At 53.4% G+C, this 55,968-nt stretch carries 43 protein-coding genes, 1 pseudogene and 1 riboswitch; of the genes and pseudogenes, 33 read left to right on the plus strand and 11 right to left on the minus strand.

The genetic code is table 11. From position 1 onward, the window contains the following. Window positions 1–243: 243 nt before the first annotated feature. The 3 genes from FYJ62_RS06770 to FYJ62_RS06780 all read right to left on the minus strand — a co-directional run bounded on the left by FYJ62_RS06770 (window position 244) and on the right by FYJ62_RS06780 (window position 2,952). Window positions 244–1,491 (minus strand): glutamate-5-semialdehyde dehydrogenase, encoded by a 1,248-nt coding sequence (locus FYJ62_RS06770; protein ID WP_154548953.1) that lies wholly within the window; start codon window positions 1,489–1,491, stop codon window positions 244–246. A gap of 25 nt (window positions 1,492–1,516) precedes the next feature. Next, entirely contained in the window at window positions 1,517–2,596 is a 1,080-nt protein-coding gene (gene proB / locus FYJ62_RS06775; RefSeq protein WP_154548954.1) for a glutamate 5-kinase, read from the minus strand. Window positions 2,597–2,751: 155 nt separating this feature from the next. After that, window positions 2,752–2,952, minus strand: a complete 201-nt coding sequence (locus FYJ62_RS06780) for a YjzD family protein (protein WP_302187415.1) — start codon at window positions 2,950–2,952, stop codon at window positions 2,752–2,754. Between the two features lie 118 nt (window positions 2,953–3,070). Between FYJ62_RS06780 and dnaE the strand changes: the two genes are divergently transcribed. The 18 genes from dnaE to FYJ62_RS06870 all read left to right on the plus strand — a co-directional run bounded on the left by dnaE (window position 3,071) and on the right by FYJ62_RS06870 (window position 25,323). Further along, window positions 3,071–6,655, plus strand: coding sequence for a DNA polymerase III subunit alpha (dnaE, locus tag FYJ62_RS06785; protein WP_154548955.1), 3,585 nt, complete (start codon window positions 3,071–3,073; stop codon window positions 6,653–6,655). Between the two features lie 260 nt (window positions 6,656–6,915). Further along, on the plus strand, window positions 6,916–7,875 hold the full coding sequence (pfkA, locus tag FYJ62_RS06790) for a 6-phosphofructokinase (protein WP_154548956.1): 960 nt from the start codon (window positions 6,916–6,918) through the stop codon (window positions 7,873–7,875). Window positions 7,876–7,939: 64 nt separating this feature from the next. Next, the gene (gene pyk / locus FYJ62_RS06795; RefSeq protein ID WP_154548957.1) at window positions 7,940–9,709 is read left to right on the plus strand and encodes a pyruvate kinase; all 1,770 of its coding nucleotides are present in this window, start codon (window positions 7,940–7,942) and stop codon (window positions 9,707–9,709) included. A gap of 153 nt (window positions 9,710–9,862) precedes the next feature. Continuing rightward, complete coding sequence (locus FYJ62_RS06800; protein ID WP_154548958.1) at window positions 9,863–10,741, plus strand: CvfB family protein; 879 nt, start codon at window positions 9,863–9,865, stop codon at window positions 10,739–10,741. Continuing rightward, on the plus strand, window positions 10,734–11,630 hold the full coding sequence (xerD, locus tag FYJ62_RS06805; protein WP_154548959.1) for a site-specific tyrosine recombinase XerD: 897 nt from the start codon (window positions 10,734–10,736) through the stop codon (window positions 11,628–11,630). Before FYJ62_RS06800 ends, xerD begins: the two co-directional genes overlap by 8 nt. Window positions 11,631–11,651: 21 nt before the next feature. Then, entirely contained in the window at window positions 11,652–12,005 is a 354-nt protein-coding gene (locus FYJ62_RS06810; protein ID WP_154548960.1) for a reductase, read from the plus strand. Continuing rightward, window positions 11,998–12,738 (plus strand): segregation and condensation protein A, encoded by a 741-nt coding sequence (locus FYJ62_RS06815; RefSeq protein ID WP_154548961.1) that lies wholly within the window; start codon window positions 11,998–12,000, stop codon window positions 12,736–12,738. Before FYJ62_RS06810 ends, FYJ62_RS06815 begins: the two co-directional genes overlap by 8 nt. After that, complete coding sequence (gene scpB / locus FYJ62_RS06820; protein ID WP_154548962.1) at window positions 12,728–13,333, plus strand: SMC-Scp complex subunit ScpB; 606 nt, start codon at window positions 12,728–12,730, stop codon at window positions 13,331–13,333. Before FYJ62_RS06815 ends, scpB begins: the two co-directional genes overlap by 11 nt. Next, window positions 13,330–14,055, plus strand: a complete 726-nt coding sequence (locus FYJ62_RS06825) for a pseudouridine synthase (protein ID WP_154548963.1) — start codon at window positions 13,330–13,332, stop codon at window positions 14,053–14,055. The genes scpB and FYJ62_RS06825 overlap by 4 nt, the downstream gene beginning before the upstream one ends. Window positions 14,056–14,082: 27 nt before the next feature. After that, window positions 14,083–14,198, plus strand: a riboswitch (FMN riboswitch). 94 nt (window positions 14,199–14,292) lie between these two features. After that, window positions 14,293–15,000 carry an ECF transporter S component gene (locus FYJ62_RS06830; protein ID WP_154548964.1) on the plus strand — a complete coding sequence of 236 codons (708 nt, stop codon included), beginning with the start codon at window positions 14,293–14,295 and terminating at the stop codon, window positions 14,998–15,000. Between the two features lie 158 nt (window positions 15,001–15,158). Continuing rightward, on the plus strand, window positions 15,159–15,554 hold the full coding sequence (locus FYJ62_RS06835; RefSeq protein WP_154548965.1) for a LysM peptidoglycan-binding domain-containing protein: 396 nt from the start codon (window positions 15,159–15,161) through the stop codon (window positions 15,552–15,554). Window positions 15,555–15,606: 52 nt separating this feature from the next. After that, entirely contained in the window at window positions 15,607–16,275 is a 669-nt protein-coding gene (gene cmk / locus FYJ62_RS06840; protein ID WP_154548966.1) for a (d)CMP kinase, read from the plus strand. Between the two features lie 103 nt (window positions 16,276–16,378). After that, on the plus strand, window positions 16,379–17,584 hold the full coding sequence (rpsA, locus tag FYJ62_RS06845) for a 30S ribosomal protein S1 (RefSeq protein ID WP_154548967.1): 1,206 nt from the start codon (window positions 16,379–16,381) through the stop codon (window positions 17,582–17,584). 105 nt (window positions 17,585–17,689) lie between these two features. Further along, entirely contained in the window at window positions 17,690–18,997 is a 1,308-nt protein-coding gene (gene der / locus FYJ62_RS06850) for a ribosome biogenesis GTPase Der (RefSeq protein WP_154548968.1), read from the plus strand. 192 nt (window positions 18,998–19,189) lie between these two features. Next, a complete protein-coding gene (locus FYJ62_RS06855; RefSeq protein WP_154548969.1) occupies window positions 19,190–19,465 on the plus strand; it encodes an HU family DNA-binding protein in 276 nt (91 codons plus the stop codon). 370 nt (window positions 19,466–19,835) lie between these two features. Further along, window positions 19,836–21,569: a GGDEF and EAL domain-containing protein gene (locus tag FYJ62_RS06860; RefSeq protein ID WP_154548970.1), complete on the plus strand. Its 1,734-nt coding sequence runs from the start codon at window positions 19,836–19,838 to the stop codon at window positions 21,567–21,569. Window positions 21,570–22,260: 691 nt separating this feature from the next. Further along, window positions 22,261–23,964 carry a bifunctional diguanylate cyclase/phosphodiesterase gene (locus FYJ62_RS06865; protein WP_154548971.1) on the plus strand — a complete coding sequence of 568 codons (1,704 nt, stop codon included), beginning with the start codon at window positions 22,261–22,263 and terminating at the stop codon, window positions 23,962–23,964. Between the two features lie 93 nt (window positions 23,965–24,057). Further along, window positions 24,058–25,323, plus strand: a complete 1,266-nt coding sequence (locus tag FYJ62_RS06870; protein ID WP_154548972.1) for a tetratricopeptide repeat protein — start codon at window positions 24,058–24,060, stop codon at window positions 25,321–25,323. Between the two features lie 136 nt (window positions 25,324–25,459). Here the strand turns inward: FYJ62_RS06870 and FYJ62_RS06875 are convergent, their stop codons facing one another. Continuing rightward, complete coding sequence (locus FYJ62_RS06875; RefSeq protein ID WP_154548973.1) at window positions 25,460–25,870, minus strand: HAAS signaling domain-containing protein; 411 nt, start codon at window positions 25,868–25,870, stop codon at window positions 25,460–25,462. A 120-nt stretch (window positions 25,871–25,990) separates the two neighbouring features. Here FYJ62_RS06875 and FYJ62_RS10645 point away from each other — a divergent pair, with 120 nt between their 5' ends. After that, window positions 25,991–26,170, plus strand: coding sequence for a hypothetical protein (locus FYJ62_RS10645; protein WP_195837411.1), 180 nt, complete (start codon window positions 25,991–25,993; stop codon window positions 26,168–26,170). Then, window positions 26,151–26,717, plus strand: coding sequence for a cadmium resistance transporter (locus FYJ62_RS06880; RefSeq protein WP_195837412.1), 567 nt, complete (start codon window positions 26,151–26,153; stop codon window positions 26,715–26,717). Before FYJ62_RS10645 ends, FYJ62_RS06880 begins: the two co-directional genes overlap by 20 nt. 36 nt (window positions 26,718–26,753) lie before the next feature. Here the strand turns inward: FYJ62_RS06880 and FYJ62_RS06885 are convergent, their stop codons facing one another. Continuing rightward, window positions 26,754–27,074 (minus strand): helix-turn-helix domain-containing protein, encoded by a 321-nt coding sequence (locus FYJ62_RS06885; protein ID WP_154548975.1) that lies wholly within the window; start codon window positions 27,072–27,074, stop codon window positions 26,754–26,756. A gap of 190 nt (window positions 27,075–27,264) precedes the next feature. Between FYJ62_RS06885 and FYJ62_RS06890 the strand changes: the two genes are divergently transcribed. Beyond that, window positions 27,265–30,120, plus strand: a complete 2,856-nt coding sequence (locus FYJ62_RS06890) for a YfhO family protein (protein ID WP_154548976.1) — start codon at window positions 27,265–27,267, stop codon at window positions 30,118–30,120. 71 nt (window positions 30,121–30,191) lie between these two features. On the opposite strand, the gene FYJ62_RS06895 is transcribed toward FYJ62_RS06890, so the two are convergent. Then, on the minus strand, window positions 30,192–31,124 hold the full coding sequence (locus FYJ62_RS06895) for a LysR family transcriptional regulator (RefSeq protein WP_154548977.1): 933 nt from the start codon (window positions 31,122–31,124) through the stop codon (window positions 30,192–30,194). A 366-nt stretch (window positions 31,125–31,490) separates the two neighbouring features. On the opposite strand from FYJ62_RS06895, the gene FYJ62_RS06900 reads away from it, so the two are divergent. Then, window positions 31,491–32,390, plus strand: a complete 900-nt coding sequence (locus FYJ62_RS06900) for a LysR family transcriptional regulator (RefSeq protein ID WP_326832010.1) — start codon at window positions 31,491–31,493, stop codon at window positions 32,388–32,390. A 237-nt stretch (window positions 32,391–32,627) separates the two neighbouring features. Here FYJ62_RS06900 and FYJ62_RS06905 read toward each other — a convergent pair whose 3' ends face one another. Further along, on the minus strand, window positions 32,628–33,317 hold the full coding sequence (locus FYJ62_RS06905) for a hypothetical protein (RefSeq protein ID WP_154548979.1): 690 nt from the start codon (window positions 33,315–33,317) through the stop codon (window positions 32,628–32,630). A gap of 205 nt (window positions 33,318–33,522) precedes the next feature. On the opposite strand from FYJ62_RS06905, the gene FYJ62_RS06910 reads away from it, so the two are divergent. From FYJ62_RS06910 to FYJ62_RS06925, 4 genes are all read left to right on the plus strand, one after another. Continuing rightward, the gene (locus tag FYJ62_RS06910; RefSeq protein WP_154548980.1) at window positions 33,523–35,979 is read left to right on the plus strand and encodes a hypothetical protein; all 2,457 of its coding nucleotides are present in this window, start codon (window positions 33,523–33,525) and stop codon (window positions 35,977–35,979) included. Window positions 35,980–35,998: 19 nt separating this feature from the next. After that, a complete protein-coding gene (locus FYJ62_RS06915) occupies window positions 35,999–36,403 on the plus strand; it encodes a hypothetical protein (RefSeq protein ID WP_154548981.1) in 405 nt (134 codons plus the stop codon). A gap of 15 nt (window positions 36,404–36,418) precedes the next feature. Beyond that, window positions 36,419–37,099, plus strand: coding sequence for a hypothetical protein (locus FYJ62_RS06920; RefSeq protein WP_229771859.1), 681 nt, complete (start codon window positions 36,419–36,421; stop codon window positions 37,097–37,099). 164 nt (window positions 37,100–37,263) lie between these two features. Then, window positions 37,264–38,394 carry a Rib/alpha-like domain-containing protein gene (locus FYJ62_RS06925; protein WP_154548982.1) on the plus strand — a complete coding sequence of 377 codons (1,131 nt, stop codon included), beginning with the start codon at window positions 37,264–37,266 and terminating at the stop codon, window positions 38,392–38,394. 119 nt (window positions 38,395–38,513) lie between these two features. Here FYJ62_RS06925 and FYJ62_RS06930 read toward each other — a convergent pair whose 3' ends face one another. Both FYJ62_RS06930 and FYJ62_RS06935 read right to left on the minus strand, forming a co-directional pair. Beyond that, a complete protein-coding gene (locus FYJ62_RS06930; protein ID WP_154548983.1) occupies window positions 38,514–39,416 on the minus strand; it encodes a LysR family transcriptional regulator in 903 nt (300 codons plus the stop codon). A 9-nt stretch (window positions 39,417–39,425) separates the two neighbouring features. Then, window positions 39,426–40,343 carry a LysR family transcriptional regulator gene (locus FYJ62_RS06935; RefSeq protein WP_154548984.1) on the minus strand — a complete coding sequence of 306 codons (918 nt, stop codon included), beginning with the start codon at window positions 40,341–40,343 and terminating at the stop codon, window positions 39,426–39,428. Between the two features lie 508 nt (window positions 40,344–40,851). On the opposite strand from FYJ62_RS06935, the gene FYJ62_RS06940 reads away from it, so the two are divergent. The 3 genes from FYJ62_RS06940 to FYJ62_RS06950 all read left to right on the plus strand — a co-directional run bounded on the left by FYJ62_RS06940 (window position 40,852) and on the right by FYJ62_RS06950 (window position 44,584). Continuing rightward, the gene (locus FYJ62_RS06940; protein ID WP_154548985.1) at window positions 40,852–42,084 is read left to right on the plus strand and encodes an argininosuccinate synthase; all 1,233 of its coding nucleotides are present in this window, start codon (window positions 40,852–40,854) and stop codon (window positions 42,082–42,084) included. Between the two features lie 61 nt (window positions 42,085–42,145). After that, window positions 42,146–43,528, plus strand: coding sequence for an argininosuccinate lyase (argH, locus tag FYJ62_RS06945; RefSeq protein ID WP_154548986.1), 1,383 nt, complete (start codon window positions 42,146–42,148; stop codon window positions 43,526–43,528). Between the two features lie 216 nt (window positions 43,529–43,744). After that, window positions 43,745–44,584, plus strand: coding sequence for a hypothetical protein (locus FYJ62_RS06950; RefSeq protein ID WP_154548987.1), 840 nt, complete (start codon window positions 43,745–43,747; stop codon window positions 44,582–44,584). A gap of 99 nt (window positions 44,585–44,683) precedes the next feature. Here FYJ62_RS06950 and FYJ62_RS06955 read toward each other — a convergent pair whose 3' ends face one another. Then, window positions 44,684–45,586 (minus strand): LysR family transcriptional regulator, encoded by a 903-nt coding sequence (locus FYJ62_RS06955; RefSeq protein ID WP_326832011.1) that lies wholly within the window; start codon window positions 45,584–45,586, stop codon window positions 44,684–44,686. A gap of 558 nt (window positions 45,587–46,144) precedes the next feature. On the opposite strand from FYJ62_RS06955, the gene FYJ62_RS06960 reads away from it, so the two are divergent. The 4 genes and pseudogenes from FYJ62_RS06960 to FYJ62_RS10815 all read left to right on the plus strand — a co-directional run. Then, window positions 46,145–47,890, plus strand: coding sequence for an ABC transporter ATP-binding protein (locus tag FYJ62_RS06960; protein ID WP_154548988.1), 1,746 nt, complete (start codon window positions 46,145–46,147; stop codon window positions 47,888–47,890). A 69-nt stretch (window positions 47,891–47,959) separates the two neighbouring features. Continuing rightward, the gene (locus FYJ62_RS06965) at window positions 47,960–49,723 is read left to right on the plus strand and encodes an ABC transporter ATP-binding protein (RefSeq protein ID WP_229771862.1); all 1,764 of its coding nucleotides are present in this window, start codon (window positions 47,960–47,962) and stop codon (window positions 49,721–49,723) included. A 306-nt stretch (window positions 49,724–50,029) separates the two neighbouring features. After that, window positions 50,030–54,229 carry an EAL domain-containing protein gene (locus FYJ62_RS06970; protein ID WP_195837413.1) on the plus strand — a complete coding sequence of 1,400 codons (4,200 nt, stop codon included), beginning with the start codon at window positions 50,030–50,032 and terminating at the stop codon, window positions 54,227–54,229. A 341-nt stretch (window positions 54,230–54,570) separates the two neighbouring features. Continuing rightward, window positions 54,571–54,684, plus strand: a pseudogene (locus FYJ62_RS10815) (dehydrogenase); the annotation flags it as partial. A 103-nt stretch (window positions 54,685–54,787) separates the two neighbouring features. On the opposite strand, the gene FYJ62_RS06980 reads toward FYJ62_RS10815, so the two are convergent. Continuing rightward, window positions 54,788–55,687 (minus strand): YitT family protein, encoded by a 900-nt coding sequence (locus FYJ62_RS06980; protein WP_154548990.1) that lies wholly within the window; start codon window positions 55,685–55,687, stop codon window positions 54,788–54,790. Window positions 55,688–55,968 lie beyond the last annotated feature (281 nt).

Genomic DNA, 55,968 nt, shown 5'->3' on the forward strand with positions numbered 1-55,968 from the left:
ATCAAAGAAACAAACAAATTAGAGCAGTGCGTACACGTGCTGTTCTGCCGTAGTTAATCAATCTGCGGAAGCATCTGAGGTCCGCCAAGGATGCTTGAGAAGCGACAGCGTAAGCCTTCGGGCTTGGCTATGGGAGAACTCTCTCCGGGGAGTTTGTTTGGACCACGCTAGTTAGTCGCAAACCTCCGACCTCGGTCGGGGGTAGTTGATGAAAAAAGACTCCTTTTCTTTCGTTCTGCTTGACTAGTCTCTGGTCTGCCCGTTGCCCTTGATGACGTACTTGTAAGTCGTCAGCTCTTTGAGCCCCATTGGCCCGCGGGCATGCATCTTTTGGGTGGAAATGCCGAATTCGCAGCCCATCCCAAACTGCCCGCCGTCAGTAAAGCGGGTTGAGGCGTTCACGTAGACCGCGGCTGAGTCGATCATCGTCGTGAAGAGGTCAGCGGCGGCCGGGTCTTCAGTGATGATGGCTTCTGAGTGGTGGGTTGAGTGCCGGTTGATGTGGGCAATGGCTTCCTTGACGTCCTTGACCACCCCGATGGCCATGACGTAGTCCAGGAATTCCGTGTCAAAGTCGTCCGGGCCAGCAGCCTTGGCGTCTGGCAGGTACTTTTTGGCGGCTTGGTCAGCCCGCATTTCGACCCGCCCCTTGAAGAGCCGGTCCAATTTTGGCAAAAATTCGCCGGCAATGGCCGCGTCGACCAGGCAGACTTCAGCCGCGTTGCAGACTGATGGCCGCTGGGTCTTGGCGTTATCGATGATCTTCAAGGCCTTTTCCTGGTCGGCGTCCTTGTTGACGTAGATGTGGCAGATCCCGGTCCCGGTCTCAATTACCGGCACGGTCGCGTTTTGCACGATGGCTTGGATCAAGCCTCTGCCCCCGCGGGGAAGGAGGAGGTCCAGCTTGCCGCGGGCGGTCATCATTTCCTGGCTTGACTGGTGGCTGGTGTCCTGGGCCAGCTGGATGCAGTCAGGAGAAATCCGGCTTTGGGCTAAGCCGGCCTTTAAGGCTTCGACGATGGCTTCAGCGGAGTTGAAGGCGTCCTTGCCGCTTCTGAGCATGACGGCGTTGCCTGACTTCAAGGCCAGGGCGGCAGCGTCAGAAGTAACGTTTGGCCGGCTTTCATAGATGATGCCGATGACGCCAAAAGGAACGGACTTCTTGACGATGTCCAGGCCATTTGGCGTTTCGTGCTCGTCAAGCACCAGGCCGACTGGGTCTGGCAGGCTGATCAAGGCCCGGATGCCGTCAGCCATGCCCTTGATCCGGTCTTTTGACAGGCGCAGGCGGTCCAGCATGACGTCGGAAATCTTGCCCTGGGCTTTGGCCAAGTCTTGCTCATTGGCGGCCAAAATGCGGTCGCTGGCGTCTTCAAGGGCGTCAGCCATCTTGGCCAGGGCATCGTTTTTGTCTGCGGTCAGCGCGGTGTTGATCGCCAGCTTGTGGTCAACCAGGAGATCCAGCTGCTTTTGCGTGATTGATTCTTCCATATTGCGTTTCCTCGTATTTATGTCTTTATAAAGTAGTCACCCAGTCATCGCGGTGGATGAAGATTCCTTCAGGGTGGTTCTGGTCAAGAATTTCCAGCAGGACGGGCTTGGAGAAGCGGGCCTTGCCCTTGCCGATCAGCTTCTTGGACTGCTGACTGTAGACTTCGACGATGTCGTCCTTCTTGAAGCTGCCTTGAATCTGCTTGATCCCGGAGATCAACAGGGAAGAGCCTTCCTTGGCCATGGCATGCACGGCGCCCTGGTCGATGAAAATGCGGGCGGCAGTTGGGGCGTAGAAGGCCAGCCACTGCTTCTTTTGGTTGAAGGCCTTGTCGTTGGCCGTAAAAAGGGTCCCCTGGTTGTCCTGGCTGACCGCTTCAATCAGGGCCTGCGAGTCGGCAGACGAGCAGATGAAGACCGGCACGCCGGACTTGGTGGCCATGTCAGCGGCCTTGATCTTGGTGGCCATGCCGCCAGTCCCGTTGGCTGAGCCCGCTCCGCCAGCAATCTGGAAGGTCTTGGGGGTGATGTTCTCGATCACGGGGATCGGCTTGGCGTCCGGGTCCTTGCGCGGGTTGGCGGTGTAAAGGCCGGGCACGTCGGTCAAAAGGACCAGGAGGTCGGCCTTTAAAAGGGCGGCCACTTGGGCGGAAAGGGTGTCGTTGTCGCCAACCTTCAATTCGTCAACGGCAATGGTGTCGTTTTCGTTGATGATCGGGATTACCTGGTGGTTCAAGAGCACGTTCAGGGCATTGGAGGCATTTTGGTAGCGGCGGCTGTCCGCGAAGTCGGACTGGGTCAGCAGGACTTGGGCGGAGACGATGCCCTTGGCCAAAAGATTGCGGGTGTACTCTTCAATCAACAGCCCCTGGCCAACTGCCGCGGCGGCCTGCTTGTCAGCCGTCTTCTTGGGTCGCTTGTCAAAGCCCAGACGTCTGAAGCCGGCCGCGATTGAGCCGGAAGTAACAAGGACCAGCTTGTAGCCCGCTTGGTGAAGCTGGGCCAGCTGCAAGGTGATCTTCTTCAGCTTGCCGGCGTCGAGGTCGCCTTCAGGCGTGGTCAATGAAGAAGTCCCTACTTTAAATACGATGAGATTGTCTTTCATGTTGTTCCATTAACTTCCTTAAAATAACAAATTACTTAAGATATCATACCATTTTTTGCCTGTAAAAATGGCTAAAAAGGCTGATTTACCAATAAATCTTCCGGAAGCAAAAAAGACCAGCCACTTTCGTGACTGGCCTTGCAAAAATATTGCGGTTATTTGCTGTATTCAGAGTCGTCCTTGACTGACTTGGCCGTGATCGTTGGAATAATCAAAGCAAAAAGCAGGCCAAAGATGGCACCGACGAGCAGCAAATGAGCCGGCTGGTATGTGTGTTGAACCAGGGGACCACCGATGAAACCGATGATGAAGGTAAAGACCATCCCCCAGACCATGCAGACAATGCTGCGTCCAATGTAACGTCCCATATGCTTTTCCTTCTTTCGCTAAGAATTTTAGCAGAACTCCGGCCCCTTTTCAACGGTTGCCCGGGGGAGACTTTGCTATAATTGGAGCAAGAAGGAGGGTGAAAAAATGAAAATTGCCGCACTTGAGACCATGTCGGCCAATACGATTTTGTCCAGTCCCGTCAAGCCCCGGGATCTGGTCCAGGCCGCCAAGAAGCGGGGCTATGAAGCCGTGGCCTTGACCGACGTCGATTTCAGCTTTGGCCTGCCTGAATTCTACCAGGCGGCCAAGGAAGCCGGCATCAAGCCAATCCTGGGCTTGAGTGCCCGGCTAAGCGGGCTGGTGGATGACCAGCGCCGCTATGACCTGGTCTTTTTGGCCAAGAACCAGGCCGGCTATGAAGCCTTGATGCGCCTGTCCAGCGCGGCCTGCATCCAGACCGATGACTTGCAGAGCGACCGGGTGCTGACCCCAGGGCAGGTCAAGAAATATTTTCATGACTTGGTGGTCATCGTGCCTGCCAGCCCCGCCAGCGAGCTGCGGATGATGTTTGACCAGGGAATGAGCGTCGAGGAAGGCTGCCGCTACGTTGAAGCGCTGGCCGGTCTGCTTGACGAAAGCTGCGACCTCTACCTTGGCGTCTATGCCAGCTTGATCTTGCAGGACTATGACGACTATGTCCAGCAGCTGGCCGCGGCCTTGGCGGACAAGAACGGGGACAAGAGTCCCAACTTCCAGCCAGGCCTGGTCGCCGTTGAAGACGTCCGCTACCTTGATCCAGAAGACCAGTTTTTGGTCAAGGTCATGGACGCGATCAAGCACAAGCGGGTCATGTCCAGCCAGGAAATCACGGAAAAAATTGCCGAAAAAGGCTCGCACGCCCTTGCGCCGGCCCAGGACTTGGCCGACCGCTGCCAGAAATACGGCTTGGAAGCAGCACTGGAGAACAGCTGGGTCATTGCCAGCAAGTGTCAGGCGGAAATTCCCTTCCAAAAGCCCCAATTGCCGGTATTTGCCCAAAACGTCTGCCCCACTTCCGGAGAATATCTGGCCCAGCTGGCCAATGCCGGCTTAAAGCGGATAGCTGCCAGTTTGCCGCCGGCACGGCAGGCGGAATACCAAAAGCGCCTGGACTATGAATTGCAAGTGATCCACCAGATGGGCTTTGACGACTACTTCCTGATCGTGGCCGATATCGTGGCCAATTGCCGGAAGCAGGGGGTCTTGCTGGGACCAGGCAGAGGGTCGGCCGCTGGGTCCCTAGTGGCTTACGCCTTGGACATCACCAGGGTTGATCCCCTCAAGTATGGCCTGCTCTTTGAGCGCTTCTTAAATCCAGCCCGGTCAACGATGCCCGACATCGACTTGGACTTTACCAGCGAGGGGCAGAAAGTCGCGATCGACTACGTCTACCGCAAGTATGGGCAAGTCGCGCGGCCGGGCCAGGGGTCGGACCGGGTGGCCCGGATTCTGGCTTTGACGGCCCTGAAGGCCAAAAGCGCCCTGGACCGGGTGGGCGAGGTCTTTGGCCTGAAGCCCCTGGCGATCGCCAAGCTCAAGCAGGCCATGGGCCAGCAGACCCGATTAAAGCAGGCCTATGACCAGGAATTGGCTTTCAGGAGCCTGTTGAGCGCCAGCCCCTTGAACCGCCTGGTCTACCAGACGGCCTTAAGGCTGGAGGACTTGCCGGCCGACACCGGGACCCACGCGCCCGGCGTCGTCATCAGCCAGGACTCCCTGGCGGCCAGAACGGGCTTGATGAAGGGCAAGGAAACCCCCTTATGGACCGTGCAGCAGACCAAGGAGTACGTGGAAAAATACGGCCTGCTCAAGATCGACTTCCTGGTCTTGACCAACCTGGAGTTCTTCGGCAAGGTGGTTAAAAGAATTCAGGCAGAAGGGATCAAGCTGGTCCCGGAACAGATTCCTCTGGATGATCCGGCCACCTACCGGCTTTTTCAAAGGGGCCAGACCAGCCTGATCTTCCAGTTCGGATCAGGAGAGATGCAGAAGTTCCTGCGCCAGCTGCACCCAGAAACCTTCGCTGACCTTTGTGCCATGACCGCCCTCTACCGGCCAGGACCCAAGGACAGCATCCCCGACTACATTGCCAGAAAGCACGGCAAGCAGGCCGTGGTATATCCCGACCCAAGTCTCGCGCCCATCCTGCAGGAGACCTATGGCTACTTCGTCTACCAGGAGCAGATCATCCAGGCCGCCCAGGCATACGCGGGCTTCAGCCTGGCCCAGGCTGACATCTTCCGCCGGGCCATCTCCAAGAAAAACGCGCGGCTGCTGCAGGATGAGCGCCAGCGGTTCATCAAAGGAGCCAAGCAAATGGGCAAGAGCGCGGAGCAGGCCGGGCATGTCTTTGACCAGATCGCCCCGTTTGCCGACTACGGCTTCAACAAGTCTCACGCCGTGGCCTACTCGCTCTTTTCTTACTGGGAAGCTTATCTGGAAGTCCACTTTCCGCGTGAGTTCTTCGTTGAGATGCTGGACCAGTCTCGGGGCAAGGACCGGGAACAGGCCATCAATGACGCCCGCCAGCTGGGCGTGGCGGTTTTCGGGCCAGACATCAACCAAAGCAAAAGCACTTTTTCCCTGGTCAATGGCCGGATCTGCGTGGGCTTCAAGTCGATCCTGGGCCTCAGCCGGGAATTGATCGCGGCAATCACGGGGATGCCCAAGCCGATCACCAGCTTTGACGACTTTTTGGGCAAGCTGGAGCCGGATCTGCGAAAAGAGCAGGCCCTGCGCTCCTTGATTGAGGCCGGGGCCTTTGACAGCCTGGGCGAAGACCGCAACGAGCTGCTGGCCACTTTGAGCGACCGGCTTGACAATGCCAAGCTGTCCCTGGACAGCCCCATGCTTCAGCAGATCCTGTCCATCAAGCCTTATACCGGCGAAAAAGCCCGCCCGGACCAAAAAATCGCCATGGAGCTCAAAGCCATGGGCTTTACCGTGACGGTGCCGCTGCTGCTGCAGGCCAAGCTTAATCTGGGCCCGCGCTTTAAGGCTGGCAATTTTTCCCAATTGCCGGTGGGCGGCCGGGGGAGCGTCATCGCCGAATACAAGGAAAGCCGCGACTGGGTAGCCAAGCGGGGCCGCAATGCCGGAGCTCCCGGGACCAACGCCGCCTTTTTTGACGGACAGAGCCAGGAATGGGTGACCTTGTTCCCGGAAGCCTACCAGCGCTACCGGCAGCTCTTAAAGCCTGGCGGCATCTACCTGCTGGACCTGGTCAAGAAAGAGGACAACTACAAGCAGCGCGAGTACAGCCTGGAGCTGCGCGCCTTGAAAGCCTTAAGCGGCAAGGAGATTGCCGCGGCCAAAAAGACCCGCGAGGAAGGGGAAGCCGTGACCGACATCCAGCAGCGGCGCGTTGAGAAGTACTTTGACCAGCACTACCAGGACATGAAGCGCCTGGCCGACTTCAGCTTAAAGGAAGAAGCCAACGCGATCGCCCAGCTGCGCTCCTTCAGGATCAAGCCCGACAAGCACGGGGAAGAGATGGCAACGACCATCTTTGCTGATTCGACCGGCTCCTACAAGGTCATGATCTTTGCCGAGCAGCTGGCCCGCCTGCACCCGGATTTGGTTCAAGGCGGCTACTACGTCCTGCGCCTGGAGGCGATCAAGGGCTACCCCGATCCCAGTCAGCTAGAATTCAAGCTCTACCAGCTCAAGCAGTTCCACCTGCGCTCGTGATCCTTTTGGCAAATTGCCTGGATGAAAGTCGTTTCATGGCTTTTTCAGCCGCCAGACCTGCGATTTTTTCGAAAATTTCAAGGGAATTTTGACTAATCAAAAAGGCCCAGGCGGTGGCTTGGGCTTTGTAAGCCCTAACAGGCAAAAAATAGAAAAAATTCTGCTTTCAAGCTAGATTTTACAAGACTTTAGCGGATAAAAATGTTATTATCTAGGTGATGTGAGATATTACACAATTTAGATCATGATGAGGTGAATTCATGAAACGGATTGGTATTTTAACTAGCGGCGGCGACGCCCCTGGTATGAATGCAGCCGTCAGAGCCGTAGCTAGAACCGCCATGGACAACGGTTTGGAAGTCTTCGGCATCAGATACGGCTTTGCAGGGTTGGTCGCAGGCGACATCTTCCCATTGGACAGTGAAGATGTAGCGCACAAGATCAACACGCCAGGTACCTTCCTCTACACTGCACGTTACCCAGAATTTGCAAATGAAGAAGGTCAGCTGGCTGGTATTGCACAATTGAAGAAGCACGGGATTGACGCGGTTGTCGTCATCGGCGGTGACGGTTCTTACCACGGTGCCTTGGCACTGACCCGCCGCGGCTTCAACTCAATCGGCCTGCCAGGCACGATTGACAACGACATCCCTTACACTGAAGCAACCATCGGCTATGACACGGCCTGCATGACTGCAATGGACGCGATCGACAAGATCCGCGACACTGCATCAAGTCACCACCGGGTCTTCATCGTCAACGTAATGGGCCGCAACTGCGGCGACATTGCGATGCGGGTCGGCGTTGCCTGTGGTGCTGACGCGATTGTCATTCCTGAAAAGCCATACGACGTCAAGGAAATCGCGGACCGTTTGAAGGCCGCGCAAGAAAGAGGCAAGGACCACGGTTTGGTTGTTGTCGCTGAAGGCGTCATGACTGCTGAAGAATTTATGGCCGAACTGAAGAAGTATGGTGACTTCGATGCTCGTGCCAATGTTTTGGGCCACATGCAGCGTGGTGGCACGCCAACGGTTTCCGACCGCGTGCTTGCTACCAAGCTGGGCAACGCAGCCGTTCACTTGCTTCTTGAAGGCAAGGGTGGTCTCGCTGTGGGCATGGAACACGGTGAAGTAACTGCGCATGACATCCTTGATCTGTTTGAGAATACTCACAAGGGTGACTACAGCTTGCTGAAGCTTAACTCAGAAGTTTCTAAGTAGCCTTCTGAATCCAGGCTTTGGCAAGAAAGTTGTTTTTTAAATTTTTTTAGGGAGATTTTTTCAGATGAAAAAGACTAAGATTGTTAGTACTTTAGGGCCAGCTTCAAACGATGAAGAAACTATTACTAAGTTGGTCGAAGCCGGTGCGAACGTTTTCCGTTTCAACTTCTCACACGGTGACCACGAAGAACACCTTAGCAGAATGAAGATGGTTCGCGATATCGAAAAGAAGACTGGCAAGCTTCTGGGTATCGCTCTGGACACCAAGGGTGCTGAAATCAGAACTACTGACCAAGAAGGCGGCAAGTTCACGATCAACACTGGTGACGAAATCCGTATTTCTATGGACGCTACTAAGGCCGGCAACAAGGACATGATCCACGTTACCTACCCAGGTCTGTACGATGACACCCACGTTGGTGGTACTGTTCTGATCGACGACGGTGCTGTTGGCTTGACTATCAAGGCCAAGGACGAAGAAAAGCGCGAATTGGTTTGTGAAGCTCAAAACACTGGCGTGATCGGCTCAAAGAAGGGTGTTAACGCTCCTGGCGTTGAAATCCGCCTCCCAGGGATCACTGAAAAGGACACTGACGACATCAACTTTGGTTTGGAACACGGCATCAACTTCATCTTCGCCTCATTCGTACGTAAGGCTCAAGACGTTCTTGACATTCGTGCCCTTTGCGAAGCTCACAACGCTTACTACGTAAAGATCTTCCCAAAGATTGAATCACAAGAAGGTATCGACAACATCGACGAAATCTTGCAAGTTTCAGACGGTTTGATGGTTGCTCGTGGTGACATGGGTGTTGAAATCCCATTCATCAACGTACCATTCGTTCAAAAGACCTTGATCAAGAAGTGCAACTCATTGGGCAAGCCAGTTATCACTGCTACGCAAATGCTTGACTCAATGCAAGAACAACCTCGTCCAACCCGTGCCGAAGTAACTGACGTTGCCAACGCCGTTCTTGACGGTACTGACGCAACCATGCTGTCAGGTGAATCAGCTAACGGCTTGTACCCAGTACAATCAGTTCAAGCTATGCACGACATCGACGTACGTACTGAAGAAGAACTGCACAAGCGCAACACTCTTGCTCTGCAACGCTTCGAAGAATACAAGGGCTCAAACGTAACTGAAGCCATCGGTGAATCAGTTGTCCGGACTGCTCAAGAATTGGGCGTTAAGACGATCATCACTGCTACTAGCTCCGGCTACACTGCTCGTATGATTTCTAAGTACCGTCCAGATGCAACTATCGTTGCCATGACCTTCGACGAAAAGATCCAACACTCATTGGGTATCGTTTGGGGCGTTGAACCAGTTCTGGTTGACAAGCCAAAGGACACTGACGAAATGTTCGAAGAAGCTGCCCGCGTAGCGAAGGAAAAGGGCTTTGCTAAGGACGGCGACCTCGTAATCATCGTTGCCGGCGTTCCAGTTGGCCAATCAGGCACTACCAACCTGATGAAGCTGCAAATCATCGGCGACCAAGTTGCTCATGGTTTGGGCGTAGGCAACGGCTCAGTTATCGGCAAGGCCGTTGTAGCCAACTCAGCTGACGAAGCCAACACTAAGGTTCACGAAGGTGACATCCTGGTTGCTAAGTCAACTGACAAGGACTACATGCCAGCTATCAAGAAGGCTTCAGGCATGGTCGTTGAAGCTTCAGGCTTGACTAGCCACGCAGCTGTTGTCGGCGTATCACTCGGCATTCCAGTTGTCGTTGGTGCTACCGACGCAACCAGCAAGATTGCTGACGGCTCAACTGTAACTGTTGACGCACGTCGTGGCGCAATCTACCAAGGTGAAGTTTCTAACCTGTAATTCAGCGTTACAAAGTAGAACAATCAACCTAATCAAGAAGAGTTCAGCTTTTGGCTGGACTCTTTTTTGCGCGCGGGAAAGATAATTCTTTCAATTCAGCAGATAATCACGTATACTTAGTATTTAGAATTATGTAAAGTTGGAGGTAGACAGATGCTGGGCGAAATCCGCACGGGAAAAATTACCAATGCCAATGACCAGGCATACTATGTACAAATTGACGGTTTGACTTTTGAGCTGAAGAAGCAGGAATTGACGCAGGAAGAAACGCCAAAGATCGGCGACGAGATTACGGGCTTTATCTATGACAACCAGAAGCACGAACGGGAAATGACGCAGTTTCTGCCTTTTGCCCAGGCCGACCAATACGGCTGGGGGAAGGTGACCAGAAGCCAGCGGGGGCTGGGGGTCTTCGTTGACGTTGGCCTGCCGGACAAGGACATCGTCGTTTCCCTTGACGACCTGCCGCTTGATCCGGCCCGCTGGCCGCAGATCGGCGACCAGCTCTTGGTGCGCTTGGAGACTGATGAAAAGGACCGGATCTGGGCCAAGCCGGCTGACGAGAACGTCTTTGATCAAATCGCGGTCCATTTCCCAGCCAACCTGGAGAACAGCAACCTGCTGGCCCGGGTCTATACCAGCAAGACCATTGGCTGCTTTGTGCTGACCAATGACTACTACCTGGGCTTCATCCATGAATCGCAGATGACCCGGCCATTGCGCTTGGGCGAGGAAGTCAAGGCCCGGGTGATCGGCGTCAGCCAGTATGGCCGTTTGAACATGTCGGTTCTGCCGCGGGCCTTTGAAGAAATCGACGATGACGCGGAAATGATCCTGATGTCCCTGCGCCGCAAGGCCGACAAGACCCTGAACTTCTCAGACAAGTCTGACGCCCAAGCCATCAAGGACTACTTCGGCATCTCCAAGTCCGCCTTCAAGCGGGCCTTGGGGCATTTGATCAAGCGGGGCCTGATCAAGCAGGACAAGACGGCCGGCACGATCACCCTGATCAAGGATCCGGAAAATGACTAAGCTGACCGACCAGGTCGCGGATTACCTGCGCTACAGCCAGGTTGAGCGCGGGCTCAGTCAGAACACGATTGCTGCCTACCAGCAGGATTTGCTGGAGTTTGCCGACTTCGTGCAAAAGGAAGGCTTTGCCTCCTGGCCGCAAGCTGCCGTCGACATTGATGCTTTTTTGGCTAAAGAGCGGGATGCCGGCAAGTCCAACAACTCCATTAGCCGGATGGTTTCTACCCTGCGGCGCTTTTACCAGTGGCTGGTCCGCCAGCACATTGAGCAGATTGACCCGATGAGCCAGGTGGACGCGCCCAAGCGGGAAAAGAAGATGCCTCTGGCTCTTAGCCAGGAAGAAGTCAGCAAGCTCTTGGACCAGCCGGACGTGTCCAAGCCCTTGGGCATCAGGGACCGGGCCCTTTTGGAAGTCTTGTACGCGACGGGGATGCGGGTCAGCGAGGCCATCAGCCTGCAAGACGGCGACCTGCACGCGGATCTGGGCATCGTCCATGTCCTGGGCAAGGGGAACAAGGAACGGCTGATCCCGATCAGCGACTTGGCCATGGATTGGCTGGACAAGTATGCCAAGGTCCGCGACCAGCAACTGCTGAAGGCGGGCAAATTCAGCCAGTACGTCTTTTTGAACCAGCGGGGCGGGCAACTGACCCGCCAGGCCGTTTGGCAGATGATCAAGAAGTACTGCCGCCAGGCTGGCATTGAGAAGGACGTCACCCCCCACACCCTGCGCCACACCTTCGCGACCCACTTGCTGGAAAACGGGGCTGACCTGCGGGTCGTCCAGGAAATCCTCGGCCATACCGACATTTCCACGACCCAGATCTATACCAACCTGACCCAGAAGCATATTTTTGACGTATACCAGAAGACCCACCCCCGGATCTAGTTTTTAGCGTGGTGATATTTTTTGCTGATACCTTACAAAAAAGATTATGAAAAGACCGCCATGGGCCTCTTGTCCTATCTGCCGGATTTCAAGAACCTGCAAAACCTGCAGGATGAAATGCGCCTTTACAGCGTGGACGATTCCCACAAGCTCTACCTCTACCGCAACAGCGATCGCAATATCGTGGGCGTGGCTGGGGTCCAGCTGGGGCGGGGGTGCCAGGTCCTGCGCTACCTGTCTTTGGCCCCGGGCTTCCGCGATGATGAGCACCAGTCGGCGATTATGCATGAGCTGGTCCAAGAAGACCCTAAGCGAAAGCTGATGACGGTTCCGGAATATACCTATTTATTGAAATACCTTTCTGACGATGAATGACAACAGCATGACGATTGAGCTGCCGAATTTTGAAGGCCCCCTGGACCTGCTTTTGCACTTGATTCGGTCGCAAGCTTTAGACATTTATGACATTCCGATCGCCAAGATTACCCAGCAGTACCTGGACTATTTGGACCGGATGCAGGAGCTCAACCTCCAGCTGGCCGGAGAATACTTCGTGATGGCAGCCACCCTTTTGCGGATCAAGTCCCAGTATCTGCTGCCCAAGAACGACTTCGTGCAAGAGGATGAAGACTATGAAGACCCCCGGGAGGAGCTGGTGGAGCAGCTGGTCCAGTACTCGGTCTTCAAGAAGATTTCGGCCTACTTCCGGGTTCGGAACGACGAAGTGCCGGCGGTCGCGTCCAAAGAGCCCAGCGCGGCTTCTCAGGACAAGGTGCAGCCGCTGCCCCTGGGCCAGATCACGGCGACGGAGTTGGCCAACACTTTTGCTTTGGCCATGCGCCGCTTCAAGCTGCGCCAGCCTGACCAGGTCAAGGTGACTTTGACCGGACGGCCGATTCAAGAACTGACGGCCTTTTTGGATGGGCAGCTAGCAAAGCGCAAGCAATTGAGCTTCTTTGAATTGACTGCAAAAGTCCAGGGGCTGCCAGACTTGGTGGGGCTCTTTTTGGCGGTATTGCAGGAGATCAAGGACCAGAGGCTGCGCGTCAAGCAGGCGCGGGCCTTTGGCGATTTGGAACTGGAAAGAATTGACGCAGATGACAAGTAAAACAGCCCAGCTGCAGGCCCTCTTGTTCGTCGCTGGCGACGAGGGGATCAAGCGCGAGCACCTGGCGGAACTGCTGCAGGTGTCGCCGGCAGCCCTGCGGGAATTGGCCGGCAAGCTGCAAGAGCAGCTGGCCAAGGACCCGGACAGCGGCCTGCAGCTGATTGAAATCAATGATGAACTCAAAATGACCACCAGCCCGGCCTGCAGCCAGGTGGTGGAAGCCTACTTCAACAAGGACCTGACCAAGACTCTCAGCCAGTCAGCCCTGGAGATTCTGGCCATCATTGCCTATAAGCAGCCGATTACCAGAATCGAAATTGACGACATTCGGGGGGTCAACTCCTCCGGCGCCCTCCAGACCCTGGTCTGGCGCGGACTGGTCAAGGCAGACGGAGTCAAGGAGGCGCCTGGGCACCCCAAGCTCTACGTGACCACGGACTACTTCCTCCAGTACTTTGGCTACAAGTCCCTGGGCGAACTGCCGGTGATTGAGAATTTTGAAGATGACGGCTTTGATGAAGACGGTCAAGTGGACTTGTTCGCGGAGAACGGGTCAATTGACGACAAGCTAAGACAAAAGGAGATTGAAGAATGACAGAAGAACGTTTGCAAAAGGTGATCGCGGAAGCCGGCCTGGCTTCGCGGCGTGAAGCCGAAAGAATGATTCTGGCCGGGCGGGTCAGAGTCGACGGCAAGGTCGTCAAGCAGCTGGGAACCAAGGTCTCATCATTTGAGCAGGTCGTCGTCGATGGCCAGCCAGTTGAGCGCCAGGCCAAGCACACCTACTTGTTCTACAAGCCCCGTGGCGTCGTTTCCACGGTCAAGGATGAAAAAGGACGCAAGACGGTAGCCGACTACTTTCAGGACTTGCCATACCGCCTGTATCCAGTGGGGCGCCTTGACTATGATACTTCCGGCTTGCTGCTGATGACCAACGACGGGGAATTGGCCAACCTGCTGATGCACCCGAAGAATGAGGTCAACAAGGTCTACGTGGCAAAAATCAAGGGCCAGCTGACGCCAAGCGAGATCAAGGCCCTGGAAAGCGGGGTCCGGATCAACAAGGGCAAGTTCAAGACCAAGCCGGCCAGAGTCAAGATCTTGAAGACCGACAAGAAGAAGGACGCGCAGATCGTTCAGGTGACGATCCATGAAGGCCACTACCACCAGGTCAAGGAAATGTTTCTGGCGGTTCACCACTTGGTTGACAGGCTGTCCCGAGAAAAGTACTCCTTCTTGACCTTGGACGGATTGATTTCAGGCCAATATCGCGAACTGACCCATAAAGAGATTGACAAGCTCAAGCAAGTGGATTAGAATCTAAAATGTAAACGCTAATATATCAGTTGTCTTCGGGGCAGGGTGGAAATCCCGACCGGCGGTGTGAGTCCGCGACCCACGTAAGTGGTTGAATGCAATTAAGCTACCGATAGTTAAAGTCTAGATGGAAGAAGACAGACGTGAGCCAAGCAATTTATAAACATGCTTATTAATTCAGGTCTGTTGCTCTTCGAGGCAACGGACCTTTTTATATCTCTAGGAGGATTTGTAAGCATGGAAATTGCCAACAATCGCAGATCAGCAAAATCAGTTTCGAATTGGATTGCCTACGCCATGATCGGTGCAATCGCCTTTATCGTCATGAAATTTGAATTCCCGATCATGCCGGGCGTCGCTTTCTTGAAGATGGACTTCTCAGACGTCATCGTGGTCATCAGCGCCTTTGTCTTTGGGCCAGCTGGCGGGGCGGCCGTGGCCTTTATCAAGGGCTTTGTCTCCTTGCTCTTCAGCGGCTTTGCCCTGCCGTCTCTGGTGGGCCAGCTGGCGGCCTTCCTGGCCTCAATGGCCTTCGCTTTGCCGTTTTACTACATTGCCGGCTCAGTCAAGGATGAAGACCGCAAGTCCGCTAAGGGCTACCTGCTCCCAGTATTGGGCCTGGCAGTCGGCACCTTGTGCTTGACGGCGGTAATGTCTTTGAGCAACTGGTTCCTTTTGACGCCAGTCTACGCCTACACTTCAGTGCCGCAGGCGGCAAGCATGCACATGAACTACGCCCAGCTGCTGCAGTTCACTGAAAAGACCTACTTGGGCCAGATGCTGCACATTCCGTCAATGAGCAGCTACATCTTCGGGATCATCGCGCCTTTCAACCTGATCAAGGGCGCGATCAACTCAGTGGTCGTCTATGTGCTGTTTGCCTCAGTCCTGAAGACGATCAAGCCGTTCGTGCGCAAGCACTTCAACGTTTCAAGCAAGTACTGATGCCGCTTCCTTTCTTAAACTTACTTATTGCTTATCTTTAATCTCTTTAAAGCAGCAGTGCTTTTTGCCAAAGCTCTTCCTCCGGGAAGAGCTTTATTTTGTGCCAGAAATCGGGCAAATATGTTAGAATTGAGAAGTTAAAGGAGGAAGAGTTGGACATGGAGCATAAACCGCAAAAGCAGCGCCTGTCCCGCGTGGAGCTTCGCCGCCAAGCCGACGAGGAGCGCCGGGACCGCAACGCTCCTTGGCAGTCCTTGATCTTGGTTTTGGTCTTGGTCGCCTTGGCCATCGTTCCAGTTGCCGCGCCGGGGACGACCCAGCAGGAAATGCGGCTGGAGGGCCAGCAAAGCGCGGTCAGGAAAGCTGCCAAGAAGAAGGTCAAGAAGCAGGCGGTCCAGAAGTCTTCCTCTGGCAAGACTTACGTGGTTCAGTCCGGCGACAGCTGGGCTTCGATTGCCGCCAAGCACGACATGACGGCGGATGAACTGGCCCAGTTGAACGATTCGACCACGACTGCCGTTCTGTCCGTTGGGCAGAAGCTCAAAGTCAAATAAAAGAATTCATAGGAAAGGAATGGAGCGAGCAATCGCTCCTTTTGATTGAAATATGCAAGTAGCGATTGATGGACCTGCATCAGCAGGGAAAAGTACCGTAGCCAAGATTGTAGCCAACAAGCTGTCATTTGTTTACATTGACACTGGGGCCATGTACCGGGCCTGCACCTTGATTGCCCGTGACCATGACTTGGAATACGGCAACGAAAAGGGCATTTTGGCCGCGATTGACGAAGACGGGATCAAGCTGGAGCCTGGAGAAAAGGGGCAGAAGGTGATCGTAGCGGGCAAGGACGTCTCCCTGGAAATCCGGACCCCGGAAATTACCGCCCACGTTTCAGAAGTATCCGCCCTGCCAGGGGTCCGGGCCAAGATGGTCGACCTGCAAAGACAATTGGCCGGCTCAACCAACGTGATCATGGATGGCCGCGACATCGGCACCACGGTCTTGCCCAAGGCTGACGTGAAGATCTTCCTGGTTGCCAGCGCCCGCTCCCGGGCTGAGCGGCGGATGCTGGACTGGCAGGAGAAGGGCATTGAAGCCAAGCAGAGCCTGGAAGAAATTGAAGCGGACATCAGCAAGCGGGACTACCTTGACTCCCACCGCGAGATCTCACCGCTGAAGAAGGCAGACGACGCCATCGAGATCGATTCGACCCATATGACCATCGACCAAGTAGTCGACGCGATCCTGACTGAGATTAAGAAAAAGCAAAAATAGAGCTAATCCGGGAAAAAGTCAAAAAAGTCTGCTAAAATAGTAGCAAATTCAGCTATTTTTCGGTAGAATAGAGAACGAATAAACAGGGAGGCATTTTATATTTATGTCAGAAAACAATCAATTTTTAGATGCTCTTGCACAAATGCAAGAAGTTAAAGTTGGCGATATCGTTGACGTTAACGTTTTGTCTGTAGAAGACAACCAAATCAACGTCGGCGTACAAAACGCCGGTGTTGAAGGCGTGATCACCCGCCGCGATTTCACCAACGACCGCAGCGTTAACCTGCGCGACGCCGTTAAGCCAGGGGACACCTTCAAGGCTTACGTTGTTCGCCGTGCCGGTGGCGACAAGGAAAATGGTGAATTCTTCTTCTCAGTAATCCGCGTTAAGGAACGTGAAGCTTACGACAAGCTTCAAAAGGACTTTGAAGAAGGCAAGACCATTGAAGGCAAGGTTACCTCAGCTGTTCGTGGCGGCTTGCTGGTTGACGTTGGCACCCGTGGCTTCTTGCCAGCCAGCTTGATCTCAAACCGTTTCGTTTCAGACCTCAAGCCATACATTGGCAAGACCATCAAGGTTAAGATTACTGAAATCGACCCAGCTAAGAACCGTCTGATCCTTTCACACAAGGAACTTATCGAAGAAGAACGTGAAGAAGCATTCGAAAACGTTGCTTCCCAACTCGTTGTTGGCGACATCGTAGAAGGCCGCGTATCACGTTTGACCAACTTCGGCTCCTTTGTTGACATCGGCGGCGTAGACGGCTTGGTACACATTTCAGAAATTTCTTACAAGCACGTTGACAAGCCAAGCGACGTATTGAAGGTTGGCCAAGATGTTAAGGTTAAGGTTATTGGCATTGACAATGACCGTCACCGTATCTCCCTGTCAATCAAGCAAACTGAACCATCACCATTCGAACAAGCTACTGCTAACTTGAACGAAGGTGACATCATCGAAGGTGAAGTTAAGTCATTGACTAACTTTGGTGCATTTGTTGAAGTCGCTGACGGCATCCAAGGTTTGGTACACGTTTCAGAAATCTCCAACAAGCACGTTGACAAGCCAAGCGACGTCTTGACTGTTGGTGAAAAGGTTAAGGTTAAGGTTCTTAACATCGACCCAAGTGAAAGAAGAATCTCCCTGTCAATTAAGCAAGCTGATCCAGAGAATGCTTCTTCATCAAACGACAGACCTCGTTCACGTCGTTCATCAAACAACGACTCAGTTGCTCGCAAGTACATGAGCAACGACGACAACGGCTTCTCACTTGGTGACATGATCGGTGACCAACTTAAGAAGCGTTAATGCTTTAAAACAAAATAAAGAAGGCCGACCCGCGTCGGTCTTTTTTATTTCCTAGAGTATAATTATATAGAGACAGATTTTTTAGAAAGTAAAAGAGGTGAGTAGATGCCATTACCTGTAGTGGCCATTATTGGCCAGCCAAACGTTGGCAAGTCAACCCTGTTCAACCGCATCATCAACGAACGGGTGGCGATCGTCGAAGACAAGCCGGGCGTGACCCGCGACCGGAACTATGCCCGGGCCAGCTGGATGGGCCACCAATTTAGCATTATCGATACCGGGGGGATTACCTGGGAGAATTCCACGATTGACGAAGAAATCCGCGCCCAAGCCGAGATTGCCATCGAGGAAGCCGACGTCATCGTCATGATCGCGGACGCGTCAAAGGGCGTTACTGACTTGGACGAGCGCATCGCCCGTCTGCTCTACCGGAGCAAGAAGCCGGTTCTGCTGGGGATCAACAAGGCTGACAACCCTGAGCAGCGAGCCGACATCTATGATTTCTATTCCTTGGGCCTGGGCGAGCCAATTCCCGTCTCTGGGGCCCATGGGACCGGTCTGGGCGACCTGCTGGACAAGGTGGTCGAGAACTTCCCGCCAGAGGCGGAAAACGCCGCTGACGACGTCATTTCCTTCTCAGTGATCGGCCGGCCAAACGTTGGCAAGTCCTCCATCGTCAACCGCCTGTTGGGTGAGGATCGGGTGATCGTGGCCAATGAAGAAGGCACCACCCGGGACGCGATCGACACGCCATTTGAAAAGGACGGGACCAAGTTCAGAGTCGTTGACACGGCCGGCATCCGCCGCCGGGGCAAGGTCTACGAAAAGACCGAGAAGTACTCGGTCATGCGTGCAATGAGCGCTCTGGAGCGCTCTGACGTCGCCGTTTTGGTTCTGGACGCAAGTACTGGGATCCGGGAACAGGACAAGCACGTGGCCGGCTACGCCCATGAGGCGGGCATTGGGGTCATCATTGCCGTCAACAAGTGGGATGTGCCTAAGAAGACTTCCTCTTCCGGCCAGGACTTTGAGGCCGTCATCCGCGATGAGTTTGCCTACCTGGACTATGCCCCGATCGTCTTTGTTTCTGCCAAGACCGGCAAGGGAATCGATGATTTGCCAAAACTGGTTGAAAAGGTCTACGAGAACCAAAGCCAGCGGATCCAGTCCAGCGTCTTGAACGACCTGCTTCTGGAAGCCAGCCGCCTGGTTCCGGCGCCAATGGTCAAGGGCAAGCGCCTGCGGGTCTACTACATGACCCAGGTCAAGTCCAATCCGCCGACTTTCGTGGTCTTCTGCAATGATCCCGAGCTCATGCACTTCTCCTACCAGCGCTTTTTGATCAACCAGCTGCGGGAGAACTTTGACTTTACGGGAACCCCAATCAAGATCTTGCCGCGCAAGCGCAAGTAGCTGGATCACACGCGTTGTTTTTCTTGCTCTTTTTGCAAGAATGACACATGAAAAGGCTTGTTCTCAAGGCATTCTTGTGATAATTTAGAGAACAGGGAATTAATTGAATGCAATCAGCGCTCAGTGTCCCTCATTCTATTTAGAATGATGTGATTAGGCCACCGTGCCTGATTTATAGGAGGTGAATTCCACATGGCAAATAAGGCAGAATTAGTATCAGAAGTAGCTGCTAAGACTAAGCTGACTAAGAAGGACGTTTCAGAAGCCGTTGACGCAATCTTTGAATCAATCCAAGAAGACTTGGCTAAGGGTGAAAAGGTACAATTGATCGGCTTCGGTACTTTCGAAGTTCGTGAACGTGCAGCTCGCAAGGGTCGCAACCCTCAAACCGGTGCTGAAATCGAAATTCCAGCAAGCAAGGTTCCTGCATTTAAGCCAGGTAAGGCTCTTAAGGACGCTGTTAAGTAATTGACGCGCTTTAAAACGAAAACGCTAGGAGATATTCCTGGCGTTTTTTGTTTGCCTTGATGCGATCTTTCTGATTGATGGCATTATTATTAAAGAACTATTAAGGATAGGCCGGCAAAGCAGAGCCCAAGCACGGGCGAAAGCCTTGTTATGAGTGCTTTTTAACTTGATATAATCTAATGAAAAGTCACAAATTCAGCACAAATTAGCATATCTTTTCTGCTATAATTTAGGTTGAATTAAAACTTAGGATCAAGCTTGCGGAATTGCCGCAAGTTGATGACTGTTCAAAACTAAGTTTGGGCATGCTTTCTCTTGCATATCTGCAAAATAGGTGAAAAGCAAAATTATGACAAGGAGTGCTTAACAAATGCCTGAATATCAATTTCAGCCAAGCGAGCGGCGACAGTATGAAACCCTGCCGATTCCGCTGGGAATCTACCAAGTGGTGAATGGCAAGACCAGAACGCTTTTGGTGTCCGATCAGCTCTGCCAGCTGATGGGCATGAGCCGGGAAGAACTGGTTAAATCCTTTAATGACAACATGTTTGCCTACGTCCATCCAGCGGACATTGGCAAGCTCAGCTACTATAGTGAGCAGCTGCACCTGCAGGGCAATAAATTCAGCTACAATATCTTTTACCTCCTGCGCAATGCCAGGACTGGCCGCTATCAGCACGTGCACACGATTGGCCGGGTCAAGACCATGGCTGACGGGAGCGTCGTGGCTTTCTTGTTCTATGAGAATCTTGACCATGATGATCAGGAAATGAGTGAAAGCCGCAAGGCCTATGCCAAGAAGAGTCAGGACGTGATCAATACCGATGAGTTAACCGGCCTGCCCAACAGCCACTTCATTGACAAGTTTGCCTTGGAGAAGGTGGCCGAGCTGCGGGAAAGCGGGGGCGAGCCAGTAGCCGTCTTGGTCAACATCTCCAACATGAAGGGCTACAATAACCAGTTTGGGCAAACTAACGGCAGTCACCTGCTGGCCGCCGTGGCCAATCGTCTGTCGATTGCTTTTCCAAGTCAGCTGGTAGCCCGCTGGAAGGGAGACCGCTTCATTGTCTTTACCCTGGCGGATGGTCTCGCGCAGACCTTGGCCAAGCTGCACCGCGATTTCCGCGACTTGGTTGATGGGGATGCGGCTGATATTTCTTTTGGCGTTTACGCCATTCAGGAAGGGGACACGATGCAGCAGATCATTGACCGGTCCAGCTTTGCCATGAGCCAGATCGGCGAAGACCGCCGTCTTTACGTGATGAAATACGACCAGGCAGCTGAAGCGCGCAATTTATCCGAGAATTACTTCCTGGACCACTTGCAGGAGGCGATGGACAAGCACTGGATTCAGGTCTTTTTCCAGCCGATTTACGACAATCATACTGGCAAGGTCAGTGACTATGAGGCCTTGGCCCGCTGGATTGATCCGCAAAGGGGCCTGGTCGGTCCGGGCCAGTTTATTCCAGTGATTGAGAAACGCCACCTGACTCACTACCTGGACCGGTACATGCTGATCGAAGTCCTGAAGAAATTGCGTGCCTGGAAAGCAAATGGGGTACCCTTGCATCCAGTTTCCATCAACTTGTCGCACGAAGACTTTGAATGGCCACAAATGGTCGCCGACATTCAAAGCCAAGTCCAGAAGTACGGCATCGATCCCAGCTTGATCAGCATTGAAATTACGGAACGAGATCTATGTGGTGACATGACCCTGCTGCAGGAAAAGATGAGTCAACTGCATGAAGCGGGCTTTGACTTTTGGATGGATGATTTCGGTTCTGGCTACTCCAGTTTGAACAGTCTTTATGAATACAGGTTTGACCTGCTCAAGCTGGACATGAAGTTCGTCCAGCACCTGGACCAAAATAACGGAATCAATCGCAAGCTGCTGGCCAGCCTGGTGCAGATGGCCATGAAGATGGGGCTGCGGACGCTCTGCGAAGGAGTCGAAACTGAAGAAGAATACAGCTTCGTCAAAGAAATCGGCGTTGACAAGACCCAAGGCTTCTTGTTGGCCAAGCCGCAGCCGCTGGACGAGTTTGCCCGGCCGGTTCCACTGGCAGAATTGCGGAAATTGGTTCAGGAAGAAATAGATAATTAATAAGACTTAATATTATGTTTCATAAATGCTTTTTGTGCCAGTATCCACGGAAAACAGTTAAACAGGTGTGCGGAAATTTGGTACGATTATCAAGCAAATAACCTAAAAAGGATCAGCATCAATGACGGTGCTGATCCTTTTATTAGATGAGGGTGAGACATTTCAATGCCGAGTTGAATCGCCTTTTTTGGCTCGATAATCTTTCTTACTGATGGATGTTAAGTAATACATCTGTCAGTAAGATTTTTGGTGCTCTGATCCAGTAAAAACGATTTTCACTCTCTGGATCGGAACAGTGTTCAATTTAATTTTACATTCGGCGGTAAAAAAGCGGGCTTGACTGCGGTCAATCCTGCTTGCAAGAATAAGTTGGTTGTTCTCAGAAGCTGTAGGCTGCGCGTGAGCACTAGCTTATAAAAAACTCGGCCTTGGTCGGGGCAGCATCTCATAATACGGATTTAACTGATAAGTCTATCCGAATGACTAATGTAAATAACGATATTCCTATATCATATTTAGTAAGATTGTTGTTAAAGCAGCGAACTATATTTGTTAAGCAATGAATTTGATAATCTAAAAAAATAAAAACATCCGGACTTTTTTGCTATAATAGCATTAACGCGTGCGGACTGCGTTAGCTTCAGCCTAGGATATTTGTCAGCGGATTAGTCTAGAAATCAGGTAATTGCGAATGGGAAGATATCAATTTTCGCCCCAGCAGCGCAAGGACTACGAGTCCCTGCCGATTCCCTTGGGCGTTTATCAAATTGTTGACGGGAAAGTCGTGACTCTGCTGGTTTCTGATGCCATGTGTCAGATGCACGGAATGCCGCGCCATGAACTGATCAAGTCGCTGGACGAGTCGATGTTCGGCTTCGTTCATCCCGACGACATTGGCCGGCTGGCTTACTTTGGCCAGCAGGAAGCCAAGCTGGGCAACAGGTTCAAGTACGATTTGATCTACCGGGTCAAAGAGCCTCATACCAAGGACTACTACCTGATGCATGCCTTTGGCAAGCGGGTAGTTGAGCCTGACGGGTCCAAGCTGCTGTTTATTTTCTACTATAAGATTGACCGGAGTCCTTTGGACTTCAAGAAGTCCGACATGGACTACGTGGAGCACTTTAAGGACGAATATAACCGCGATGCCCTGACTGGGCTGCCCAACCGCCACTTCATTATGAATTTTGGCTTGGAAAAGGTGGGCAAGCTCCGCTTTTCTGGCAAGCAGCCTGCCGCCGTTTTGGTCAACCTCTCCAACATGAAGGGCTACAACGATCAATTCGGCAAGCCGGCTGGCGATCAGCTGCTGGTCGGAGTAGGGAAATTGCTGACCAGGACTTTCCCTGACCAAATCGTGTCCCGCTACCAAGGCGACCGCTTCCTGGTGATTGCGGATCAGGATCAGTTGGAAGCCAAGCTGCTCCGGGTTCATGACCAGTTCAAGTGCCTGGTTGGCGGCAATGCGGCTGATATTGCCTTTGGAATTTACAAGATTCAGATCGGGGACTCGATGAACGATATCGCCGATCACGTTCATTATGCCTTAAGCCAGATCGGCACGGACCGCCGGCATTTCTTGTGGCATTATGATAACGCGGCCGAAAAGCGGGACCTGTCCGGCAACTACTACCTGGACAACCTGCAGAAGGCGATCGACCAGCACTGGCTCAAGGTCTTCTTCCAGCCGATTTTCGACAATAAGAGTCAGCAGATCAGTGACTATGAGGCCTTGGCCCGCTGGCAGGACCCAGAACGGGGCCTAATTGGGCCAGGTCAGTTCATTCCCGTCATTGAGAAGCGCCACTTGACCTTTATGCTGGATTCCTACATGCTGGAAGAGGTGGTCAAGAAGCTGCGGGTCTGGAAGCAAAACGGCGTTGCCTTGCACCCGGTCTCAGTCAATTTGTCACATGAAGATTTCGACCGGCCTGCGATCGTGGACGAATTGACGCAGATCGTTGACAAGTATGGAGTTGACCATTCCTTGATCGTGATTGAGATCACGGAGCGGGACCTGGCTGGCAACCAGGCTGGGTTGCAGGAGAAGATGAATCAGCTGCATGCCCTGGGCTTCAAATTCTGGATGGACGACTTTGGCTCAGGCTATTCCAGCTTGAACAGCCTGTATGAATACCGCTTTGACCTGATCAAGATCGACATGAAATTCGTTCAGCATCTGGACGACAACAACGGAGTCAACCGCAAGCTAATGAAGAGCCTGGTCAAGGTGGCCAGGGAAATGGGCCTGCAGACTCTGACTGAAGGGGTCGAAACGACTGACCAGTATGACTTCGTCAGAGAAATTGGCTGCGACAAGACCCAGGGCTTCCTCTTGGTCAAGCCGACGCAGCTGGATGACTATGGACAGGCTGTCAGCAAGAAAGAATTATAGGCAGAAATTAAGCATTGACCAAACAATGCTTAATTTTTTGATTTTTCAGTGAATAAGGTAGAATAGAAGGCAGACAGAAAGTGAGGACGATTGATGACATATTCTGAACAGCTGCTGGATGCCATTCAGGCGCACAAATTTAGTGAGACGCGGACCCTGCTCAAGCAGGCCTTGGACAATGATGATCCCGAGATCTTGGCTTCACTGGCTGAGAATCTCTCCGATCTGGGCTTTACCGACCTGGCCAAGGAAGTCTACCGCAAATTGATTGCTCAGTTTCCAGATGAGGACCTGTTCAAGGTCTACCTGGCCGAAATCCTGCTCAATGACGGCCAAGAAGACGACGGACTGAGCCTGCTTTACGGGGTTGAGCCAGAATCGGACGCATATCTGGAAAGCCTCCTGGTGCAGGCGGACTACTACCAAAGCGAAGGGCTGCTGGAAACGGCCCGGGCCAAGATGAACCAAGCCCGCGAGCTGGCTCCGGATGAAGACGCCATCGAATTTGGCCTGGCTGAACTGGACTATCTGATGGAGCTGAGCGAGCAAGCCCTGCCTTTGTACCAGGATCTGGCTGAGCGGCAGAAGATGTTTGGCGAGGTCAACTTGAACCAGCGGATCTTTCAAACCTTGGCCAAGCTGGGCCGCTATGAAGAGGCGGCATCCTTTATCAATGGCCACAAGGAAGACCTGCTCGATATTGACTCCAAGTACCAGGCCGGGGTGATCATGGTTCAAGCCAAACAATTCAAGCAGGCGATCCAATATTTGGATGAAGTTATCAAGCAAAGTCCAGACTATGTCAACGCCTATCCCTTCCTGGCCCAGGCCTATGGAATGGAGAACAATTTCGAAGAAGAGCTGTACGCGGCTCAGACTGGCTTGGGCTACAACGAGCTGGATGAAGAACTCTATCAGCTGGGGGCCGACGCGGCGCTTAAGCTGGGCAAGCAGGCTGACGCGGAAGACCTGCTTGAGCGCGGCTTAAAGGTCAACCCGGATAATTCCAGCCTGCGCTTGATGCTGGCCAACCTGGACAACTACGAAGGCAAGTACCAAGAGGCTTTGGACCTGTTTGGCCAGCTGGATGACGCCGAGCTTGAGCCGCAGGCTCACTGGGCAATGGCTCAGGCTTGGCAGGGCTTGGACAAGTACGACCAGGCCCAAAGCGAGTACCTGCTGGCCTATCCTGGCCTGCAGGACAATGCCGCCTTCTTGCGGCAGATGGCTCTTTTCTTTGACGCTGCCGGGCAAAAGAACCTGGTCAAGCAGGTCTTGGCTAAGTACCTGCCTTTGGCGCCAAACGATGAAGAGATGCAGGAACTCTACACCGACCTGCTGGACGATGGCGGCGAGTAGGCTGAAACAGCAGATAAGCAAGACAAAACTAAAGGAACGTTCTGGTTGCTGGAGGCAGTCAGAACGTTCCTTTCTTCTGAGTTTGATTGTTGATTTTCATATTTACACTTTGCCGCTCTAAATTGTCAGGCCGTGTTTATTCATGGATTTCCTTGACCAGGGCCAGGATGATCATGCTTAAGCAGAAGGCAAAGGTGATCCAGCCACAGATGCTCAGGCCAGCCCAAATGCTGCCGTGAGTCAGGTCAGCGTAGAGGAACACTCCGGCCAGGGCGACGAACAAGGCGGCCATGATGGCCAGGCTCCAGATCAAGCGCATGTCTGAGGCTGACAGGTTTTCCTTTTGCAGCATGGCTTTTTCCAAAAGGGCGGCCACTTGGTCAGGCGCGCCCAAATGTTCCAGGGCTTCCTGGGGACTTTCACCCGCGGCGATCCGCTCTAAGAGGTTGGCTTTTAATTCTTTCAATAGCGCGGTCCGTTCACTCAAGGACAGGCTGCCCAGGTCCCGGTCGACCTGGTCGAGGTAGTTGCTTAGCATGTCGGTCATGGTTGCATCCTCCTTTGTCATTCATTTCTTCCACCTATACTATAGGGCGGACGGCTGTCAATAAACAAGCAAAGTTTTTGTAAAGAAAGGCTGCTATTTTCAATAAGAAGGTCCGCGGGGTTGCTTGCGGAAGAAAGCAAGGCCAGGCGGGCTGATGGCGGGCTTTTTGGCCTGGCGGAAGGCAAAAAGAAGTTTAAAAATAAAGCTGACTTTTTCAGAATTTTGTCTGAAAATAGCTGGAAAAGCAGAAAAGAAAAAGAAAGGAAAGGAACGCGGGAAAATGCTGCAGACAATCACTGAAGCCATCGTGGCCTACGCCGCAACCAACATCGACGACCTGTTGGTCAGCCTGCTCTTCTTCGCCCAGACTAAAAGTCGCAAAGAAGACTGGCAGATCGTTTTTGGCAAGTATCTGGGCATTGCCCTGCTGACCGCTATTTCCATCTTGGGGGCTTACGGGCTCTCTTTCTTGCCTGCCAAGGCCTTGGCCAGGCTGGGCTTGCTGCCGGCCTGGCTGGGAATTAAGGAATTGCGGGACAAGGTCGAGGACAAGGAGGCCGCACCTCTAGGCCAGCGGAACTGGACAGCTGCCGTGGCTTTGGTGACGCTGGCCAATGGCGGGGACAACGTAGGCGTCTACATTCCGCTTTTTGCCAGTCACTCGGTTCAAGAGCTCCTCCTGGTCAGCCTGGTCTTCTTATTGCTGACCGGCCTTTGGGCCTGGCTGGGGCAGAAAATCGCCCGCTGGCCGCGCCTGCAGGCCATGATTCTGGGCCGGCAGAGAGTGGTCACGGCCTGGCTGTATTTTTCTCTGAGCGCCTACATTGTCTTGAAAAAATACAACTAAAAAACTGATCCCAAGCCCTTGGGATCAGTTTTTTGCTTAACGCTGCTTGCTCTTGAATTCTGGCGTTAGCAGGCGGCGGATGTACTTCATTTCAATTGCCGTCACCGGCCGGCCATTGAAGGTGAAGTGGACCTTGTCGTCGTTCAGGTCCACGGTCCGGTGGGCATTGATGTCCCGGGTCAGGTCTTCCACGGCCACGTGGAGGACGCTGGCTACCTTCTGCAGGGAAGTGACCGAGGGGCGGTGGGTCCGCCAGCGGTAGATGCTGTTTTCGCCAATTCCCGCGTCTTTGGCAACTTCTTTGACTGTCCGGCCATGTCGCTTGGCAATTGCCTTAACTTGACTATAAATATCCATGTATTTACATTCCTCTATAGTTCTTTAACTCATTTTTATAATACCCATATTAGCATAAATCCCGCTTTTGACAAACGGCCGTTTGTGCCTGCCAGCTGACATTTCTTTTAGAAAAAGCTTAAGCTTCTGAACGATCGCCTCAAAAAGCGCTAAAATATAAAGATACGAATTCACAAGTTTGGAGGCAGTTATGGAGTTTACTTTTGCAAGAAAAAAGGACCAGAGGACCTATCTGCATTATACCGTCTTGTTTCTGGTTCTGGCCGCCTGCATGTTTGCCCCTTACCTGATCAGCGGCCATACCCTGATCTGGAACACGGACGCGTTCAACCAGCACCTGCCGCTCATGATCAAGTACCGGGAGTACCTGCTGCAGTTTCTGCGCCATCCCTTCCAAGGGCCGACTGAATGGTCCTGGACCATGGGGGTGGGGAGCGACCTGTTTTCGGTCTTTTCCTACTACACAATCGGGGACGTCTTTGCCTACCTGACCCTGCTTTTTCCAACGAGCCATTTGATCTTTGCCTACCAGCTGATCATCGTCTTGCGCATGTACTGCGTGGGCCTGGCCTTTGTCTACTTTGCCAGACACTTTGACTTTTCTGACTGGATCATCCTCAGCGGAGCCGCGGTCTACATGGTCAACGCCTACCTGCTTTACGCGGCGGTGGCCCAGCCGATGTTCACGACGACCTTCATCTTGTTCCCACTTATCGTCGTCAATATTGAACGAGTCCTGCAGGGCGGGAGTGCCTGGCCGCTGACCGGAGTCTTCTTCTGGATGCTGGTCAGCAACTATTACCTGGCCTTCGTGCTGGGACTTGGGGCCATGCTGTACCTGGCCCTGCGCTGGGGGTTGGACTACTGGGGGAAAATTCCCTTCTGGCCAACCATCCGCAAATTTGCCTTCGCGGCTGGCGGGAGCGTGTTGACGGCTGCCGTTTTGCTGATCCCTGAGATTATCGGGGTCATCAATTCAACCCGGACTGGTTCAGAATTTGCCAACGGGATGGTCGTCTATCCGTTCTACTACTACCTGCTTTTGCCCAAGCAGCTGATCAACGGGGACAATTGGAAGCTGATGTTCTGGTCTGCCCTTGGTCTGGCCAGCGTCATCCTTTTGGCCATCACCTACCTGTACGCCAACTGGAAAAAGCATAAGACGCTGGCGGCCGCGCTCTTTTTGGGCTTGGTCATGCTCTTGATCCCAGCCGTTGGGGCGGCCTTCAACGGAGGGATGTCCGCTTCCAACCGCTGGACCCTGCTTCTGTACCTGCCGCTGGCGATGACGGTCATGATCTTCTTGAGGGACTTGACTCTTGAGGGCTTCAGCCCTAAAATGATCCGCCTTCTGGCCACGAGCACGGGGATCTACCTAGTCTACCTGGCCGTCGTCTTTTTCATCCAAAACGACGACAAGCTCTTTTTGCCAGTGATCTTCCTGCTCTTGGCCCTGGGCCTGACTTACCTGATTTCCGAAAACAAGGTCAAGCAGGGGCAGAAGGCCTTTGCCATCCTGATCATTCTCAACGTCTGCCTGAACGCGGCCTACGCGGCCTTGCCTTATAACGGGAGATTCGCGTCGGCCATGCTGAACCGGGGCGAGTATGAGCAGATTGCTGAAAAGCGCTACGGGGGCTTGGAAGAAAAAGCAGCAGCTGGCAATTACCGGATCAACACGGTATCGAACAACAAGATTGTCAGCCGGAAGAAGGTCTGGAACGACCTGACCTCCAATCTGGCCAATATTTCGTCCTACTACTCGATTCAAAACGCCTACCTGGGCCAGTTCAGCACTGACATGCAGAACATCCAGTATGACAACAACATTCCCTTGCACCAAGTTGACGACCGGACGATCTTGAACAATTTCCTGGGCGTGCGCTACATTTTTGTCCAGACCAACGGCCTCAATGCCAAAAAGATCCCGGCCACCTACAAGGAGGTGGCGGCCAGCAAGGCCAAGCAGGACTACGATGCCGACCCGGACCAAGTGCAGGTGCAGACCAAGATGTATGAGAGCAAGTCGGCCTTTCCGCTGGTCTGGCTGGAAAGCAAGACGATCAGCCCGGCGGTCTACCAGCAATTGCCGGCTTCAGGCAAAGAGCGCGCCCTAGCCAGCGGCGTGGTCGTCAGCCGGCAGGATGCCGGCCAGCTGGCCAAGGCCAAGCTGGGCGGGGTCAAGACCATCCCGGCGGCCCTGGTCTCGAACCGCGGCAACGTCGTCAACCCCAGCCGCCTAAAGTACACGGACAGCAAGGAAAGCTACAGTTTACGCCTGTTTTTGACTAAAAAGCAGAAGGCTCAACTAGGGAAGAGCGAGCTGCACCTTGAATTCAGGTCCATCAAGTACCAGCCCTTTACTTTTGCCCAGCAGCTCAAGTATGAATTGAAGCGGGCAGAACAGAATGCCGATCTGAAGTCGGCTTCCTTCAACCGGGTTCAGAACCGCTATAAGTACCTGCGCTACCACCTTTTGGCGGGCTCGCCGGACATTTCCTACTCTTTGACCGTTACCGGGTCCAAAGCAGCCGAGACCATCTCCCAGCCAAGCGTGGAAGCCACCAGCTTCTTCCGCCTGGTCAAAGGGGGAACGATGAATCTGGGCGTCTACTCATCATTGCCGTCAAGCCTGATCCTCAAGCCATCCAAGCTGGGGGTCTACCAGCTTGATTACCGGATCGTCGCCGTGCCAATCAACAGGACCTACAAGCGGCAGATCAAGCAGATCCGGCAAAACGGCCTCAAGCACTTGAAGCTGGGGCAAGACCAGCTGACGGGGACGATCACGGCCAAAAAGGCGGGCATCCTGACTTCGTCAATTCCTTATTCAAGCGGCTGGAGCGCGGTCGTTGACGGCAAGCCAGCCAAGGTCATTCTGACCAACAATGCCTTTTTGGGCCTGAAGCTGGCCAAGGGCAAGCACAAGGTAGCCTTTTACTACCACACGCCAGGTCTGCTGGCGGGCTTCCTGGTGTCGCTGCTGGGGCTTTTATGGCTCGGCAGCCTGGCAATTCTAGAGAAAAAGCGGAAGAAGCAACTCTAACGATCATTGAACAAGCACAAAAAAGCGTGCGGTCACTGGGACCGCGCGCTTTTTTCTTGGAAAGACAGGCGTTATTGAATCTTTCCTTGTTTCTTGAGCATGTCTTGAATCTTATCTGCCATTTCCCGTGCGACTTCCCTGGTCTTGGCACTGGATTCAGTGTGCAGGGTCAGTCCGTTGTCTGATTGAATCAGACTGCTTGGCAGCTCAGCAAAGTTGTATTCATCCCTGTCGCTGATGCTTGGCAACAGGTACTCCATGGTCATGGTCCAGCCCAAGCCGCCGGCAGCCAGCTGAACGGCCGCCTCATAGTCGTTGACCTTGATCAGCTTGTTGTTGGGCAGGTTCTGGTCTTCCAGCAGGTGGTCGATGGTTCTCTGGAAGCCTGAGTCGTCGCTCAGAGAAACCATCTTTTCCTCGCTCAGGTCAACCAGCATCTGGTAGTCAAAAGGAACTTCCTTTTTGCCCATTTGGTAAAGCTTGCTGGTCTTGGGAATGATCAAATAGACCTTTGGCTGATAGAAAAAGTAGTTCTTCAGGTTTTCCCCCCGCAAGAGCGGGCCCCAATAAATGTCAACCATACGGTTGTCAACCAGGCGCTTGGCGGAATTAATGCTGAAGGTCTTGATCAATTCAAAGCGGGTATTGGAGAACTTTTCCTGAAGCTGGGGAATAATGTGGTTGTCGCGGCCAGGAATCCAGACCGGGGAGAAGCCGATCTTAATGTAAGACTGCTCTTCTTCAGTAAAGCGACGCAGGTCTTGCTCGATCTTCATCTGGTCGCTGTGCAGGCGCTCAAGGCCATCACACAAGGTGCGTCCTGCTTCCGTCAACTCGATTGGCAAAGTCCGTCGTTCAATCAGGGTTACCTTATATTTCTTTTCAGCTTTGCTTAGGACCTGACTGACATAGGGTTGACTAAGAAACAATTTTTTCGCGATATCACTGACGGTTTGACAGTCTTCGGCAGTCGTCAGAATTTGATAAAGTACATCTTGTTTCATCTTACACGCTCTCTATAAAACTATCGATTAGCAAAACAAATTTTACAATAAAATTATTATAGCGCTTTTTGGACATTTATCAAAAGAATTATACATAAAAAATACACCTATTGATCAGTCGCTTCGAAAATAGGGCTTTCATTGTTTTCTTAAAATACGACATGTACTAGATTGTCCCATTTTTGGGGGGTGGATTATTTTTCTTATTTTATATTATATAATTCACGGCTTATAATTACCGACAATTTTATTATTCAAAGGACTGATGAATTTCGTGATCAATTTAATTGCTAAAAGGTTGCGAAAAAGAGGCAATTAGATAAAAATAGTAATAGAAACATTTTGATGATAGAGAGCGTGAGAATTGTGAATTTCCAACATCTTGAATACTTCAACGAACTGGCCAAAACGCAATATATGGCCCAGGCTGCCCAGAACCTGGGGATCTCACAGCCAACTTTGAGCTATGCTGTCAAGAAGCTGGAAGAAGAATTGGGCGTCCCGCTCTTTGAGAAGAGCGGCCGCAACATTCGTCTGACGGTTTACGGCAAGTCTTTTGCCGAGTATACGCAGGTTGGCGTCAAGAAGATCCTGGAAGGGGAAAGACGGGTTATGGAAATGGCGGAAGGGAGCACTGGCAAGGTGGCCATTGGGGTGGCTCATATCGTTTCGCCACGCTTCATGCCGGACGTGATCCGGGAATTCCGCCAGGTCAACCCAAGCAGCAAGGTCGACTTTGAGCTGCAAAGGGGGCTGACCAGCGAGCTGCTGACTAAGGTGCAGGGTGGCGACCTGGACCTGGCCTTGGTAACCAAGACCAGCAAGCGGCGGATCAGCGACTTGGAGCTGCTGCCGTTAATGGAGCGGCATTTAGAACTGGTCGTGCCTGCCGGCCATGAATTAGCCAATGCGGGTCCAGTTTCTTTGAGGGTCTTGAGCAAGTACCCATTTATCAGCTTCAGCCGCGGCAATGCCCTGTCCAACTTCCTGCAGCGCATTTTTGATGAGCATCACGTGCAAGTCCACCAAACCAGCGTGAGCGACGATATCGAAACCATGATGGGTCTGGTAGCCATCGGCGAAGGGGTGGCTCTGTTGCCTAAGTCCAAGTATCATGAAGCCCCGGGCGTGGTCAACGTGCCGGTCGAAGAGGACACCAGCTATACCCTCTGCCTGGTTTCAAAGGAAGGGCAACAGCCGAAGGCCGTGGAAAGCATGGCTGATTTTTTGCAAAAGTTTTGCCGGGATCATGACCTCCTCTCCTGAGGACAGCCAGGTAAGCATGTAAGCAATGAAAAGGGGTCTGGGAAAAAAACTCTAACGAATCAAAAAGGCTTCTAGAAGTGAAAAAACTTCTGGGAGCCTTTTTGATGTATCTCAAATCACAGCAGGGAGTTGCTGAAGCTCAAACGTCCCCCAACTACCACGTTTTTCTCATATTCGATTGTTAAAATCCAAAACGCTCATCTAAATTAGCTGAGCGTCCTAAGGTAATCCCGACTCCTAGTCTTGGTCCAGCTTGTCCAAGGCAGCTTGCGTCTTTTCGGCGGCTTGCCGGTTCTTGTCAATATATTTGCGGCAGGTCTGCTTGTTGACGGTGACGGCGCTGTTGTAGTACTTGACGGTCTGGGTCAAGGCCGCGGAGTAGTCCTGGTATGGAACCGTGATTTTCTTGTTCTTGCGCTGCTGGTAAAGCTTGCCCAAGAGCTTGTCGGCTGCTTTCAGCTCTTTTTGGCAGGACTTGATGGACTTGCTCTTGTCCGTCATAGCCTCGCCCACGACCTTGGCAGGGTTGTAGACCAGCTTTTTGCTTCGCTTCTTCTTTTTCTGCTGGGCCTTGACGGCGGCTTGGTAGTCAGTCAGCGACTGTTGCCACTTGCCGGCCACGTGCTGCTGAATCCCATCCGTCTGCTCCTTGACCGTCGTCAGCTGCTTTAGCAGCTTGGCGCCCGTTTGGTCATATGCCTTGGCCTGGCGGATGACGGCGGCCTTGCGGTCTTGCGCCAGGCGCAGCTGCTTGGCCCGGCCGCCAAAGCCGATCAGCATCATGAAGAGCGCCGCGACCATCATGACGTCGCAGAAGAAGCGGATCCGCGGCAGGTCCGTGAACAGGCCGTAGATCCAGCAAATGCCAAAAATGGCCAAGACGCCCAGGCCAGTCCAGCCTAAGATTAGAAATTGTTGTATAGTCATGTCACTCCGCTCCTCGCTTTTATTCGTTAATGCTTTCCTTTATCATACCTTATTTTGCAGACCATTGGCAGGGAATCATGTGGCGACTGGTAGAGGGCGCGGGTTCGGTGCTATAATTTGAATGACAAGGTTTACATCCGCGCGGCGGCAAGCATTGGCGGCGCGTGAATAAATTAAGCAAGAGAATCGATTTTAGGATAAAAAGATGGCAGCAATTATTGACAACCAACGAAAACTCATCATCCAGCATGGCTTCTTGGAAGACCTGCAGCAGACGACGGAGAAATTTTCCCGCCTTGCCGCGATCATGCCCGACCTGGACTGGCAATTGGTCGAGCAGGTCTTTTTGCCCAAATTCCAGCAGGTTGACCTGCTGGTGCCGCTTTCCAGCCGGCATCTGCCCGACCTGACCCTGGCCCAGAATCTGGCGCGGGATCTAGCGGCCTTGGATGAGTCCCATGAAGCAAGCAGAAAGCGGCTCTTGGATGGCAGCCTGACCGTTCGCTGGATTCCGGCGGCTGACTTCAGCCTGCTGATGCTGTCCAATGAAGACCATGGCCAATGGCGTCTCTACAGCGGGAGCCGCGACTTGATGCTGGTCAGCTATGGGGAGAAAGAAGAAAGCGACGAGGACTGGGCGGTCTTCCAGCAGGTCTGGCTGACCCAGCAGAAGGCGGCCAAGCCTTATTTAACCCGCGACCTGCTGCAGGAATACGCCAAAGCCGATGACGCTGACCGGGCCAAGGTCCTGCTCAAGGCCTCCGGCTTGGCCGACCTGATTTTGAAAGAACCGGTCAGCTCATTTAAAGAAGCCGCCAGACAAGCCCAGCTGCGCCATGGGGCGGAAAACCGCCGCTTTCGCTCGGCCGTCAAGCTGCTGAAGATCAAGGAGGCGATTGACCCCAAGCAGCTGGAAAGCGCGGAGCAATTGCTGGCTGATGAGGAATTGGGGCCTAAGCTGGCCAAGCTGGCCGTTAAAGGCGATGTGCTTGACGGGGAAGCCATTTCCCTGCCGGATGAGCCGGCCCATTACCCAAAGCCCATGTACCTGCAGGAGCAAGCAACGGGGACGATCATTGAAAAGCCGGACGTGGACTCCTACCAGAAGACGCCAGTAGTCGTGCCCAAGCCAAGCCGCCAGGACGTCTCCGCGATTTTCGACATCGTGCGTTTTTACCGCGACCGCAAGCAGGACAACGAATCCCAGGCTGCTTTTTCATTCCTGATGTACGTCCTGGAAAGCGGCAGCATCTGGAAGATCAGACAGGCCATTGACCAGCGAAACGGGATCGTGGAAGACGTGCCGATCGTCGTCGGCCTGATTGGGCAAGGGGAGACGGGAAAGTCAACCCTGCTCAAGATTGCTTCAAACCTGACGATTGGCAACACCAAGTCGATCGTACAGGCCAGTTCAGAAGACAAGCTCTTTGGGATGACGGCAGCCGTCAGAAAGAAGCTGCTGGCCGGCAAGAGCCTGACCAAGCAGGACCGGGCCAGCGCCTACAGCTCCAACTCCAAGGTCATCAACAAGAACATTTGGAGCTTTACTGACCGCTACATGGATGTGGATTCGTCAATCACCCCAATCTGCATTGATGACCCAGAGGTTTCCCTGTTCTCCTCAGCTGCTGCCCAGACCTTCTTGAAGAAGCGGTCCAACCGCCATGGCGACAAGCTGGGCGTTGAGCCGGTCGCGATTTTTTCAATGAACTCCAAGGGCAAAGACATCGAGCTCCTGGCCGAAGTTGGCCGGCGCGGCTACGTCATCAGCCAGGGCAACCAGTTCCGCAAGAAGACCGATGCCGACATCCACTTCTTTGAATACCTGGATGGGAACACCGACAATCACGGCCACTGGCTGAACAATGCCCTCTTCCTCTACCTGACCAGACAGATCGATCGCTGGGTGGAGAACATGACCGACAGCGACTACCTGAAGCTCAAGCGCGACTTCTTATACCCGGTCAAGCATGCCTTCTGGCAATTGGTCAAGGAGTATGACCTGGTCAACACTGAGACAAAGTACTACTTCAACATGAAGAACTACAACCTGGCCGATGACTTAGGCAGAAGAAACTGGAGCATCCTGCTGCACGATGAGGCTACCCTGCGGGAGATCACCTTTGCCAGGGATGCCGCGGACTGCACGGTGCCGGCCCGCGTCTTCCCGAATAAGAACGACATCCAGCGCTACTTTGGCTACTTGCCGTCAGCAGCTGAGATCTGCAAGACTTTCGACAGCCAGGGGCTGACCATCAATTTTGCCAACATGGACATGTGGCAGGGCAACCACCTGTTGACCGAGCGCTATGAGAAGGCGACCGGGATCGCGGCTGAGCGCTTTGAAATGGAAAAGGCCAAGGCCGCGGCCGAGGTGCAGGGCCAGACCATGGGGGCCAACATCGCGCCATATCTGAAGAAGAACGCGGAAATGATGGACAAGATGATGCAGGTCACCCAGGAAAACGCTCAGCTGGTCGCTGAAAAGCAGAAGCGGCAGGAAGAGCAGGAGCGAGAGGCTGACGAGAAGCGCAAGCAAGCCGAGCAGATCCAGCAGCTGCAGGACCAGCTGGCTGAAGCCAAGGCGGCCCAAGCTGCCAAGGAAAAGGAAGACCAGGAAAAGAGCAAGGAGAAGCGGGGCTTCTTCCACTTTTTCAAATAGTTGATTACAAGGAGATAATATGACAGATACCCAGTGCATGATTGCCGTACAGGAAAAGGACAATACCGTCAGCGCGGTCTTGCTTGAACATGGCGGGGAGCTGGCCCAGGCCGGCAAGACCCTGCTGGACAGCTACCAGGACTATGAGCAGGTGCTGGACCTGGTCAACTTGGGCGATTTGAAGACTTTGGGCCAGACTCCGGCCAGCAGCCATTCCTACTGGCGCGACAGCCATGAAGACGACAAGATCATTGAGACTTATGCGGACACGGAAGTCTTCGACCGGGCCACGGAGGACCAGGGCGACTATGTTGAATACTGCTACCTTTACTGCAAGTACGAGGGCAATTTCCAGTGGCTGGTCCGGGACTTCAAGACCGGCGACAAGCGCTTCAAGTCCCTGGCCAATGCCCTGAAGCATTAATTTCGGAGGCAAGGCATGACTAAGGCAGTTGAAGAGATGACGGAAGAAGAATTGACCCGTTTGCTGGATGAGAAGCGGGCTGAGCGCTGGCGGATTATTTTTGCCAGCCTGATCACGGACACTGCTGAGCAGAGCGCCAAAGAAGCCGGACTGGACTACCAGCCCAACATGAAGATCAAGGTCAAGCTGAAGGCCTTTCAGGCTGACTTGATCCGCCAGTATGATGAGGACATCGCGGTGCTTGAAGGGGAGTTCACCGACCGCGGGGAAGAAATTCCCAGACGGGCCTTGGACTGGCGCAAGTCCTACCGCTTTCCGGTCAAGAGCACGCCAATGGCGGACTGCCTTGCCTTGGCGGAACTGAGCGACAAGCTGACGGTCAGCCAGGCCGCGGCCGCCCACTTGGTGGTCTTCTTAGGGGTCAAAGTCAAGTTCTATGGTCAAGCCTTTCAAGGCCTGTACGATCCATGCGACTTCGCGGCGCTAAAGAAGGTCCAGGCCGGCGACTTGACCAGCTTGGGCATCCGCAAGCGGGCATGGCTCAAGCTGGTCCCCGTTTCACAGAAGCAGCTTGACCACTGGCTGGCCCAGTACCATCCTGAGGGCAGGCAGGATGAGCTTTTGCCATGGGACGAAGCCCTTACCGCCAAGCAGAACCTGACTGGCATGAATAAGAATAAGGCTGGCAAGCATTAATGAGCTTGCCAGCCTTTTTTACATAGAAAAGGGGGCTGTTAAGAAAATTAAGTGATTTTTTATATAAGTCCCAAATTTTGTCCAAACAGGCTGGCTTTTCTTAAGGCGGATCCCGTAAACTGAGCTTGCGGACCAAGAAAGCAGCATAGAAATGGAGGAAGCAAATGAAGAGCAAGTGGCAAGGCCTCATCCTGGCCATCTTCTTGCTGACCAGCCTGGCAGCCTGCAGCTCAAGCAGCGGAGCAGGCGAAAAGAATCGGCCGGCAGAAGAAGCCAGGCCAGCGGCCAGCAAAGCAGCCAGGCGAAAAAATGCCGCGGAAAGCGCAGGAAAAACAGCAGAAACAAAATACGCAGACAAAACAGGAAAGCGAGCTAGAAGCAAAGAGATACAAGCAGACAAAGCTTCAACAATAGCTTCAGCAAAAGAGGCATCCGGCAAAGCCAGATGCCTGCCGCGTGTCAAGAGCCAGATCATGCTGGCGGCGGATTACGATGCCGACGCTTACCAGGTTCAAGGGCGCTTGTTAGCGGCGCTGGTGCAGAACCTGGCCCAGGTCAAGCAGCAGGCGGTCCGCTTGGAAGTGGCAGCTGATCCTGGCTGCCACCGCTATTTTCAGCCAGAGCTTCCGGGCCGGCAGACCGCTTATCTTTACGTGGAATATGCCGACGGCTTTGAGTACTTGAAGCGGGTGCTTGTCCAGGTCAAGGCCCGGCCAGAGGCCATGGCGGAGCGGTTTGCACCCGATTTTGCCAAGACTTTGCTTTATTCGCCGGCAGAATTGGAGCAAAATTGCACGCCGCCAGCGGCAGAAGCTGACCCAGAATTTGCCTATGGCGCCCTCCTGGCCGCCCATCAGCGCGCCAAGCTGCCTGAAGGGACGGAAATGACCCTGACTGGGATCAGCGCGGGCGATTTCGCGACCCCAGGCCTGCATGAGGGCGTGGCACTAGTCCGCTACCCTGATCGCAGCCTGGACCAGGTGCCGGTGCGAATCAAAATCCCGCTGTGGGGGCAGGCCCGGCAGACCAAGCTGCTCTACCAGAATGCCGCCCAGCCTTTTCCGGCCCGCTGCAACGAGCGGGCTGACTTTCAAGCGCTGCTGGGGCAGGCCGTCCTGGTCAATTATGAAGCGGTCAAGGGCAAGATCCATGATCTCATGGTCATGGACGCGGACGAAAAGACTTATGAAGACTTCCAAGAGGCCGGGAGCAGGCAGGTGTCGGTCAAGGCCATGTTCGCGGATGGCTCGGTTGAAGCCGAAGGGCACCGGCTGAAAATCACCGTGCAAAAATGATCCAAATCCGAATAGTTAGGGCTTGGATCATTATAAAAAATCCTCATGTAAACAAAAAAGACATGACCCAAGTCATGTCTTTTTAATTAGCAAATCTGTTTAAAATGTCTCAGCTTTGGTTAGCCAAATTCGTGAACTGGAGCCATCTTGCCGGCCTCAAGCCAGCCCTGGAAGTCGATAGCAACGGTCGACATCGTTCTGGCCTGAATCGCGCAGCCGTATTCAGCTGCCTTGCCTGCTCCTTCAAGCGGCAGGACAGTCAGCTCCGGGTCAAGCGGCAGGGCAGTGCTTGGCAGAATGCCGAGCGCCATGCCGGACTGGATGCTCAAAAAGGCTGAAGGCATTGAATTGGCGGAAACGATCTGCAGATCACGCACCTTCTGCCACAGGCTCTTTTGCAAGGCAAACAGGCTGGGACTGGCAATGCTGTCTTCCAAGAAGACCACTCGCTGGCCGGCCAAGTCGCTGATTTGCAACTTGTCAGAGCCCTTAAAGGCGCCCTTCTTGAAAGCGACCGCGTACGTGCCGGCAAGCAGGGGCTTAAAGTTGATGTTGGCCTGGTTGGCGATAGCGTCTTTGTGCAGGAAGATCAGGTCCAGCATGCCTTCATTGAGCTTGGTGACCAGTTCATGGTAATTGTGCTGCTCAATCAAGAACTGGACATCGGGATTTTCCGCGCTATAGCTGCTGATGGCCTGGGACAGGCCGGCAACTTCGTACATGGTTCCGCTGATGCCAACGCGGATCTTGCTCTTGGATTCAGCGCTCATCTGCTCCAGCCTGCGGATCGTGTCCAAGTAGCCGTGGTGGATGGGCTTGATGTCCTTGTAGAAGGCTTCGCCGACCGGAGTTAGGGAGACCTTCTTGCGGGTGCGGTAGAAGAGGTCAGCCCCGAGGAACTTTTCCATTGAGGAAATGGTCTGGGACACGGCTGACTGGGAAACGCCCATGTTGAGCGCCGTTCTTGAAAAGCTGAGGGTTTCTGCCAAATTGATGAAAATTGCCAGATGTTCTGTGTTCATAGTGGCCTCCTAATCCTGTTCAACTGGGTGCATTGCGGGCAGATCATGCTTGATCAGCCAGTCGATGAAATTGGTGGCGGCTTCTGACTTGTGCCCCTCAAGGCTGGCAATGCCCAACTCAGTCGTATATTCCTGGGCTAGCGGCAAGAGCCGCACGTCTTCGTCGCGCGGGTCAACGGCTAAAGGTGAAGCTACGCCGGCGCCAAGCCCGGCCCGGATCATTTCGGCAAAGTCCACGATGTTGTTGGCAAGCGTGTAGTCAACCTCAGGAAACTCACGGGTGAGCTTGGCCTGCAGGGCATTCTGAACTGGCAGGCACCAGCGCGGATCCAGGAAGATCAGGCGCTCATTGGCCAAGTCTTGAAAACATACTGGCTGCTGGCCCTTGAAGTCATAATCCTTGCTGACGGCCACGCAGTAGCGGCTTTTGGCCAGAAACTGGTAGTCAAATCTGACTTCGCTGCTTTCGCTGAAGGCCTCGGACTTGGTCAAAACGACGTCACAGTAGCCTTGCTTCAAGCGCTCGACCAAGGTGCGGTAGTCGTAGTTCTCAAGGAAGACCTTGACTTGCGGGTAGTCCTCGCGGAAGTCCTTGATCAATTCCGCCAAGGCGTAGACGTCATATGGAGTGCCGCTGAAGCCGATGGTCAACATGGTCTTGACTGACTGGGCAACTTCCCGGGCATGAATGACGGCCTTGCCAAACTGGGTCAAGACCGGGTGCATCCCCGAATAGAAGAGCCGCCCGGCTGGAGTCAAGGAGACCTTCTTGCGGTTGCGGTAGAAGAGCTTGGTGCCCAGATACTTCTCAAGCGAGGAGATCGACTGGGATACGGCGGATTGAGTGATGTTCATGTTTAAGGCGGTCCGGGAGAAATTGAGCGTTTCCGCCAAATCAAGGAAAATTTTAATTTTATCTGTATTCATTGTGCTTATTAGACTTCCTGATTAAAGATGATTACAACTAATTATAGCTTTAAGAATACTCTAGTTACTGTTCATAGTCAAAGCGGCGGTTCTAAATTGCAAAAAAACTCTTGCACAAAATTAAAATCATGTTAAAATACTCAATAACAAATCAATCAGCGATGGCAATAGTACCTGGGCCCCTGACCTTTTCAGCGAGTTTCGTAGTTGTGAGGAAACAAGGCCAGACTGGGGAACGCGGCCGGGAGCGCGGCTGATGAAATTGAGGCAGCCGCCGCAGCTCTGCGATATAGGGCAAGAGAGTCCGGAACAGACCGCATGGTCTGACCGGGAATTAAGGTGGTACCGCGAATTCAAATCGTCCTTTTGCATTAGGCAAAGGGGCGATTTTTGATTGCCAGGCAATTTTTAGATGAGGTGAGCAAGATGAGGCAAGGATCAAGGAAGAGCAACAGGACAAGCAAGCACTTAAAGAGAACCAGCAGATTCAGATATCAGGAGATTAATTATGACTATTGACAAGAGCAAGATTAAGAAGATCGTATTGGCATACAGCGGCGGCTTGGACACTTCGGTGATCATTCCCTGGCTGAAGGAGAACTATGACAACCCGGAAATCATCGCGGTTTCCGCCAACGTGGGTCAAGGGGATGAACTGGACGGACTGGAGGAGAAGGCCAAGAATTCCGGCGCTTCCAAGCTGGTCGTCCTGGACCTGACTGATGAATACGTCAACGACTACATTATGCCTTGCCTGAAGGCCGATGCTAAATACGAGGGCTACCTGCTGGGCACTTCCAATGCCCGGCCTTTGATTGCCAAGGGGCTGGCTGAAGTCGCCATCAAGGAAGGGGCGGATGCCATTGCCCACGGCGCGACTGGCAAGGGCAATGACCAGGTTCGTTTTGAACTGGGCATCAAGCACTTCCTGCCGGACATGCCAATCATTGCGCCTTGGCGGGAATGGGAGCTGAAGAGCCGGGAAGACGAAATTGAGTACGCCGCCGCCCACCACGTGCCGTTGCGGATCACCAAGGAGACCAACTACTCCAAGGACAAGAACCTTTGGCACTTGAGCCATGAAGGACTGGACCTGGAAGACCCGAGCCTGGAGCCAAGCTATGAGAAGCCTGGCTTTTTGGAAGAAGGCGTTTCCCCAATCGATGCTCCAGATGAGCCGACCTATATCAGCCTGACTTTTGCCAAGGGCTTGCCCGTTGCCTTGAATGGCCAGCAGCTGACTCCAAAAGAGATCGTCCTGGCCTTAAACAAGCTGGGCGGGGAGAATGGGATTGGCATCCTGGACCTGGTTGAAGACCGGCTGGTCGGCATGAAGTCCCGGGGCGTTTATGAAACTCCTGGTGGGACGATCCTCTACTTTGCCCATGAATACCTGGAAACCCTGACTTTGGACAAGGAAGTCCAGCACGAAAAGGCCAAGCTGGCCATCACCTACGGTGAACTGGTCTACGATGGCAAGTGGTTCACGCCTTTGAAGGCCGCCTTGGATGCTTTTGTCGACCAGACCCAGGAAGCCGTCAACGGCACGGTCAAGCTTAAGCTCTACAAGGGCAACATCATCAAGGCCGGCGCAAGTTCAGAGGACAGCCTCTACTCACCAGAACTGGCAACGTTTGATGCTTCTGACTACGACCAGGCAGAAGCCGGTGGCTTCATCGACCTGTTTGGTCTGCCAATCTCTGTTCAAGCCCGTCTTGATGCTAAGAAAGGCAACAAGTAGGCCAGCTGCTTTATATAGTAGAAGCAGAGCGTGACGGAGATTTTTGACGAAGGAGATTGCCATGAAAAAAATGTGGGCTGGCCGGACGGCTGGCAAGACGGACCAAATCGCGGATGACTTCAATTCATCGATTCATTTTGACCAGCGGCTTTACAAGGAAGACATCGCGGGCTCAATCGCCCACGCCAAGATGCTGGCCAAGCAGGAGATCATCCCGGAAGACTCAGCCAAGGACATCATCAAGGGCCTTGAAGGGATTGAAGCTGACCTGGACCAGGGCAAGCTTGACTTTGACCCTACTGCTGAAGACATCCACATGTTCATTGAAGAAGTTCTGACGGAGCGGATCGGGGCGGATGGAAAAATGCTGCATACGGCCCGGTCCAGAAATGACCAAGTGGCCTTGGACATCCGCTTGTACATGCGCAAGGAAAACCAGGCCATCCAGCAGCTCTTGACTGACCTGGTGTCAGCCCTGTGCGACAAGGCGGAAGAATACAAGGCGGCTTTGATGCCCGGCTACACCCACTTGCAGCGGGCCCAGCCAATTACTTTTGGCCACCAGCTGATGGCTTATGCCTACATGTTCATGCGCGACAAGAGCCGCCTGGCTGACATGGAAAAGCGGATGAACTATGACCCAATCGGCTCTTGTGCCTTGGCGGGGACGACCTATGACACGGACCGCTTCTATGAGGCCTCCTTGCTGGGTTTTGCCGGGCCGGTACCCAACAGCCTGGATGGGGTCAGCGACCGCGACCACGTCGTGGAGGACTTAAGCGACCTGTCAATGGTGATGATGCACCTGTCGCGGCTGAGCGAAGAAATCGTCTTATGGTCATCTTGGGAATTCCACTTCGTGACCCTGGATGATGCCTACACGACCGGCTCCTCCATCATGCCGCAGAAGAAGAACCCGGACATGGCGGAATTGGCCCGGGGGAAGACTGGTCGGGTCTATGGACACTTAATGGGCCTTTTGACCACCTTGAAGGGGTTGCCGCTAGCCTATAACAAGGACATGCAGGAAGACAAGGAAGGCTTGTTTGACGCGGTCGACAGCGTCAAAATGTGCCTGGCCACCTTCATCCCCATGATTGAGACCATGCAGGCCAACGAAGACGCCATGCTCAAGGCGGCTCAGCGCGGCTTCATCAATGCCACCGACCTGGCGGATTACCTGACCAAGAAGGGACTGCCTTTCCGGGATGCCTACCATCTTTCCGGCCAGCTGGTGGCTAAGTGTATCAAGGAGGAGACTGTCTTGGAAGACCTGCCTTTGGCTGAGCTGCAGCAGTTCAGCCCCCTGTTTGAAGAAGACGTCTACCAGGCGATCGATCTCCACAACTGCCTAGAAAAGCGGAAGTCATTCGGCGGGCCGAGTCCCGCGTCCGTGCAGGCGCAAGTAGCGGAGGTCCGCCAGCAGCTGCAAGTTAAAGATTAACGAATCTTGCCTGATTTTCTTTAAGCATTAAATATTTTTGACCTTGTTCTTAGACACTGACAGGCATTCTGTCAGTGCCTTTTTATGTTTTTTATTGTTGCTGAAGATTATTCTAAGAATGCGCTTGCATTCACGCCAGAGCTTTGATATCTTATTTTTGAAAAAATTAATAGGTTGTCCTGATTAATGGATAATTGTGCAAAGGAGAGAAAAAATATGTCATCAAAGCCAAGCATGTCCTGTCATCGTTTTTGGGATAAGCCGCCGTGCATCGCGATCAGCCACGACTCAATCTACCGATTTTCAAAGCAAGAATTGGCGCAGAGCGTGACTGACGCCGGCTACCGGATGGGGCCAGGGTTCCTCGCGGCCTATGACCTGCGGGACAAGCCGCTTGATGGCATCTATCGGACCGTGATCTATGACCGCCAGGCCGGCGTGGTCTTGTCGGTCCGCTCGGTCAATTTCCTGCTTGCCCGCGTAGAGCGGCAGTTCACCAATACGGAAATGTATATGCATGACTATACCCTTAGCCTGCTGGGCATCAAGGAGCGGCATATCATTTCCTGCGGCAGCTATGCTTACTTCAGTTTTTATAGTTTTCGCCACCGGCCGCTGGATTTGGTTGGCCTCTGTCCAATGGTGGATTTTGCCTTTGCCGACCAGAAGGCGGCTTTCCGGACGAGCAATATTCCCTGCCGATTCCTGTTCGACGTTGCTTCAAGGCCAGGCAAGGCCAAGCACGACCTGCAGGCTGGATTGACGCACAACTGGGCCATCAAGTTCTACCTGCAGCAGCTCAATGAGCGGCATGGGGCTGCCAAGCCCAAGTGGCCGGCCGATTCGATCCTGCATCAGCCGGGATATGTTGCCGGTCAGACCTTGAAAGAGCTGGAAGCAACCGACTTTATGCAAGAGGCCAGAAAATGCGAGGAGGACTTGGCCCAGGGCTTTTCCCTGGAGTTTCTGCGCAAGCTGGAGTATCCCCTCTACGGCGGAGCTGACATCGATCGGATGCTGGATGCCTGCCGGGCGGCCTACAAGAACATGCATTAAGCAAGGATAAATATGTGCTGACTGCAGCAAAAAAGCCAAGACTTAAATAAGCCTTGGCTTTTCATCATCTTTAAAGTAAATTTGCCGCATATTCAGCTGCTACTTGCTGAGATCCTGTCCCTTCATCCAGCTGAGCAGGGCATCAACGTCTGGGTTTTCCCGGTCGTCGGCAGTGATCAGGCTCAAAGTTGAGGCGTTGGCGCTGACATCGAAGTCAAACGGAATCTTCTGCAGGCCGTAGGCCGCCGTTGCTCCGGCAGCGAAAGGCTGAACGGCAATCCCCTGCTGGGTCAGGACCATCATTGACTGGGCCACCACGTTGTTGGCGAAGAAGATGCGGCTGCTTGCGCATTCTTGCTCTAATTTCTCCTGCAGGGCCGACATCACCGGCGGAGCCCAGGAGGAGTCCAGGAAGATCAGGTCGTTGCCATCAAGATCGCTTGGCTTCAAGCTTTGCTTGCCGGCAAAAGCGTGAGACTTTGGAATCACGGCGCACCATTCGATCTGGCAGAGGTCGGTGTGGCTGAAGCCGGAAGCCTTGGGAATGGCTTCCGAGGTAGTCAGGACCATGTCCAGCTCGTGGGCGGCCAGCTTGTTCATTAGGTCGGCATGCTTTTCAACATAGTATTCAAAGTTCATCGTTGGGTGCAGGGTCTTGTACTCACGCAGGATGCGGGGGATGATGACCTGCTCGGCTGGCATGCCCAAAAGGCCGATCCGCAAGATGGTCTGTCCCTCAGCCATGGCAATCCGCTTGGCTTTGGAGAGGGCAATGCGGTAGCCATCCAGCTCGGCCTTCATGCTGTTGTAAAGGCTCTTGCCGGCAGGGGTCAGAATCATCTTCCGGCGGGAACGGCTGAAGAGCTGGTAGCCGAGCTGCTTCTCAATTGAAGAAATGGCCAAGGAAACGGCTGGCTGCGACATGTTCATGTTCTCCGCGGTCTTGGTAAAGCTCTGCGTCTGGGCCGCATTGATGAAAATTTCTAAGTGTTCAATTCTCACGGTAATTCAGTTAGCTCCTAATTCTAATAATGAATGCAAATCGCTCGCAAAAGTGCCCAATTTGCTGCTAGCGATCCAAAAATAATCATATCTCAAGTCTGACATAAAGAAAAAAATTATTTTCCAAAAGCCCGATTTTTTTGGAAAACAAGCAAAAGCTGATCAAATAAGTTTTTTATTCCAGCTGAAGAAAAGAATAAAAAAGCTGATGACAAAATGGGAATAATGTTGCCGGTCGGCCATTCCTTTTCAGGTCTGCTGGCAGTCACTTTGGCCTAGGCCAAATGTCGCGATCTTCCAAGCTTTTTAGCCTGCTTGTCCAAAAAGCGCCTTGGCCTGTCCGGAGACAGTACCAATATTTTATATATTATAGAACCCTCTTCTTAAAAGCAAAGGAAAAAGGTTAAATTTAATTTCTTTAGGACGAAAAATGATATTGAAAAATTTGCTGGAAGGGATCACAAAGTTCATTCAAATACTAGTGAAATCAGAATCTGTCTTTCAGGAAAGTATGCTAAAATTTAGCAAGATAATATTTAGAAATGGAAATTGAGAAAAATGAAAAATCTCAGCAAATATTTGGCTGATTACAAAAAAGAGAGCATCCTGGCGCCCGCGTTTAAGCTCCTGGAAGCTCTTTTTGATTTGCTGGTGCCGATCGTCGTGGCCCAGATCATCGACTATGGGATCAAGCAGCACAACCAGCCATACATCTTCCAGCAGGCCGGACTCTTGGTCCTGCTGGCGGTTCTGGGGATCGCGTCTTCGGTCACGGCCCAGTGGTTTGCCGCCAAGGCCAGCGTCGGCTTTGCGACCAAGCTGCGCCAGGCGGCTTTTGACAAGGTGGAATCCTTGAGCTTTGCCAACCTGGACCAGACTGCCCCCAGTACCTTGATCACCCGGTTGACTTCCGACATCAATCAGGTGCAGACAGGCTTGAACATGGCCCTGCGGCTCTTGCTCAGAAGTCCCTTCATCGTTTTTGGCTCCATGGTGATGGCCTTTACGATCAACTTTAAGGCTGCCTTGATCTTTCTGGCGGCAATTCCGCTGCTGGCCCTGGTCGTTTTTGGCATCATGTTGGTGTCCATTCCGCTCTATCGGCAGGTCCAGGCCAGACTGGATGAGATCACCCGACTGACCAATGAGAACCTGACCGGGGTCCGGGTCATCCGGGCCTTTGGCAAGGAGGGGGCGGAAGTGGCCAAGTTTGACCAGAAGGTCGCGGCCATGACCAAGCTGAATGAGTTCGTCGGCCGCCTGTCGGCCGCCTTGAATCCGCTGACCTACGCCCTGATCAACATCGCGGCCATCATCTTGATCTACGTTGGCGCCATCCAGGTCAACAGCGGCGCCATGCAGCAGGGGCAAGTGGTGGCCTTGTACAACTATTTGGCCCAGATGATCGTCGAATTGATCAAATTGGCCAGCTTGATCATCACCATCAACCGGGCCCTGGCTTGCGCTGACCGGGTTGACCAGGTCCTTAGCATCGAGCCGGCCCAGACTTATCCGGAAAAAAACGCGGCCAGGCCGGCTGATGCCAGCGTTTCTTTCAAAAACGTGACCTTCACCTACCCGCAAGCCGGCGCGCCAGCCCTTTCGGACATCTCTTTTGAAGCGGCTGCCGGCTCAACGGTCGGCATCATTGGCGGGACGGGATCCGGCAAGTCCAGTCTGGCAGCGCTGATTGCCAGATTCTACGACGCGGATGCGGGCGAGGTTGCTATCGGCGGGCAGGCAGTTGCCGACTTGACCCAGGAAGAGCTGCGCCAGCAGGTGGCCGTGGTGCCCCAGAAAGCCCAGCTTTTTGCCGGCAGCATCCGGGACAACCTGCGCCTGGGCAAGGAAGCGGCCAGCGACCAGGAGCTGTGGAACGCAATCAAGCTGGCCCAGGCCAGCGACGTGGTTGAAAACAAGGCGGGGAAGCTGGACTTTCAGATTGAGCAGGAGGGGCGGAACCTGTCAGGCGGGCAAAAGCAGCGCCTGACCATTGCCCGGGCTCTGGTCAAGCAGTCCCCGGTCCTGATCATGGATGACAGCGACAGCGCCCTTGACCTGGCCACGGCAGCCCGACTCCGCCAGAGCGTGGCTGCCCTTTTGCCCAAGCCGACGACCTTTATCATCTCCCAGCGTGCCTCTTCCATCATGCAGGCCGATCAGATCCTGGTCTTGGACGATGGCCGCCTGGTGGGGAAGGGACAGCATCAGACCCTGCTGCAGACCTGCCGAGTCTATCGGGAAATCATCCGCTCCCAGTTCCCGGATTGGGAGTTACCTGAATTGGAAAGCGAGGTGGACTGACCGATGGGGAAAACTACCCAAAATAATAGGAAAAAAGCCGAAAATAAAGTTGGCGGCCAAGCCGACGGCATGTCTTCATGGCAAGCCATGAAGCGGGTGCTGCGGCTGCTGAGCAGCTACCGGATTCTGCTTTTTTTGAGCATCCTGTTGGCCGGAATTTCCGTTTTGCTGCAGCTGTACGTGCCGGTTTTATTCGGTGACGCGATTGACCAAATTATTGCCCAAGGGCGCGTTGACTTTGCTGCCATCACCCGCCTGCTCGCCAGGATCCTGATCTTGGTCCTGTTGTCTTCGGCCGCGACTTGGGTGATGGGGATCATCAACAACAAGCTGGCCTATTGGACCGTTCAGGACATTCGCCAAAAAGCCATCCGCAAGATCCAGCAGCTGCCTTTGGCCTACTTGGATCAGCATTCAAGCGGGGACATCGTCTCCAGAATCATTGCCGACGTGGACCAGATCTCTGATGGCCTGCTTTTGGGCTTCTCCCAGCTGTTCACGGGGATAGTGACCATTGCCGCGACCTTGTTCTTCATGTTCTCCAAGTCCGTGCCGGTCACCTTGCTGGTCCTGCTTTTGACCCCAGTCAGCTTCTTGGTGGCCAAGTTCATTGCCAGCCATTCCTACCAGATGTTCAAAAGGATGACGGACACCCGGGGCCAGCAGACCGCCCTGATTGAAGAAATGGTCGGCGGGGTCAAGGTCGTCAAGGCCTTTGGCTATGAAAAGCGGGCTTCAGGCCGTTTTGCCAAGATCAATGCCGACCTGCAGAAGTACAGCCAGGCCGCGACTTTCTATTCCAGTCTGACCAATCCAGCAACGCGTTTCATCAACTCGTTGATCTACGCGCTGGTGGCCTTGGCAGGAGCCTTCTTGATCATGGCCGGCCAGCTGACGGTTGGGGGCTTGAGCGTCCTGCTTAACTACGCCAACCAGTACATGAAGCCTTTTAACGATATCAGCTCCGTCGTGACCGAGCTGCAGAACGCCATGGCCTGTGCGGCCCGCGTTTTTGCCTTGATCGACCAAGAGCCGGAAGCCATGGCTGCCAGCCTGGAAAAGGGGCAAAAAGAGCTTGGCGAGGACCTGGGCAGCGTCAAAGGGGAGGTGGACCTGCATGGGGTCAACTTCTCTTATGTGCCAGACAAGCCGCTGATTCAAGACTTCAACCTGGAGGCCAAGCCGGGGATGCGGATTGCCCTGGTTGGTCCGACTGGCTGCGGGAAGACGACTACGATCAACCTGCTCATGCGTTTCTATGATGCCGCTTCGGGCTCAATCATGATCGACGGCAAGAGCATCTACGAAGTTTCCCGCCACTCCTTGCGCCGGAACTTTGGGATGGTTTTGCAGGACACTTGGCTGGAAGAGGGGACGGTCAGGGAAAATATCGCTTTTGGCAAGCCGGAAGCCACGGATGAAGAAATTATCGCCGCGGCCAAGGAAGCCCACTCCTGGGGCTTTATCCGCCGCCTGCCGGAAGGGCTGGACACGTATTTGACCGCTGACAGCCTGAGCGGCGGGCAAAAGCAGCTGCTCTGCATTACCAGGGTAATGCTGCTCAAGCCGCCAATGCTGATTTTGGATGAAGCCACCAGCTCCATCGACACGCGGACGGAAATGCTGATTCAGCAAGCTTTTGACCGGCTGATGGCCGGGCGGACCTCCTTCGTCGTGGCCCACCGCCTGTCGACGATCGTCAATGCCGACTTGATCCTGGTGATGAAGAACGGACGGATCATCGAGCGGGGAAGACACCAGGAGCTACTGGAAAAGGGGGGCTTTTACAGCCAGCTCTACCACAGCCAGTTTGCGCAAGAAGAAATGCTTTAGTCAAAGAGTCATGGAAAAACGATTCAGTTGAGTACTTTTGAGCTTCAGCAGCTCTCTGCTGTGATTTGAGATACATGAAAAGACTTCCAGAAGTTTTGCGCTTCTAGAAGCCTTTTTTATTCGTTAGAGTTTTCCCAGACTCTTTTGCGCGTCCATGAGCTTGAAGAAATAAAGCGGTTTAAACAACAACTATTTCAAGTTATAATCTTACTAAGAGCATGACAAAATCGGGAAACGAATGCTGCTGATTGGCCGGATACCAGGCCAGCATTTTCGGCAATCGTATAAAGAAACAAGATGAGCATTATGACTAAGAAACCAAACCTAAAGCAACTGATCGACCAAACCTTCAGCTATATCCGCGAACCCTTCCTGGCTTTGCAGGTGAATCAAGGACAGCTGCCGCGCCTGGTCTACGCTAATGCCCGCCTGCTGGAGCTATTGGCTTGTGACAATTTGGAAGAACTGAACGAGTATTTGGACAACCAGCCAGAAAAAATGGTGGTCGCCCAAAACGTGGACGCTTTTCGTAAAATTGTCAGTGCCAACAGCGGCAAGGCTGACCACATGACCCTGACCGACCGCCATGGCCAGGAGCACATCGTCAATTTGGAAATCCGCCGCGCGCCCTTAAGCGAAAGCGGCCTTTTGATCTGCTACGTAACCCCGATCGAGCTCAACCGCGACGTCTTGACCGGTCTGCTTGACCTGCGCTCTTTTCAAGAAGTTGGCCAGACGCAGACCGCCCTTTTGCACGGCTTGGGCAAGTCGACCTCGGTCATCTCCTTTGACCTGGTTGGGATGAAGGATTACAACAACCAATACGGCTTCAAAAAGGGCGATGAGCTCCTGCGCTTTGTCGCTAGCCAATTGACCCGGGCTTTTGGCGAGAATGCCTGCACCCGGTCAGGTGAAGACCGCTTCTACGCCTATGCCGTGGACTTTGGTCTCAATGCCAAATTGCAGGAGATCATCGATGAGGTCAGAAGCCGCCGGGAGATCCGGATTGGGGTCAGCGGCTATGACCCTGACAAGCTGACTTTTGACGAGGCCTGCAACCAGTCCCGAGTTGCCTGTGAGAGCTTGGCTGATCCCTACAAATCAGGCATCGTCTTTTATGATGAGAAATTGGATCACAAGCACCGGCTGCAAGAGCACGTGCTCTACCATATTGACGAAGCCATCGCCAAGGGCTGGATCCAGGTCTACTACCAGCCGGTAGTGCGGACTTTATCGCAAAAAATGTGCAACGTGGAAGCTCTCAGCCGCTGGATTGACCCTAAATACGGGATAATCTCGCCTGGAGACTTCGTGCCGGTTCTGGAAGACGCCAACCTGTCCTACAAGCTGGACCTGTTCGTCTTAAAGCAGGTCTGCCAGATGCTGGACGCTCGTCTTTCCCAAGGACTGCCGGTGGTTCCGGTCTCCGTCAACATTTCCCGTTCTGACTTCAATGCCGTTGACCCGGTAGCGGAAACGGCAGCGGTCCTTGACCGCTATCACCTGCGCCACAGCCTGATTGCCGTGGAAATCACGGAAACCGCGGTCATGCAGAGCCGGGAGGAGATCTCTAAAGCCATCGCCCGCTTCCATGATCTGGGCTTTCAGGTTTGGATGGACGACTTCGGCTCCGGCTACTCATCCTTGAATGCCTTGAAGGACTTTCATTTTGACGAAATCAAGATTGACATGGGCTTCATGCGCAACTTGAATGACCGCTCCAAAAAGATCGTCACCAAAGCCATCTCCATGGCCAAGTCCTTGGGAATTCATACCCTGACTGAAGGGGTCGAGACTGAAGAGCAGTTCCACTTCTTGAAGGATGCGGGCTGCGAACGGATCCAAGGCTATTACTTCGGCAAGCCGCAGGCACTGGATGACCTGCTGGCGCATTTGGCCCTTAAGGAAATCCCAATTGAACCGCCGGAGGAGGCCCAGATTTTTGCCAAGGTTGGCCTGATCGACCTGATTACCCCAGAGCCATTGGCCATCTACTTTTATGATGGAATAAGCTTTGCCCCGATCTATGGCAATGCTCGCTTTAAGGACTTGCTGGCGTCAGCCGGCTTAAACGACCGCCTGGCTGATTCAAGCGTCTTGCACGGCCTGGCGGAAAAAGCCGTCAGAAACAACGCCAAGCGCGTTTCCACCGTGATTTCAGGCGGACGCTACTTCCAGTTCTCCTTTAAGCCGGTTGCCCAAGCCCGCAAGGGCTGCGTCCTTTTGACCAAGATCGATGGGACCATCAGCCAAAAGGAAAGCCAGCAGCTGGACTTGAACAAGTCCTTGAAAAACGTGCTGCCGGTCTTCAACCGGATCTATGATCTGGACTTTGCCAGCGATCAAGTCCGCGTCGTGGCCAGTGACCGGGTCGGGGAAAGCCAGGGCCAGACCTTGAGTGGCCTGGCCAGTGCCGCGGATTTCTATGGCAGTGAATGCATCCACCGCGATGACCTGCCGCGCTGGCATGACTTCTTAAGCTACCGGCAGATCGCTGGCAAGCTGAAGGCCCAAAAGCGCAACTGGCTGACGGAAAACTTCCGAACCAAGGTCAGCGGCGAGCTCTACAACTGGGGCGAATATACCTTGGTGCAGATCAATGACGCAGAATTCATGCTGCTGGTCAAGGTGGACAGCCGGGAAGACGAGCGGCTGAAGGTCTCCTTGCTGGAAGAAATGTATATGAGCAGCCGCCGGGGGCTGGACACGTCCATCGACAACGTTGAATATGAGGTCTGGAAGACCTTGCAGCATGAGTCCAGTCTCAAATTCTTCTGGAAGGACACGCAGCGCCGCTTTGTCGGCGTCAGCCGGGCCTTCCTCCAGTACTATGGCTTTGCCAGCCAGAATGACGTTTTGGGCAAGACTGATGACCAGATCGGCTGGCACAAGGACAATGGCCCGTTTAGAGACGACGAGCTGCGGGTCCTGCAAGAAGGCCGGCCAGTCATCAATGCCCAGACGACTCAGATCTTCAACGGGATCACCAGCCATATTATGGCCTGCAAGTTTCCAATTTTTGACCATGGCCAGATCGTTGGCCTGGTTGGCTATTTTGAAGATCTGGACGCGGCGCTTTCCAGCAAGGAGCGGGTCTTCCCTGGCAAGATCTCAGAAGCTGATGCCATGACCAGCTTCCTGGACGCCAACGGCTTAGCCGCGCGTTTGGTCCAGTACGACGACTACTGGAAGCAGAACCAGCAGGAATACTGCGTGGCTTGGATTGAGGTGGCCGACTTTGACCGGATGAAGATCAACGACGGCTCAGCCTTTGCCAACGAGCTGATCATGATCTGTGCCAAGCTCATCAATGAGCACCTGGCCAAGCGCAATCTGGTTGCCCGGATGCGGGGAGCGGCTTTCGCGATTGCCACCAATACTTTGTCTAAAGAGGAGCTGGCGGCAGAAACGGCGGAAATCAAACAAGCCATTGAAAAAGTAAGCGACATCAACGGCGTCCACTGCCAATTGAGCGTGCGGACCGGTCTGGCCCAGGCAAGCGAGGCCAGCTACAGTCAAGAGGCGGTCCAATTGGCCGTCGACCGGGCTTGGGCTGACGAGCGGGAAAAAGAAGAGGACCAGAACCCAGTCAGCGAGTTCAATGAGTATCTGGACCTGCCTTTGCCTTTCGTGATCGCCAAGCCGGTCTTTAACGCTTACGGCGACAAGGTGGAAGACGCGATCTTGGTCTTTGCCAACGAGCAGTTCTGCGAGCGTCTGGGCGTCAGCCGCCATGCCCTCTTGGGCAAGCGCTATGCCCAGCTCTACGGCGAGCGGGAAGAGTGGCTCAAGCTCTTGGCGCCAGCCCTTTGGGGCAAGCCCGTCACTGGAGGCTGCTACAACCGGGCGCTGCGGGCTTGGACCAACTATTATTCAAAAGCCGCGGTCTTGCCGGGATGCACGGTGACGATTTTTGAGCCAGTGACTCAAAGCGGCAATGAATCAGCCTTGAAGACGGCGGTCACGGATGAGGAATGCTTCCGCGTGACCCACTTGCTTTTCAACGGCCACCAGTTCTACCATAATATCAAGGATGCCTTGGGCGAGATCGGTGAGGTGGCTGGGGCTAGTCATGTAGAGGTCATCAGAACCGACCGGCACAGCTTCTCCGTCGATTATGAGTGGAGCAAGCAGGGCGGCGGACTTTTGGGCGATGATGCTGAAGAGCTGGAGTATGGTTTCATCCAGCCTTTGGAAGACCAAGCCCAAAAACAGGACTATGTCCTCTTGCGCGATGTCCGTAAGCTGGCTGAAGGGAACGGCAGCTTCCAGAAGCAGGCCGAATTCCTGCATAAAAAGGGCGTCAAGCGGCTCTTGGCCGTGCCGATCTATGATGATGATCACAACCTGAGCGGCTACCTGCTGGCCACCGACTGGCAGAAGAGCGGGCACTTGGACCTGATTCGCCTTATGCGGCTCTTGACGGGGCCGTTTCAGCAGAAGCTGAAAGAAATCGACCGGCGGATCGGACAGAACGAGTTCAGCAACCGGGATGACGACAATTAGCTAAAAATACACTGGTTATTTAATAAAAAAATATAAATCGCAACAGGCTAATCGCATGATTAGCCTGTTTTTATTGGCTTGATCTGTAATTGGAAAAGGAAACTGTAATTTTGGCACAAAAAGTCATGCCAAAGATGTGAAAAAATCACTATTTCTTATTGAAGCGATGCAGGGCTGTCATATACTGACAATTGAAAAGATAAATTAAGTATCTTAGTCAGGAGAAAAAATAAATGAAAATCACTGCAGCAGTCGTAGAACACAAGGGTGGCAAGTTCCACATGAGAGACGACATTGATCTGTGCAAGCTGGCGCGACCGTAAGCAACTTCAAGCCAGGCGACCGCAAGCTTCTACGAATTCAAGGACATCAACGAAGCAGATGCGGCTTCGGTTTCCGGTGAAGTCATCAGGCCGGTCCTGATCATCGACAAGGACAACCAGCCAGGTGACTAGCCAAGAAGCAATCACGAAGAAATTTTCCCTGCTAAAAAATCCCGGCTCCACTTTCGTTGGAGCCGGGATTTTTGTCGTGGCGGCAAAGTGCCGCTGGTTAAAGCTATTTGCGCGAGAAGAGGCTGGTCTTTTTAGCCTTGTAGCTGAAGCCTTCGCCGATCGCCTCCGTGGCGTCAAAAATGGTCATGAAGGCGTTAGGGTCTTCGTTTCTGACGATCTGCTTGAGCAGCGGGATCTCCTTGGTATTGATGACCAGGTAGATCAGGTGCTGCTCTTCGTTGGAGTAGCCGCCTTCAGAGTTGATGAAGGTAAAGCCGCGGTCGAGCTCCAGGTCGATCATCTTGGTGATCTCCTTGTACTTCGGCGAGATGATGAAGGCCCCCTTGGCCTGGGTCCCGCCGGCTACGACCTTGCTCAAGACGGTGCTGAGCAGGACGCAGGAAACCATGGTGTAGGCCACGTGGTACAGGTCCAGGTAGGACAAAGAGCAGGCCAGAGCTAAGAAGTCAATGAGCAGCAGCCCGTTGCCTGGCTCAACCCCGCGCGCGGTCTGCATGACCCGGGCAACGATGTCGCTGCCCCCGGTCGTCCCGTTGTAGCGAAAGACCAGGCCCAGGCCCAGACCTGAAAGCGACCCCGCCATCACTGCCGCCAGGAAGGGGTCGTGATGGAGGGGAAGTTGTTCTATAATAGTTTGGTAAGACCATGCACTCAAGAAGAAGGAAAGGCAGAAGGTTCCCCAGATAGTGTAGAGCATTGCCAGCTTGCCCAGGAACTTGAAGCCGATGATGAGCAGGGGAATGTTCAAGACGAAGGTGCTGATCCCGGGATTGATCCCCGTGAAGTGCCGGATAATCAGGGTAAAGCCTGACAGTCCCCCGTCAGCCAGATGATTGGGAATGGAGATCATGTCCAGGCTGAAGGCATAGATTGCGCTCCCAAGCGTGATCATCACCATATCCAAGGTATTTCTGCCAGTCCATTTAAATTTTGACTTGCGCATTGTTGTCGTCTCCTTTCCTTAACCCCATGCGTCTTCAATTTTAACAAAAATCAGCTTGAATGGAGAAATTCATCAACTACCCCCGACCTCGGTCGGGGGTTTGCGACTAACTAGCGTGGTCCAAACAAACTCCCCGGAGAGAGTTCTCCCATAGCCAAGCCCGAAGGCTTACGCTGTCGCTTCTCAAGCATCCTTGGCGGACCTCAGATGCTTCCGCAGATTGATTAACTACGGCAGAACAGCACGTGTACGCACTGCTCTAATTTGTTTGTTCCTTTGAT

Source organism: Lactobacillus porci, assembly GCF_009695985.1.
Lineage (GTDB): Bacteria > Bacillota > Bacilli > Lactobacillales > Lactobacillaceae > Lactobacillus > Lactobacillus absianus.

Bases quoted from the DNA above. Each gene is read 5' to 3' on its own strand.
- FYJ62_RS06770 (WP_154548953.1), bottom strand. From the start codon at position 1,491: ATGGAAGAATCAATCACGCAAAAGCAGCTGGATCTCCTGGTTGACCAC.
- proB (WP_154548954.1), bottom strand. From the start codon at position 2,596: ATGAAAGACAATCTCATCGTATTTAAAGTAGGGACTTCTTCATTGACC.
- dnaE (WP_154548955.1), top strand. From the start codon at position 3,071: ATGAAAATTGCCGCACTTGAGACCATGTCGGCCAATACGATTTTGTCC.
- pfkA (WP_154548956.1), top strand. From the start codon at position 6,916: ATGAAACGGATTGGTATTTTAACTAGCGGCGGCGACGCCCCTGGTATG.
- pyk (WP_154548957.1), top strand. From the start codon at position 7,940: ATGAAAAAGACTAAGATTGTTAGTACTTTAGGGCCAGCTTCAAACGAT.
- FYJ62_RS06800 (WP_154548958.1), top strand. From the start codon at position 9,863: ATGCTGGGCGAAATCCGCACGGGAAAAATTACCAATGCCAATGACCAG.
- xerD (WP_154548959.1), top strand. From the start codon at position 10,734: ATGACTAAGCTGACCGACCAGGTCGCGGATTACCTGCGCTACAGCCAG.
- FYJ62_RS06815 (WP_154548961.1), top strand. From the start codon at position 11,998: ATGAATGACAACAGCATGACGATTGAGCTGCCGAATTTTGAAGGCCCC.
- scpB (WP_154548962.1), top strand. From the start codon at position 12,728: ATGACAAGTAAAACAGCCCAGCTGCAGGCCCTCTTGTTCGTCGCTGGC.
- FYJ62_RS06825 (WP_154548963.1), top strand. From the start codon at position 13,330: ATGACAGAAGAACGTTTGCAAAAGGTGATCGCGGAAGCCGGCCTGGCT.
- FYJ62_RS06830 (WP_154548964.1), top strand. From the start codon at position 14,293: ATGGAAATTGCCAACAATCGCAGATCAGCAAAATCAGTTTCGAATTGG.
- FYJ62_RS06835 (WP_154548965.1), top strand. From the start codon at position 15,159: ATGGAGCATAAACCGCAAAAGCAGCGCCTGTCCCGCGTGGAGCTTCGC.
- cmk (WP_154548966.1), top strand. From the start codon at position 15,607: ATGCAAGTAGCGATTGATGGACCTGCATCAGCAGGGAAAAGTACCGTA.
- rpsA (WP_154548967.1), top strand. From the start codon at position 16,379: ATGTCAGAAAACAATCAATTTTTAGATGCTCTTGCACAAATGCAAGAA.
- der (WP_154548968.1), top strand. From the start codon at position 17,690: ATGCCATTACCTGTAGTGGCCATTATTGGCCAGCCAAACGTTGGCAAG.
- FYJ62_RS06855 (WP_154548969.1), top strand. From the start codon at position 19,190: ATGGCAAATAAGGCAGAATTAGTATCAGAAGTAGCTGCTAAGACTAAG.
- FYJ62_RS06860 (WP_154548970.1), top strand. From the start codon at position 19,836: ATGCCTGAATATCAATTTCAGCCAAGCGAGCGGCGACAGTATGAAACC.
- FYJ62_RS06865 (WP_154548971.1), top strand. From the start codon at position 22,261: ATGGGAAGATATCAATTTTCGCCCCAGCAGCGCAAGGACTACGAGTCC.
- FYJ62_RS06870 (WP_154548972.1), top strand. From the start codon at position 24,058: ATGACATATTCTGAACAGCTGCTGGATGCCATTCAGGCGCACAAATTT.
- FYJ62_RS06875 (WP_154548973.1), bottom strand. From the start codon at position 25,870: ATGACCGACATGCTAAGCAACTACCTCGACCAGGTCGACCGGGACCTG.
- FYJ62_RS06880 (WP_195837412.1), top strand. From the start codon at position 26,151: ATGCTGCAGACAATCACTGAAGCCATCGTGGCCTACGCCGCAACCAAC.
- FYJ62_RS06885 (WP_154548975.1), bottom strand. From the start codon at position 27,074: ATGGATATTTATAGTCAAGTTAAGGCAATTGCCAAGCGACATGGCCGG.
- FYJ62_RS06890 (WP_154548976.1), top strand. From the start codon at position 27,265: ATGGAGTTTACTTTTGCAAGAAAAAAGGACCAGAGGACCTATCTGCAT.
- FYJ62_RS06895 (WP_154548977.1), bottom strand. From the start codon at position 31,124: ATGAAACAAGATGTACTTTATCAAATTCTGACGACTGCCGAAGACTGT.
- FYJ62_RS06905 (WP_154548979.1), bottom strand. From the start codon at position 33,317: ATGACTATACAACAATTTCTAATCTTAGGCTGGACTGGCCTGGGCGTC.
- FYJ62_RS06910 (WP_154548980.1), top strand. From the start codon at position 33,523: ATGGCAGCAATTATTGACAACCAACGAAAACTCATCATCCAGCATGGC.
- FYJ62_RS06915 (WP_154548981.1), top strand. From the start codon at position 35,999: ATGACAGATACCCAGTGCATGATTGCCGTACAGGAAAAGGACAATACC.
- FYJ62_RS06920 (WP_229771859.1), top strand. From the start codon at position 36,419: ATGACTAAGGCAGTTGAAGAGATGACGGAAGAAGAATTGACCCGTTTG.
- FYJ62_RS06925 (WP_154548982.1), top strand. From the start codon at position 37,264: ATGAAGAGCAAGTGGCAAGGCCTCATCCTGGCCATCTTCTTGCTGACC.
- FYJ62_RS06930 (WP_154548983.1), bottom strand. From the start codon at position 39,416: ATGAACACAGAACATCTGGCAATTTTCATCAATTTGGCAGAAACCCTC.
- FYJ62_RS06935 (WP_154548984.1), bottom strand. From the start codon at position 40,343: ATGAATACAGATAAAATTAAAATTTTCCTTGATTTGGCGGAAACGCTC.
- FYJ62_RS06940 (WP_154548985.1), top strand. From the start codon at position 40,852: ATGACTATTGACAAGAGCAAGATTAAGAAGATCGTATTGGCATACAGC.
- argH (WP_154548986.1), top strand. From the start codon at position 42,146: ATGAAAAAAATGTGGGCTGGCCGGACGGCTGGCAAGACGGACCAAATC.
- FYJ62_RS06950 (WP_154548987.1), top strand. From the start codon at position 43,745: ATGTCATCAAAGCCAAGCATGTCCTGTCATCGTTTTTGGGATAAGCCG.
- FYJ62_RS06960 (WP_154548988.1), top strand. From the start codon at position 46,145: ATGAAAAATCTCAGCAAATATTTGGCTGATTACAAAAAAGAGAGCATC.
- FYJ62_RS06965 (WP_229771862.1), top strand. From the start codon at position 47,960: ATGTCTTCATGGCAAGCCATGAAGCGGGTGCTGCGGCTGCTGAGCAGC.
- FYJ62_RS06970 (WP_195837413.1), top strand. From the start codon at position 50,030: ATGACTAAGAAACCAAACCTAAAGCAACTGATCGACCAAACCTTCAGC.
- FYJ62_RS06980 (WP_154548990.1), bottom strand. From the start codon at position 55,687: ATGCGCAAGTCAAAATTTAAATGGACTGGCAGAAATACCTTGGATATG.